General features: G+C 35.5%; 47 protein-coding genes and 1 other annotated feature (2 of these 48 running past the window's edge). Of the genes, 32 read left to right on the top strand and 15 right to left on the bottom strand.

Translation table 11 applies throughout. The features are described from left to right. Together JNUCC51_RS10275 and JNUCC51_RS10270 are read right to left on the bottom strand one after the other, a co-directional pair. On the bottom strand, nt 1–452 hold the 5' portion of the coding sequence (locus tag JNUCC51_RS10275; protein WP_337991906.1) for an ABC transporter permease. It extends 2,014 nt beyond the left edge of the window; the window shows 452 of its 2,466 coding nt (coding positions 1–452); it begins with the start codon at nt 450–452; its stop codon lies beyond the left edge, outside the window. Further along, nucleotides 415–1,146, bottom strand: coding sequence for an ABC transporter ATP-binding protein (locus tag JNUCC51_RS10270; protein ID WP_337991905.1), 732 nt, complete (start codon nt 1,144–1,146; stop codon nt 415–417). The genes JNUCC51_RS10275 and JNUCC51_RS10270 overlap by 38 nt, the downstream gene beginning before the upstream one ends. 261 nt (nt 1,147–1,407) lie before the next feature. On the opposite strand from JNUCC51_RS10270, the gene JNUCC51_RS10265 reads away from it, so the two are divergent. The 8 genes from JNUCC51_RS10265 to JNUCC51_RS10230 all read left to right on the top strand — a co-directional run bounded on the left by JNUCC51_RS10265 (nt 1,408) and on the right by JNUCC51_RS10230 (nt 19,586). Beyond that, complete coding sequence (locus JNUCC51_RS10265) at nt 1,408–9,555, top strand: amino acid adenylation domain-containing protein (protein WP_337991904.1); 8,148 nt, start codon at nt 1,408–1,410, stop codon at nt 9,553–9,555. 16 nt (nt 9,556–9,571) lie between these two features. Further along, nucleotides 9,572–13,579 carry a non-ribosomal peptide synthetase gene (locus JNUCC51_RS10260; protein ID WP_337991903.1) on the top strand — a complete coding sequence of 1,336 codons (4,008 nt, stop codon included), beginning with the start codon at nt 9,572–9,574 and terminating at the stop codon, nt 13,577–13,579. After that, entirely contained in the window at nt 13,527–15,026 is a 1,500-nt protein-coding gene (locus tag JNUCC51_RS10255; RefSeq protein WP_337991902.1) for a lyase family protein, read from the top strand. The genes JNUCC51_RS10260 and JNUCC51_RS10255 overlap by 53 nt, the downstream gene beginning before the upstream one ends. Continuing rightward, the gene (locus JNUCC51_RS10250) at nt 15,023–15,943 is read left to right on the top strand and encodes a GHMP family kinase ATP-binding protein (protein WP_337991901.1); all 921 of its coding nucleotides are present in this window, start codon (nt 15,023–15,025) and stop codon (nt 15,941–15,943) included. Before JNUCC51_RS10255 ends, JNUCC51_RS10250 begins: the two co-directional genes overlap by 4 nt. Then, the gene (locus JNUCC51_RS10245) at nt 15,936–16,979 is read left to right on the top strand and encodes a cysteine synthase family protein (protein WP_337991900.1); all 1,044 of its coding nucleotides are present in this window, start codon (nt 15,936–15,938) and stop codon (nt 16,977–16,979) included. Before JNUCC51_RS10250 ends, JNUCC51_RS10245 begins: the two co-directional genes overlap by 8 nt. 24 nt (nt 16,980–17,003) lie before the next feature. After that, nucleotides 17,004–18,047 (top strand): GntG family PLP-dependent aldolase, encoded by a 1,044-nt coding sequence (locus JNUCC51_RS10240; protein ID WP_337991899.1) that lies wholly within the window; start codon nt 17,004–17,006, stop codon nt 18,045–18,047. A gap of 217 nt (nt 18,048–18,264) precedes the next feature. Further along, nucleotides 18,265–18,786, top strand: coding sequence for a DUF2179 domain-containing protein (locus JNUCC51_RS10235; protein ID WP_134022831.1), 522 nt, complete (start codon nt 18,265–18,267; stop codon nt 18,784–18,786). A gap of 230 nt (nt 18,787–19,016) precedes the next feature. Next, complete coding sequence (locus tag JNUCC51_RS10230; protein WP_337991898.1) at nt 19,017–19,586, top strand: YitT family protein; 570 nt, start codon at nt 19,017–19,019, stop codon at nt 19,584–19,586. 43 nt (nt 19,587–19,629) lie between these two features. On the opposite strand, the gene JNUCC51_RS10225 is transcribed toward JNUCC51_RS10230, so the two are convergent. Further along, the gene (locus JNUCC51_RS10225; RefSeq protein ID WP_337991897.1) at nt 19,630–20,511 is read right to left on the bottom strand and encodes a DMT family transporter; all 882 of its coding nucleotides are present in this window, start codon (nt 20,509–20,511) and stop codon (nt 19,630–19,632) included. Nucleotides 20,512–20,616: 105 nt separating this feature from the next. Further along, complete coding sequence (locus tag JNUCC51_RS10220; RefSeq protein ID WP_337991896.1) at nt 20,617–21,774, bottom strand: PucR family transcriptional regulator; 1,158 nt, start codon at nt 21,772–21,774, stop codon at nt 20,617–20,619. Nucleotides 21,775–22,114: 340 nt separating this feature from the next. Here JNUCC51_RS10220 and JNUCC51_RS10215 point away from each other — a divergent pair, with 340 nt between their 5' ends. The 4 genes from JNUCC51_RS10215 (at nt 22,115) to JNUCC51_RS10200 (ending at nt 27,199) form a co-directional block, all read left to right on the top strand. After that, complete coding sequence (locus JNUCC51_RS10215; RefSeq protein ID WP_337991895.1) at nt 22,115–23,014, top strand: EAL domain-containing protein; 900 nt, start codon at nt 22,115–22,117, stop codon at nt 23,012–23,014. After that, complete coding sequence (locus tag JNUCC51_RS10210) at nt 22,974–23,930, top strand: GGDEF domain-containing protein (protein WP_337991894.1); 957 nt, start codon at nt 22,974–22,976, stop codon at nt 23,928–23,930. Before JNUCC51_RS10215 ends, JNUCC51_RS10210 begins: the two co-directional genes overlap by 41 nt. A 296-nt stretch (nt 23,931–24,226) precedes the next feature. Further along, nucleotides 24,227–25,555 carry an L-cystine transporter gene (locus JNUCC51_RS10205; protein ID WP_337992216.1) on the top strand — a complete coding sequence of 443 codons (1,329 nt, stop codon included), beginning with the start codon at nt 24,227–24,229 and terminating at the stop codon, nt 25,553–25,555. Between the two features lie 313 nt (nt 25,556–25,868). Beyond that, nucleotides 25,869–27,199, top strand: a protein-coding gene (locus JNUCC51_RS10200) for an IS3 family transposase (protein WP_337988626.1) whose coding sequence is annotated in 2 segments (ribosomal slippage) — nt 25,869–26,250 and nt 26,250–27,199 — 1,332 coding nt in all. Because the reading frame shifts where the segments join, the coding sequence is not laid out codon by codon here. Between the two features lie 768 nt (nt 27,200–27,967). Here the strand turns inward: JNUCC51_RS10200 and JNUCC51_RS10195 are convergent. From JNUCC51_RS10195 to JNUCC51_RS10185, 3 genes are all read right to left on the bottom strand, one after another. After that, nucleotides 27,968–28,282, bottom strand: a complete 315-nt coding sequence (locus JNUCC51_RS10195) for a hypothetical protein (RefSeq protein WP_337991893.1) — start codon at nt 28,280–28,282, stop codon at nt 27,968–27,970. A gap of 492 nt (nt 28,283–28,774) precedes the next feature. Next, complete coding sequence (locus tag JNUCC51_RS10190) at nt 28,775–29,329, bottom strand: SLOG family protein (RefSeq protein ID WP_337991892.1); 555 nt, start codon at nt 29,327–29,329, stop codon at nt 28,775–28,777. A gap of 188 nt (nt 29,330–29,517) precedes the next feature. Continuing rightward, entirely contained in the window at nt 29,518–30,690 is a 1,173-nt protein-coding gene (locus JNUCC51_RS10185; protein ID WP_337991891.1) for a DUF418 domain-containing protein, read from the bottom strand. Nucleotides 30,691–30,793: 103 nt separating this feature from the next. Here JNUCC51_RS10185 and JNUCC51_RS10180 point away from each other — a divergent pair, with 103 nt between their 5' ends. The 12 genes from JNUCC51_RS10180 (at nt 30,794) to cydS (ending at nt 42,691) form a co-directional block, all read left to right on the top strand. Beyond that, nucleotides 30,794–31,495 (top strand): response regulator transcription factor, encoded by a 702-nt coding sequence (locus JNUCC51_RS10180; protein WP_337991890.1) that lies wholly within the window; start codon nt 30,794–30,796, stop codon nt 31,493–31,495. Beyond that, nucleotides 31,492–33,135: a sensor histidine kinase gene (locus JNUCC51_RS10175; protein ID WP_337991889.1), complete on the top strand. Its 1,644-nt coding sequence runs from the start codon at nt 31,492–31,494 to the stop codon at nt 33,133–33,135. The genes JNUCC51_RS10180 and JNUCC51_RS10175 overlap by 4 nt, the downstream gene beginning before the upstream one ends. Before the next feature lie 255 nt (nt 33,136–33,390). After that, nucleotides 33,391–34,584 carry an FAD/NAD(P)-binding oxidoreductase gene (locus JNUCC51_RS10170; protein WP_337991888.1) on the top strand — a complete coding sequence of 398 codons (1,194 nt, stop codon included), beginning with the start codon at nt 33,391–33,393 and terminating at the stop codon, nt 34,582–34,584. A gap of 25 nt (nt 34,585–34,609) precedes the next feature. Beyond that, nucleotides 34,610–35,173, top strand: a complete 564-nt coding sequence (locus JNUCC51_RS10165) for a hypothetical protein (protein WP_337991887.1) — start codon at nt 34,610–34,612, stop codon at nt 35,171–35,173. A 20-nt stretch (nt 35,174–35,193) separates the two neighbouring features. Continuing rightward, nucleotides 35,194–36,615, top strand: a complete 1,422-nt coding sequence (locus tag JNUCC51_RS10160) for an MBL fold metallo-hydrolase (protein ID WP_337991886.1) — start codon at nt 35,194–35,196, stop codon at nt 36,613–36,615. A 181-nt stretch (nt 36,616–36,796) separates the two neighbouring features. Next, entirely contained in the window at nt 36,797–37,135 is a 339-nt protein-coding gene (locus JNUCC51_RS10155) for a rhodanese-like domain-containing protein (RefSeq protein WP_337991885.1), read from the top strand. A gap of 73 nt (nt 37,136–37,208) precedes the next feature. Further along, nucleotides 37,209–38,246 carry a PAS domain-containing sensor histidine kinase gene (locus tag JNUCC51_RS10150; RefSeq protein ID WP_443136983.1) on the top strand — a complete coding sequence of 346 codons (1,038 nt, stop codon included), beginning with the start codon at nt 37,209–37,211 and terminating at the stop codon, nt 38,244–38,246. Beyond that, entirely contained in the window at nt 38,243–38,875 is a 633-nt protein-coding gene (locus JNUCC51_RS10145; protein WP_337991883.1) for a response regulator, read from the top strand. Before JNUCC51_RS10150 ends, JNUCC51_RS10145 begins: the two co-directional genes overlap by 4 nt. Nucleotides 38,876–39,302: 427 nt before the next feature. Beyond that, nucleotides 39,303–40,079, top strand: a complete 777-nt coding sequence (locus JNUCC51_RS10140; RefSeq protein ID WP_337991882.1) for a sulfite exporter TauE/SafE family protein — start codon at nt 39,303–39,305, stop codon at nt 40,077–40,079. 129 nt (nt 40,080–40,208) lie between these two features. Further along, nucleotides 40,209–41,552, top strand: a complete 1,344-nt coding sequence (locus JNUCC51_RS10135; RefSeq protein WP_337991881.1) for a cytochrome ubiquinol oxidase subunit I — start codon at nt 40,209–40,211, stop codon at nt 41,550–41,552. After that, nucleotides 41,549–42,577, top strand: coding sequence for a cytochrome d ubiquinol oxidase subunit II (locus tag JNUCC51_RS10130; protein WP_337991880.1), 1,029 nt, complete (start codon nt 41,549–41,551; stop codon nt 42,575–42,577). Before JNUCC51_RS10135 ends, JNUCC51_RS10130 begins: the two co-directional genes overlap by 4 nt. Before the next feature lie 12 nt (nt 42,578–42,589). Further along, nucleotides 42,590–42,691 (top strand): cytochrome bd oxidase small subunit CydS family protein, encoded by a 102-nt coding sequence (cydS, locus tag JNUCC51_RS24795; RefSeq protein WP_403089349.1) that lies wholly within the window; start codon nt 42,590–42,592, stop codon nt 42,689–42,691. A gap of 171 nt (nt 42,692–42,862) precedes the next feature. Here the strand turns inward: cydS and JNUCC51_RS10125 are convergent, their stop codons facing one another. Next, a complete protein-coding gene (locus tag JNUCC51_RS10125) occupies nt 42,863–43,768 on the bottom strand; it encodes a TetR/AcrR family transcriptional regulator (protein ID WP_134022796.1) in 906 nt (301 codons plus the stop codon). A 159-nt stretch (nt 43,769–43,927) separates the two neighbouring features. Here JNUCC51_RS10125 and JNUCC51_RS10120 point away from each other — a divergent pair, with 159 nt between their 5' ends. Further along, complete coding sequence (locus JNUCC51_RS10120; RefSeq protein ID WP_337991879.1) at nt 43,928–45,442, top strand: DHA2 family efflux MFS transporter permease subunit; 1,515 nt, start codon at nt 43,928–43,930, stop codon at nt 45,440–45,442. A 76-nt stretch (nt 45,443–45,518) separates the two neighbouring features. Continuing rightward, nucleotides 45,519–45,719, top strand: coding sequence for a hypothetical protein (locus JNUCC51_RS10115; RefSeq protein ID WP_337991878.1), 201 nt, complete (start codon nt 45,519–45,521; stop codon nt 45,717–45,719). 232 nt (nt 45,720–45,951) lie between these two features. Here JNUCC51_RS10115 and JNUCC51_RS10110 read toward each other — a convergent pair whose 3' ends face one another. Further along, entirely contained in the window at nt 45,952–47,022 is a 1,071-nt protein-coding gene (locus JNUCC51_RS10110) for an IS30 family transposase (RefSeq protein WP_337989642.1), read from the bottom strand. A gap of 620 nt (nt 47,023–47,642) precedes the next feature. Here JNUCC51_RS10110 and JNUCC51_RS10105 point away from each other — a divergent pair. The 4 genes from JNUCC51_RS10105 to JNUCC51_RS10090 all read left to right on the top strand — a co-directional run bounded on the left by JNUCC51_RS10105 (nt 47,643) and on the right by JNUCC51_RS10090 (nt 50,248). Beyond that, nucleotides 47,643–48,071: a helical membrane plugin domain-containing protein gene (locus JNUCC51_RS10105; RefSeq protein WP_049667242.1), complete on the top strand. Its 429-nt coding sequence runs from the start codon at nt 47,643–47,645 to the stop codon at nt 48,069–48,071. 50 nt (nt 48,072–48,121) lie between these two features. Then, nucleotides 48,122–49,306 carry an NAD(P)/FAD-dependent oxidoreductase gene (locus JNUCC51_RS10100; protein ID WP_337991877.1) on the top strand — a complete coding sequence of 395 codons (1,185 nt, stop codon included), beginning with the start codon at nt 48,122–48,124 and terminating at the stop codon, nt 49,304–49,306. A 303-nt stretch (nt 49,307–49,609) separates the two neighbouring features. After that, a complete protein-coding gene (locus JNUCC51_RS10095; RefSeq protein ID WP_337991876.1) occupies nt 49,610–49,753 on the top strand; it encodes a hypothetical protein in 144 nt (47 codons plus the stop codon). A 27-nt stretch (nt 49,754–49,780) separates the two neighbouring features. Then, on the top strand, nt 49,781–50,248 hold the full coding sequence (locus tag JNUCC51_RS10090) for a hypothetical protein (RefSeq protein ID WP_337991875.1): 468 nt from the start codon (nt 49,781–49,783) through the stop codon (nt 50,246–50,248). Between the two features lie 8 nt (nt 50,249–50,256). On the opposite strand, the gene JNUCC51_RS10085 is transcribed toward JNUCC51_RS10090, so the two are convergent. From JNUCC51_RS10085 to JNUCC51_RS10075, 3 genes are all read right to left on the bottom strand, one after another. After that, nucleotides 50,257–51,504, bottom strand: coding sequence for an MFS transporter (locus JNUCC51_RS10085; RefSeq protein ID WP_337991874.1), 1,248 nt, complete (start codon nt 51,502–51,504; stop codon nt 50,257–50,259). Nucleotides 51,505–51,571: 67 nt separating this feature from the next. Next, nucleotides 51,572–51,836, bottom strand: a binding site (T-box leader). Between the two features lie 84 nt (nt 51,837–51,920). Then, nucleotides 51,921–52,310 (bottom strand): hypothetical protein, encoded by a 390-nt coding sequence (locus JNUCC51_RS10080; protein ID WP_337991873.1) that lies wholly within the window; start codon nt 52,308–52,310, stop codon nt 51,921–51,923. Between the two features lie 12 nt (nt 52,311–52,322). Continuing rightward, on the bottom strand, nt 52,323–52,538 hold the full coding sequence (locus tag JNUCC51_RS10075; RefSeq protein WP_337991872.1) for a hypothetical protein: 216 nt from the start codon (nt 52,536–52,538) through the stop codon (nt 52,323–52,325). A 65-nt stretch (nt 52,539–52,603) separates the two neighbouring features. Between JNUCC51_RS10075 and JNUCC51_RS10070 the strand changes: the two genes are divergently transcribed. Beyond that, a complete protein-coding gene (locus JNUCC51_RS10070) occupies nt 52,604–53,572 on the top strand; it encodes a quinone oxidoreductase family protein (RefSeq protein ID WP_337991871.1) in 969 nt (322 codons plus the stop codon). Nucleotides 53,573–53,742: 170 nt separating this feature from the next. On the opposite strand, the gene JNUCC51_RS10065 is transcribed toward JNUCC51_RS10070, so the two are convergent. After that, entirely contained in the window at nt 53,743–54,552 is an 810-nt protein-coding gene (locus JNUCC51_RS10065) for an EcsC family protein (protein ID WP_337991870.1), read from the bottom strand. A gap of 104 nt (nt 54,553–54,656) precedes the next feature. Beyond that, nucleotides 54,657–56,015 (bottom strand): MocR-like pyridoxine biosynthesis transcription factor PdxR, encoded by a 1,359-nt coding sequence (pdxR, locus tag JNUCC51_RS10060; RefSeq protein WP_337991869.1) that lies wholly within the window; start codon nt 56,013–56,015, stop codon nt 54,657–54,659. A gap of 95 nt (nt 56,016–56,110) precedes the next feature. On the opposite strand from pdxR, the gene JNUCC51_RS10055 reads away from it, so the two are divergent. Further along, nucleotides 56,111–56,707, top strand: coding sequence for a GNAT family N-acetyltransferase (locus tag JNUCC51_RS10055; RefSeq protein ID WP_337991868.1), 597 nt, complete (start codon nt 56,111–56,113; stop codon nt 56,705–56,707). A gap of 260 nt (nt 56,708–56,967) precedes the next feature. Here the strand turns inward: JNUCC51_RS10055 and JNUCC51_RS10050 are convergent, their stop codons facing one another. Continuing rightward, nucleotides 56,968–57,671, bottom strand: the 3' portion of a protein-coding gene (locus tag JNUCC51_RS10050) for a DUF4097 family beta strand repeat-containing protein (protein ID WP_337991867.1). 4 nt of this gene lie beyond the right edge of the window; 704 of the gene's 708 nt are visible here — the last part of the coding sequence; its start codon lies beyond the right edge, outside the window; its stop codon occupies nt 56,968–56,970.

The following is a 57,671-nucleotide window of genomic DNA, read 5'->3' as shown; positions in this document are numbered from 1 at the left end:
TTGTCTCCATCCTTCAATTGCCATAAATTTGAGGTACTCTGATTAATAATTATCCCGTAATCTTGTATATCCCCACTTTTTACTTTAAGGTTCAGTAAATTGTTATTGAAGGTGGATAACCCTGTAAGACGTAGTTGTCTTTCAGAGATATTTTTAGATTTTGTAAAAGTAATACTAGTTTGTCTATGGATAAGACCAATTGAACTATCAATGCTTTTTTGTGCAGATATATCATCGAAAAATTCATTGGTTATTTCTCCTTTTTCCGGATTTATAACAAAATCCGCGTTACCTGTGTACAATTTTAGTTGTTCTTTTGTTAATTTTTGTGCAGTTTCAACTGTACTAACAACGGCAAATAAAGAAGCAACTCCAATTGAGATGGCCAATAAAGTAAAAAAAGATCGCGTAGGTTTACGAATTAAGTTTCTTAAGGATACTTTCCAAATCATATTGTTTTTCACCATCCTTTTGAATAAAATCCGAATCAATAACACCGTCTTTCAAAAGAATAATCCGGTTAGCAAAGCTTGCTGCATATATATCGTGAGTAACCATAACAATCGTTAAATTTTCTTTTTGATGTAGATTTGAAAGTAACTTTAATATATCAGTCCCCGTTTTCCTATCTAAGTTTCCTGTTGGTTCATCGGCTAAAATTAAGCTTGGATCCATTGCTAGAGCTCTTGCAATTGCAACCCGCTGTTGTTGTCCTCCGCTAAGTTGAGAAGGGAAGTGAGCTGCCTTTCCATCTAGTTTTACTGAACCTAATAAGTAGCTTACTTTTTTATTTATTGTGGAATGTTTGATTTTATCAGCATACAAAGGAAAAGCTATATTTTCAAAAGCAGTCATGTTCTGTATGAGTTGATAATTTTGGAAAATAAATCCGATATTTTTCCTTCGATACAAAGTAAACTTCTTTTCAGATAAGGATTCTAGACTTTTTTTTTGAATACTTATTGACCCCTTAGTAGGATAATCTAAACCACCCATAAGGTTTAGTAAAGTACTCTTTCCAGAACCCGATGGCCCCATTATAGCTACAAAATCACCCCTATCTATGGTTAAATTTATTCCTTTCAAAACTTCAAATACTTGTTTCCCACTGGAAAATTCTTTTGTAATATTTTTTAATTTTATCATTTTTTACCTCCTCACTTAGTTTAATCCATGTTATCAATATCTTTTATATAAAAACAATCCCTTTAATGAAATTTTATTTGAATATTTTATAAAGACTGATTCATTTAGATGATATATTTTGCGGAATATACGGATTCATAAATATTGATTAGAAAATAAAATAAATAATAAATACAATTCAGAGATATTTTATAAAAGAATATGTCCAGATAGGTTTAATTGTAAGAAATCTAAATAATATAAGTTGAAGGAGTGCAAATTATGGGGTTAAAAATGGGGAACATAGATGAATATAATTTGACAAGGGTTAAATATCCTTCCCATAAATCAGTAGCGGAAATATTTGAAGAACAAGTACAAAGGTTACCTAAAAAAGTTGCCTTATCATATGAGGATGAAAATTTAACATATCAAGAGTTAAATGATGCAATAAATAACCTGGCAAATGTATTAAGTGAAAAGGGAATAATTAAAGGACAAGTAGTTGGCTTATTAACGGATAGATCATTTGAAATGATAATTGGTATCTTTGCTTTAATTAAAATAGGAGCAGTTTACTTGCCCATAGACCCAACTAATCCTCAACAAAGAATAACTTATATTTTAAGAGATAGTAATGCAACTGCGTTATTGATCACTAATACTAATAAACATGTAATACCTCCTGAATTTTCAGGACTAGTCCATGAAATTAAAATTAATAAGAATAATAACGATGAAAATCCCAACGTTGAAATTAGCCCAAAGGATCCTTTTCATATAATTTATACATCAGGATCAACTGGTAACCCTAAAGGAGTGGTTATTAGTAATAAGAATATTATTAAGATGGTAAAAAATAATGGTTATATAGAAATCTCTGATTGTGACAATATCTTACAATTATCTAATTATGCTTTTGATGGTTCGACTTTTGAAATATTTCATGCACTATTAAATGGAGCGAAATTAGTATTAATTAGCAAAGATAAAATAATGGATATAAATTGCATGGCAGACATTATAAGAAAACAAAACATTACCTTTAGCTTTATGACTGTTCCTTTTTTCAATGCTATTGTAGAAGAAAACTTATCTTGTTTGGATAATGTGAAAAAGATTTGTTTTGGAGGAGAGCAAGCTTCTTATAATCACGTTAAAAAAGCTCTAGATTATCTAGGAGAAGATAGGTTGATTAACGGTTATGGTCCCTCGGAAGGGACGTGTATATCAACTAGCTATTTAGTTAATAATAGCCTAGAAAATTTAAACAGAGTTCCTATTGGAAGGCCTGTAAACAATACTATAGTTTATTGCCTAAATGAAAACAAAGAACCTCAACCTATAGGTGTTCCAGGAGAATTATATATAGGTGGAGATGGAATTGCGTTAGGTTATTTGAATAGACCAAAGTTAAATGAAGAAAAATTTGTTGAAAATCCTTTTATTATCGGGGAAAAAATGTACAAAACTGGCGACTTAGTTTATTGGAACACAGAAGGTCAGTTAGAGTTTCTGGAAAGAATAGACGAACAGATTAAAATTCATGGATATAGAGTTGAGATAGGGGAAATCGAACATCAAATACTTTGCCATTCTATGGTTAAAGATGTTGTTGTAACAGCTTTTGAACATTCGCCTGGAATTAAGTCTTTATGTGCATATGTTGTATTAAGGGAAAATATCGATTTAAGTGTAATAGATTTTAGAAAGTTTCTTCAAAATAGTCTCCCGGATTATATGATTCCAACATATTTTATGGACATTGAAAAACTTCCTCTAACATCAAACGGGAAAATTGATAGAAAGAATCTCCCTAAGCCTATTCTACGTAAAATCCTCTCAGAGGTAGAAATACCTCAAAATAAATTGGAAGAAAAAATTTGTTTGATATGGGAAGATCTGTTGAAAGTTAAGGGAATTGGTATAAATGATTCATTTTTAGACTTAGGTGGCAATTCTATTTTTGTATTTAGATTTATTTCTAGAATGAAAAAAGAATTGGGCATTGTTTTAAATATGGATACAACTTTTTTATTACCTACAATAAAGAAGCTAACTGAATACATTTCACTTAATAGAAAAAGTTTAAATAAAGAAGAATCGTTTATTGAACCCTCAGGAAAGGGAACGAAAGGTATTCTATCCGCTTCGCAAAAAAGACTATGGTTTCTTAATGAATTAGAAGGAGACAGCCCCTTATATAATGTGCCTAATTATATTGAAATAAATGGGGAGTTAGATATCAACCGTTTTGAAAAAAGTCTGAACTTATTATTAAAACAGCAAGATATTCTCCGAAGTAAATTTATTAATAAAGATGGAGTTCCTCACCAAAAGCAATCCTTAACTGCTATTGAAAGGTTAAGCGTAATAGATGTAGAGAAAAGAAAGAGTGAACAGATACTTGATTTACTACAATTTGAAGCCAAAAAAGGATTTGATATCAGCGAGAAGTTATATGATTTTAAACTGTATAAAATATCAGAAACTAGTTTTATCTTTTATTTCAACTTGCATCATATCATTTTTGATGGTTGGTCTTGTTCTGTATTTGTAGAAGAACTATTAAAAAACTATGAGGCAATGGAAAAAAAACGCGAACCTAAAGGCGAAAATAATTTTAATTATAATGATTATATTGATTACCAAGAGAAATTTTTGCTATCTTCTGAGGCTACCGAACAATTGGGTTACTGGAAAAATAAGCTTTCTAAGACAGCTAAACAGACTCGTTTAGTTCCTGGATCTCAAGTAAGTGAAGTTACCAATGAAGGTGATGAATGGGAATTTGAATTAGATATCGGGCTTATTGAACAACTAAAAAAATTCACTGAATCAAATCATGCAACACTCAGTATGGGTTTGATGTCTATATTTAAAATTTTTATATATCGTTTGTCTCAACAAAACGATATTTCTGTTGGTATGCCAGTTTTCGGCAGAAAAAACGTAGACTTCGAAAAATTAATTGGTATGTTTGTGAATACTGTAGTGATCAGAGATAAATTAGATAAGAGCATAACTTTTAAAGATTTATTGAAACAAATTAAGACAACTACAATTGAAGCATTATCGAATGATGAAATTCCTTTTGAAAAGGTTGTTGAAGAAATCAAACCTGAAAGATTTCAACAGAATTCACCTTTTTTCCAATATATGTTTGCGTTCCAGGATATACCCATAAATATTGAAAATAAAAATCTTCAAATGAAAGTAAGTAAAGTTAAATCAATTCACACTGGAACAGCTAAATTCGATTTAACGTTATATATAGAAAGAAAAGATGCAAAACTAGTGGGTAGATGGGAATACCGTAAAAGTTTGTTTAATAAGCAAACAATTGAAAGATTTTCGAGAATATTCATCAATCTGATGAAATCAGCGCTAGAAAATCCTGATTTTGTAATAGACCACCTTTCTTTACTTTCAACTAAAGAACAAAGGAACATAATTTACGATTTAAATGATACACAGGTTGAATTTCCTAAAGTTTGTTTGCATGAATTGTTCGAACAACAAGTACTTAAGACACCAAATCACATAGCAGCTATATATGAAGGTAAAACAATAACTTATAAAGAACTAGAATACAAATCAAATCAAGTAGCAAATATGCTAATTAATAAGGGAGTTCAAAAAAACAGTACTATTGGAGTGCAAATTCCACGATCTTTAAATCTTGTAATTGCATTGTTAGGTATTTTAAAAGCTGGAGGAGCATATGTTCCTTTGGATACAGAATTGCCACCTAATAGAGTCAAATTAATTTTAAAAGATGCTCAATCATCTATCATTTTTACAGAATCTTATGATAATCATTTTGATAATGATATTGAAGCAATATCGCTATTGAAGATGAAACAAGATATAAACAGATATAGTTACCATAAGCCTGATATAGAAATAAGTCCTGATCAATTGGTTTCTATTTATTATACATCTGGCTCAACAGGAAACCCTAAGGGTGTGTGTAATACTCACGTTGGTTGGGTGAATCGGATGTGCTGGATGCAAAACAAACACAATTTAAAAGAAAATGAAACAGTTTTGCAAAAAACCACTCTGACGTTTGATGATGCTGCTGTTGAGTTTTTTTGGCCTTTAATGGTAGGAGGAAGTATCGCATTAATCCCACCTGGAGAACATAAAGATCCAGTTAGTATCATCCAATATGCAATAGACTATAAAGTATCTTTACTTCAATTTGTACCTAGCATGTTACAGATGGTTGTTGATACTATCACAGTAAGTCAAAGAGAGGAACTGAATAAACTAAGAATTGTTGTTTCCAGTGGAGAAGCCTTAACTAATGACCTCGTACAAAATTTTTATCGTAAAATGCCAGGGAAATTATTTAATTCTTGGGGGGCGACGGAAGCTTCAATAGATTCCACATGCTATGATTGCCCTTCAATAAGTGAAGAAATACAAACAGAAATAGTTTCTGTAGGAAAGCCAATAGATAATAACAGAATATATGTACTTGATAACAGATATCAACCCTTACCAGTAGGCGTTCCTGGAGATTTATTCATTTCGGGAATCGGGCTTGCAACGGGTTATTTGAATAATCCTGAAAAAACCTTAAATTCTTTTATCGATGATCCTTTTTATCCTCAGGAGAAAATGTATAAAACCGGTGATAGAGGTTACCTTGATGAAAATGGAAATATCATGTTTCTGGGTAGAGAAGATAACCAAGTTAAAATAAGAGGCATGCGGGTTGAATTAGGAGAAATTGAGTCTAGCATTAAAAATATTAAAGCAATAAAAGATGCTATTGTTTTAAAAAGAATGGAAACTCTAATAGCTTATTATATCATTGACAACAATCAATCTTCCTTGAATCAAATAGAAATAAATGAAGAATTAAAACGTACGTTACCGGAATACATGGTTCCGACTCATTATATTGAGATGGTTTCTTTTCCCTTTAATCAAAATGGGAAGGTAGACAGAAAAGCTTTACCTATACCTACTGAAGATAACTTAATTAAAAACGAGCTTTTTATAGAACCAAAAAATAAATTAGAGAACGAAATTCTGCAAGTATGGAAAAGTCGTTTGAATCTCAATAAAATCGGTACACATGATTCCTTTTTTGAACTGGGTGGACATTCATTATTAGCTGTTCAAATAGTTGCGGAAATGAACCGGAAATTTAACTCCAGATTAAAGGTGAAAACTCTATTTGAAAATCCGACTATCGTAAGTATTGCTCGATTGATTGAAGAACAAGAAAAAAATTCAAGTGAATACCATCAAATAGAAAAAAAATCTATTGAGGGAGAACTATATGAATTATCGGATGCCCAAAAAAGAATTTACTTTTTAGATAAGTTAAATACAAACAACTTATACAACGTTCCTTTGATATTAAAGTGTAACCTGCCGATAGATCAGAGTACTTTAGAAAAGAACCTAAACAGATTATTAAAACGACATTATTCCTTACGTACAGTTTTTATTGAAAATAAGGGTATACCAAAGCAGCAAGTGAAGAAATCCAGTTATGAAATGGACTTAAGAAATACTACCGTAAATAGTGAAGATATTCATACTTTAATTCAAAAAGAATTAAGTTATAAGTTTAAAATTGAGGATGAGCCATTAATAAGGGGTTTATTAGTAAAAACTCCGAAACATGACATATTGATTTTGACGTTTCACCATATTGTTTGTGATGGTTGGTCTTTGAAGATTTTTAAAGAAGAATTAAGTCAATTGTGTATTGAAGATTATAAGTTTCTTCAAAAGGAACCTGTTCAATATATAGACTATACTCTCTGGCAGAAAAATAATACAACTCTGTTACTTGAGAAACAACTTTTATATTGGAAAAATCAACTTAGAAATTTTCAACCTAACGTACATTTACCACTCGAGAATATTAATAGAGGAACAGAAAGTGTAGAAGAAAATACTATAGTTAAAAGTGCTTTATCAGAAAGTACCTCACAAAAATTAAGGATGATTTGCAAGAAGCTGAAGGTAACCCCTTTTATGATTTTACTAGGCTATTTCTCAATTTCACTTTCGAAAATGTCTAATCAAAAAGATGTAATTTTGGGGACACCACTTATTAATCGGAATAGAGAAGAGTTAGAAAATGCTTTTGGTTTATATTTAAATACACTTCCTATAAGAACTTATGTAAATGATCATCTATCATTTGAAGAGTACATGTTAAATGTAAAAACAACTATAGTTGATTTATTTGAAAATCAAGATGTTCCATTTGAAAAGTTAGTAGAAGAATTACAATTAGAAAGAAAATTAAATAGAAATCCCATTTTTGATGTTCTGATCAATTTTAGAAAGTTTGATAAGCATAATGATATAAATATGTCACTATTTGATGAAATTGAAGTTGATAATATACCATCCAAGTTTTTTATGACTCTTTACATTGAAGAATGTGAAAAAGAATATATTTTTAAATTGGCTTATAGAAATGATTTGTATTCCAATGAAAGAATGAAAGAGTTTTTGAATCAGTACAAGAGTTTCATTGAAAATTATATAGAAAACCCACTTATAACAATAGAAAAGATGTTAGCTGTTACAGATTATTCAAAGAAGATTCTGCCAAACCCAACTAGTACAATCCAAAAGAAAACTTATCCATCTGTTATAGAAGAGATTGATAGATGGGCAAAAAAACTTCCTGAAAAAACAGCAATTGAAGCAGGTTTAATTAAACTTTCTTATAAAGAACTTAGTTTAATGATTAAAAATAGAGCAGCAGATTTAATTCAATTAGGTATTAAATCAGATGAAATTGTAGGTATATATGGCAGCAAGAATATAAATACTATTGTAAGCATTTGTGCAGTACTCAAGATAGGAGCAACTTTTGTTAATCTAGATGATTCTATACCACCTAAGAGATTAGAAAAAATGCTACAAAAAATAGAAATAGAGACAATATTGAAAGCAGCAGATATTCCAACTGCAAATCATAATGTATTTAAGTCACTAAACATCAAAAAAATATATAATGTTGAAATGGAAAAAGCCAATAAACATTTTAAACAAGAAAATGAAATGCATTTATCAAAGCAAACAGAAAATGCATATATATTTTTTACTTCAGGCACCACGGGATTACCAAAGCCAATTTTAGGTACACATAATGGTTTATCGCAGTTTATCGATTGGCAAAAGAAGGAGTTTGACGTAGGAGTTCAAGATAGGAGTGCTCAACTTACAAATATTACTTTTGATGTATATTTGAGAGATATTTTCTTACCTTTGACCAGTGGAGCAACTCTGTGTATACCAAACAATCAAGAAGATATAATCGATTGGTTACACAAAAATGAAATCACTCTCTTACATGGTGTTCCTAGTTTAACAAAATATTGGCTCTCAAATACCAGTTGTAAAGAGCACTTAGGTAAACTCCGACATATCTTCTTTGCAGGAGAACCATTAACTAAAAAGTTAGTTGATATGGTAAGGCTAATAACAAGTGCACAAATAAACAATTTTTATGGCCAAACTGAATCAACTTTAGCAAAGAGTTTTTATCAAGTTTCTACCACGGAAGTAAATGATGTTATGCCAATTGGTTTCCCTATTAACGATGCTCAATTGTTAATACTTACCCCGTCGGATGAAATGTGTGGAATCGGAGAGGCGGGATCTATCCATATAAGGTCACCTTATATGACAAAAGGGTATATAGGCGAAGGAGAAACATTTAAGGTTAATCCTTATACTAATAACCCTGAAGATTTAATTTATAAAACAGGCGATTTAGGAAGGTATAGAATTGATGGTTCTGTTGAGATATTAGGTAGAATGGATGATCAAGTAAAAATTAACGGAGTACGTATAAACAAAAATGAAATCAGTATAAGTTTGTTAAAGGAAAATGAAATTGCGGAGTGCGTAGTGATTGATACCATTTATAATGGCAAAAAAACTTTATTTGCATTCTTAGTATTAAAAGAGAATGAAGTATTAGATACGGATTTATTACGAATAAAATTAAAAAATGAATTATTATCAATTATGATTCCAAGCCGATTTTTTATTCTTGAAAAGTTGCCAATAACAAAAAATGGGAAAATAGATAAAGAAAAGCTTTTAGATATTACAAGAAAACAAACTCTACTTAAGAAAAAAGCAATTTCTTTTGAAACAGAATTGGAATTGAGTCTTAAAGCAATTTGGGAAGAAGTTATAGGTGTAAATGCAATTTCTCCAGAAGACAATTTTTTTGAACTAGGCGGTCATTCATTGTTAATTTTGAAATTGATCGTTCAAATAAAAAAGAAGTTGCATCAGGACGTTAATGTAATAGACATCTTTAAGTATCCGACAATAAAAACCTTAGCTGTTTATATGTCTCAAAAAAATAGGGACGTAAAAGCTTTAAAAGAAGTGAGAAAAGTGAAAAGAATAATACAAACGGAGTAAGTAGGAGGTATGATTTGTGGAAAATATAAATGAAAGTAGTGCATTTTATCATCTCCCTAGTTCTTTTGGTCAGAAAAGGATTTGGTTTGCAGAACAATTGTATCCCGATAGTCCTGTATACAATATACCTTTATCTTTTAAAATAAATGGACTATTGAAGACGGAATTATTGGAAAAGACTTTTAGTTTACTATTGGAACGCCATGAAGTGTTACGAACAACTTTTGTGGAAATTGAGGAGGAACTCGTCCAACGAGTTTCTCTTTATCCACCTATCCAAAAGCTCAAAATGACTTTGAAAGAAGATATATTACGGAACGAAAGTTTGGAATCCTATTTTAAAAAATTTGCCATCAAAACTTTTGATTTAAAAAAAGGACCTTTGATGCAATATGAACTTATTAAGATAGATCAACGACAACATATTTTATTACTAAATGTCCACCATATTATATTTGATGCATGGTCAGTTGATGTATTGAAAAAGGACTTTTTACTAATCTATCAATCCATCAAAAATAATGAGGATTATGAAATAGAACCATTAGATTTACAGTATGCAGATTTTGCTAATTGGGAAAAAGAAATGTTAGAAGACGCATCTAATAACAAAAAAATTGATTTTTGGAAAGAATACTTAAAGAATCCTCCTTCCCCAATTGAAATGCCATATAAATTAACAGGTAGTAATGATAAATCTAATATAGGAAGTAATTATAAATTTGCTTTTCCAATTGATTTGGTTAAAAAGGTAAGGGATTATACGGGTGCTCAAGGAACCACACTTAATAATTTCTTTCTCTCCGCGTTTCAAGTTTTGTTATATCGTTATTCAGGTGAAAAGGACATTATTGTAGGAACTCCGGTAGCTAATAGAAAACTGGCCTTTACCCATGATTTGATTGGTTTTTTTGTTAATACACTTCCAGTTCGTTTACACATAAAGCCGTATAGTATTTTTAAAAATGTCATGAAAGAAGTCCAAAAGACCTTTTTGAAGATCTATGAGTGTAGTGAGATTCCTTTCGAGCGTATTGTTGAAGAAGTTAATCCTGAAAGAGAAGTTAGCCAGAATCCCATCTTTCAAACCCTCTTTACATATAATGAACGCCAGGAAGGTTCCGATGATCAAGAATTAGAAATTATAGAGAAAAAAATCAATACTGACACTTCAAAGTTTGATTTTGCTTTGTATGTGTCGACACATAAAGATAATGGTTTTGGAGAAATTGAGTTTAATGCTGATACTTTCGATATGGAGACTATTGATAGGTTTGCACAACACTATATAAACTTTATAAAAGAAATAGTGGATAAGCCAGATTTACCGATTTGTAAAATTGAATTTAGGACTAAGCATGAAATAAATTTTTTTCTAAAAAATACTTATTCAAATATCGAAAACCAAAGATATGTATCTGATTGGTTTGAAAATATTGTTAAGGATTACGGAGATAATATTGCTCTTAAATATAAAAATAAACATTATACCTATAAGGAATTAAATTGTAGAGTTAAGCGAGTTGCCAGTGGATTACAGAGTTTAGGAATAGGAACGGGTAAAATTATCGCAGTAAAGATGAAAAAGGGCTTAAATCAAATTGCTGTTATATTAGGTATATTAAAAAGCGGGAATGCATATTTGCCCATTGAATATACAACTCCTAAAAGTCGAATCGCATATATTCTAGATGATTCTTCCTCAGTATGTATAGTGTCAGATACTCACGAAAAATGTGATGAAAGTATGGTAAATGCAATTGATTCTGAATTTTTAATAAATTACAGAGATGAAGATTATATTCCATCAGAGTATATTTTGAATCCAAGTGAACTTCCGGCCTACGTAATTTATACATCAGGATCTACAGGGAGACCAAAAGGGGTGTGTATTTCTCATTCTTCCCTAGTTAGTCATATTACCAGCTACTTAAAGGAATTTCCTTTTGAACAAAATGAAATTGTATTGCAGAATATAACTTTTGCATTTGATGCTTCAATAACTGAAATTTTCAGTACATTGTTGAGTGGTAATACACTTGTGCTAACTGAACATGAAAAGCAATTTGATATTGAATATCTTGCTAATTTATTTCTTCAAGAGGGGATTACTCGAGCTCAACTATTTCATAGCTTGATTAATAATTTACTTGAATTAACTAAATTTAATGAACTAAAAAAATTAAAATATATTTTTACAGGTGGAGATATATTAAGCCAACAACTTGTTGATAGATTTTATAAAACAATGAAGAATAGTGCAACACTCATAAATATGTATGGACCTACAGAAACAACTGTCGCCGCGTCTTTTCATATATGCCAATCGGAAAGACAGTTTCATTCTGTACCTATAGGTAAACCATTTGAAAGCCATGATTTTTTAATTTTAGATGAAACAATGCAACCCGTCCCACAAGGTTCAAAGGGAGAACTATATATTGGCGGACCTTGTGTCGCATTGAGGTATTTAGGGAGCACTTTGTTATCTAATAAATCTTTCCTTGATATAGATATAAATGGATGTAAAAGCCGTTTTTATAAGTCAGGTGATATAGTTCAGCAGTTAAACGATGGTTCACTTATGTTTATCTCTAGAAGAGATAATCAAGTGAAAGTTCGAGGTTTCCGAATTGATCTACAAGAAATTAAAGATGCTGCTCTTAGAAACGCAGAAATTGATGAAGCATTTGTTATGGTGGAAGAAATTGATTCGGAAAAAGATATCTTCCTCTTTTTGAAATTGAAAGACGGATACATGATAAATGCAAAAGAAATTAAAAATCGATTATCGATGGAATTACCATTTTATATGATTCCTAAAAACATTACTTTTGTTGAAGTTATTCCTAAATCAAATAACGGGAAAGTGATTAAAAGCGAATTGCCCCTTGAAAAAAATGACCTAGCGAACTCATGCAAAAAACTCCCGACGAGCGATTTAGAAAAGAAACTATTGTTAATCTGGAAGGATGTCCTGAAATTAAAGGATATTAGCATAGATGATGACTTTTTTGATATAGGGGGACACAGTATTAAGGCTCTTGAACTTATGGGATCAATCAAAAAAGTGTTGAATATGGAATTACCACTTTCATTATTATTTTCAAAGCGAACAATCGAAAATATTGCAAATTACATTTCTAATGCTAACAGTAGTTTAAATAAAAAAAGTAGTGTTGTATCTCTTTTAAAAGTTAATAATCATAGTGGAAAAAAATTATTTTTAATCCATCCAGGTGGGGGCGGTATTCTGTGCTATATGCCTCTTGCAAATGCTATAACTAAAAGCTTTTCTATTTATGGTATACAGTCAGTAGGATATGAAAGTGATGAAAAACCAATATTAGATATAAAAATAATGGCAAAATGTTACGTTAACGAAGTACAGAAAATTCAACCACACGGACCATACAGCTTAGCAGGTTGGTCGATGGGTGGAACAATAGCATTTGAAATGGCTAAAATATTTGAACAAAATAACCAAGAAGTTGATTTTGTGGGGCTTATAGATGCCTACCCATTTCAAAAGTCTAATGAAAATGTAGTTTTAAGAGAACCGGTAGATGTCTGGGCTCATAATTTAGCTATTGACACTTTAAATTGGTCTCAACTATCAGAACAAGAAAAATATGATGAAATACTCAAATCAGCGAAAAAAAAGGGGATATTTCCTGAATCGGCACAAATTCAAGACGTTAGAAGGGTTTTAAATATAATGGGAGCAAATAATGAGGCGTGTGATCAATATGAATGTACGGGCCCTATAAAATCAGATATGCATCTATTCTATTGCTCTGAACAAGATTTTCAACAACCTCACTTATTAGTGAATAAAGAGGAATGGAAAAAAAGAACTACGGGATTTTTACACGAAATACCTATATTAGGTAACCATAATACACTTATAGAAAAACGTTATTCTGATACATTAGGTAAACAGATTAGTCAAATATTAAGGGGTGATTTCTATGAAAATAGAAGTAACAGGTCGGATATCAAAGTTACCTCAAGCAGTATATGAAAGAAAAGTATTACTTCCACAATTCAGTTTTGAATTAGAAAACTACTTAGTTAATTATATAAGAATAGAAAAGGTATTATTAAAGCAATATTATGAACAGGGATTCATAAATAAGGAAGAAACAGAAAATATATTAGCTGCAATACAGGCGGTAAAGTCAGAAAATCTTAAAAAGTCCTCTACAGAAAATTTAACAGATATTGCTCTTACTTTAGAAAGGCAAATCGAGGAGAATATGACTTTAAGTGTTCCTAATTGGCATCTTGATAGAAGTAGAAACGATTTTCAAGCATGCAGTCAATTAATGTATGCGAGAGAACAGTACATTAATATTATAGATAAAATACAAGAACTTTTTAAATTGGTTATTAACTTAGTTGAAAAAAATTCAAGTATAATTTTGCCTGGCTATACCCATTATCAAGCTGCACAGATAATTAGTGTAGGCTTTTACTTAACATCAATTTCCCATCACTTATTAGAAACTCAAAGAAAAATGCTGCACTGCTTAGAAAGTTTAAATCAAAGCTGTCCATTAGGAGGCGGTGCGTTAGCAGGTCAAGAGATCTCTTGGGATGTTGAGCAAACGGCAAATGATTTAGGATTCAATTGCTTCATAGGACATGCAATGGTTTCTGTTTCGTCAAGGAATTGGATATTAGAAATCGGCGATTCAATTGTCTTTTTTACAAATAATTTAAGTAGAATTTTAACCGATTTTATGAATTGGGGAAGTAGTGAGTATCAATATATTAATTTACCAGATGATTTAACAGGTATATCATCATCAATGCCCCAGAAACGAAATTTCCCGATTTTAGAGAGAATCAGAGGGAAGACTAGCCATGTTATAAGTTATTATAATGATTTCTTGCTAGGACAAAGGAATACACCTTTTACAAATTTAGTAGAAGTATCTAAAGAAGCTTCTTCAAATCTTTACACTATGTTTAATACTACAAAAGATATTATTGATTTGTTTTCAATTATTATTGAAAATGTCCAGTTTGATAAAGAAAAAATATATGAGAAATGTCAGAAAGATTATTATGGTGGATTTACTTTAGCAAATCAGCTGACTATCCAAAATAAAATTCCTTACCGACTTTCTCAAGTTATTGTAGGGAAGTTTATAACTAAATCCTTACAAAATAAGGACACTTTAAATGATCTTTCTTTAGAAAGTTTAGCTAAGTTATGTGATGAATTTGGTTTTAGTAATAGTATCAACCAGGAACAACTAGTTGAAATTTTTGACATCGATAAATTATTAACAAGAAAAAATTCTAAAGGATCAACACATCCTGAAAGTGTAAAGGAAATAATAAAAAATCAATGGGCAGTATACAATAACTATCAGGATAAATTTTCTCAAATCACGAATAAAATTAGAACATCTTCTCAATCCATTGATAAATGGACTCCCTTAAAGGGGATTAAACTATGATAGCTAACAATAAAAAATTAGATATGCCCTCTAAACCTAAGAGGGGAGTCGGAAAAGCAAACGGAACTTTTGGTGAATTGTTGCAAGGCGTTTTATCTGATGATTCTGATTTTTTAGTTACTCTACCTATTGAAAGTTATTCATACTGTTATTTTTATGCTAGAGATACAGATTCAATCCGTATACTTCCAATGTCTAAAAAAAAGTCAGCAATACTTGCTTCGAAAATATTGTCATTTTATAAACTACCTACTGGAGGAGATATATTAATAAAAAGTGAACTAGAAGAGGGGAAGGGATTAGCAAGCTCAACTGCTGACATGATTGCTACTGCTAGAGCTATTGAAAATTATTACAATTTGAGCATTCCAGTTGATGTTTTAGAGCGCTTAATTCGAGAAATCGAACCCACAGATGGCATTATGTACGATGGAATTGTTTCTTATTACCATAAAGAAGTAAAGTTGATGAAATATATTGGTGAATGCCCCCCTATGACAATACTAGGAATTGACGAAGGGGGAGAAGTTGAAACAATAGAGTTTAATAAAAAAGCAAAACCTTTTAATAAAGAGGAAAAGAAAGAGTATGAAAACTTGTTAAGTAAGATCACAAGTGGAATTTTAAATAATGATATGACTTTAATCGGTGAAGTGGCAAGCCGTAGTGCTCTTATAAATCAATCTTTACACCCAAAAAGGACATTCGAAGATATAAAGCGGATAAATAGCGCCATTAATGGCTTAGGTGTTATTACTGCCCATAGTGGGACATACATTGGCATACTTTTATCGCAATTAGATACACAACATGATTGGAAAGTAAAACAGGGTGAGTACGAATTGAAAAAACTTGGATATGATGTGCGTTTATTTAATACAAAGGTACAGCATATAAAGGAGAAATTTCATGTATAAGAATAGCATTCTAGACATAATTGGAGAAACACCCCTCATATCTTTGACGCTTGATTCAAAAGCTCTAGCAAACGTCTATGGGAAATTAGAATTACAAAATCCTTATGGAATGAAGGATAGGGTAGCGAAAAATATCATTTTAAAAGCAAAAGAAGATGGATTACTTCTGGATGGAGCTCCGATTATAGAGAGTTCTTCTGGAACTATGGCTTTAGGTCTTGCATTAGTAGGAACATACTTGGGCCATGAGGTACACATTGTAACAGATCCAAGGATTGACAGTTTAACAAAAAGGAAATTAAAAGCTTTAGGTGCAAATCTTCATGTGGTTAATGAGATGGAAAAGATAGGAGGATGGCAAAAAGCTCGACTGATTTATCTTAACAAATTACTTGAACGTATGCCTAATGCCTTTTGGCCTCAACAATATGAGAATATTAATAATCCTAATGCGTATAATGCCCTTGCTGATGAAGCAGTTGAAAAAATAGGTAAAATAGATTATTTGGTTGGTTCAGTAGGGAGTGGTGGCTCACTATGCGGGACTGCTAAGGCACTGAAAAAAAGGAATCCAAATATTAAAGTTGTTGGCGTTGACGCAATTGGAAGCTCAATATTTCTCCAAAATGATAATCCCAAACGATTGCAGAGTGGCTTAGGCAATAGTATACAGCCTAAAAATGTAGATCATTCTCTTATAGATTATGTTCATTGGCTTAATGATGAAGAGGCGTTTAATTGGACGAGAGAGCTAGCATCTCAGGAAAAAATATTTGCAGGAAACAGTTCTGGGAGTGTATACGCCGTAAGTCGTTGGTTGAGTAGGAATATAAATGTTGATTTAAATATTCTATGTATATTCCCTGACCGAGGAGATCGTTATTTTGAAACTATTTATGATGACGATTTTTACAATAAATTTTCACTTAGCAAAAATCATTTAAATCTTAATCCTAAAAAAGAGAATAAAATCGAAGTTTTTAATAACTGGACTTTTGTAAATCTAAAAAAAGTCAAAACTTTAGAGACAGTTTAATAGAAAAAAATATAGGAGGAGAAAATGATAAATTTTATTAGTGATACTGTTACATTACCTACCGAAGAAATGTTTAAATCTATATTAAATGCAGAATTAGGCGATGACGTATACGGAGAAGATATCACAGTCAATACTCTGGAAAGTGTCGCAGCTCAAATTGTAGGAATGGAGTCTGCTTGTTTTATGCCCAGTGGAACGATGGCGAATTTATCATCAATACTTGCACACTGCCCTAGAGGCTCAAAGGTTTTAGTGGGAAATGAATCAGATATTTATATATATGAAGCTGGGGGAGCTTCCGTATGTGGTGGTATAGTATATGAGCCAATACCAACACAAGCTGATGGGAGTTTAAGTATTCCTGATTTAGAAAAGGGATTTCCTGTAGATAAAGAAGATTCACAATACGCCTTACCAGCACTAATTTGTTTAGAAAATAGTCATAATAGATGTGGAGGAAGGGTATTACCATTAAATTACTTGCGAGAAGTCGCAGAATTTGCCGCTAAAAAAGATGTACCAATTCATATGGATGGGGCCAGAATATTTAATGCATCAATTTCTCTTGGTATAGATATAAAGGAAATAACTAAATATGTGGATTCGATACAGTTTTGTTTATCGAAAGGCCTTTCTGCGCCAGTCGGTTCAATAGTAGCTGGTAATCGTTTGTTTATTGAAAAGGTTAGAAGAATAAGAAAAATGTTAGGGGGAGGGATGCGACAATCCGGAATCATTGCTGCTCCTGCATTAGTAGCTTTAAAATCTATGGTAAACAGATTAGAAATTGATCATGCTAATGCTAAAATACTAGCTGAAGGCCTTTCAACAATAAAAGGAATTAATATAAATCCAGATTTGGTCGAAACTAATATTGTTAGTTTCGATGTAACGGGGTTAAATATTTCTTGTTTTGAGTTTATTAATGAAATGAAAAAAAATGGAGTTCAATTTTCGGAGATGGGTCACAATAGAATTAGAGCAGTTGTTCATCGTCATATTACACAAAAAGATATAAATGATACAATAAAAACAATAGAGTCTTTGTATTGTATACCAGCATAGATTTATAACAAAGACGCATGGGGAAGCTTAAAGGATTTCTATAATAAAAAAATGTCATCTACTTCTATAGTAGATGGCATTTTTTTATAAAAAGTAGATGTTTAAATTTTTATTGTTAGGGAATCTAGAAAATAGATACATCTTAATTAGAATGCAAGTGGATGTCTCAACATATATTTATAGAATATAAAACTACTTTTTGAAAGGTTTCTTACAAATGCAAAGTATATTTCTGATATTAATACTTCAATTAATTTATGTACCCTTTTTAACGTTACGTACAATACTTTTAGTGAAGAATGTTACTTTCCTTGCCGCCATATTCGGTATGTTGGAAATGTTAGTGTATGTATTTGGCCTTTCACTCGTTTTTAGTGGGAAGCAAAGTATGTTAGCTATGGTCTTTTATGCAGTCGGCTTTGGGTTAGGTATATTTTTAGGGGCCAAAATTGAACGTAAACTAGCGATTGGCTATGTTTATACGACCATTAATACGCAAAATAAGAATGAGGAACTTGTGAAATTTCTTCGGCATGAAGGATTTGCTGTCACGATTTACATTGGTGAGGGACGAGATAGTAATCGCTATAAATATGAAATATTAACAAAGAGAAATCGTGAGACGGAATTGTTCCAAATTGTTGAGCATTATGAACCGAATGCTTTTATTATTTCGTACGAGCCCAAATCATTTAAAGGTGGATTCTTGCTGGATCGAATGAAGGTAAAACACAAATAGTATTTTCTTTAACACATCCCTTTTGTTTATATGCAGAAGGGTATTTTTTTTGTCCACACAATGTACCGAGACAACGTATTGCAGTCATCTTTTTAATTAAATATGAGAAATTTAGCGACCAAGCTCGATAAAAAATAACACTACTATTACACCGACAGACGTGAATGATAACATGTTCAAATAGATTTTTTCATACTATAAAAACATGCTAAGTCCCGGAGGGGGGTTTTATGTATTTTGTTACGAAAGGCTTGGTCATTCTTATAGGAAGTGCCGCGGTAGCATTAGGAATTAATTTATTCTTAACGCCCTATCAAATTTTAGATGGGGGCGTTGTAGGAATAGCGCTTATTTTACATTATATATATAGGCTTAAAATAGGTTTAATGATCATCATTATTAGTATTCCGATTTTCGTTATTTCTTGGTATAAATACAGAGCGTATTTTTACAATAGTATTCATGGATTATTCGCATATTCACTTAGTATCGATTTACTCAAGTCCGTCCGCAATCTTATTCATGTAGATGCCCTCTATAGCGCCATATTTGGAGGGGTACTTATGGGTTTTGGTGTGGGTTTGATGCTTAGATTTCAGACAAGCACTGGTGGTACAGATTTGATTGCACAATTTTTAAGTGATAAAACTGGAATTAATGTAGGGATACTTATTTTTATGATAGATTCAATCGTCATCGTTATAGGGGGATTGCTTTTATCTTCTAATACATTATTGCTTTCTATTATTACAATTTTGGTAGCAGGGATTACTACAAGTATCATGACCAGCCGTGTTTAATAAAAAAATAGCTTCAGTAGGACTGAAACTATTTCGAAAATTGTTATTGAGAGCTCTTCATCATTCGTTTTTTAGGATGTGCAGGCTTTACTTCTGCAATTAATATGGCGAGTAAAATCAGTATTGCCCCTATAACCATACGACTTGTTAATACCTCATGTAAGAATATAACGGATAATACCATGCCGAAGAAGGATTCTGTAGACAGGATAATAGCTGCTTTTGTAGCAGATGTATATTGATTTGCAATATTTTGAAAAAGATAAGCGAGAGTAGTTGAAAAAATGGCTAAATAAATGATTGAATAGATTGCTTCTTTTTCAATGGTGGTCGGGATATCGCCTTGACCGACTACGACCAAGACACCTATAAAAGATGCTGTGATAAATTGAATAATCGTCAGGGCAATGGCATCTTCCTTTTGTACAAAAAGGTTCGTACAAAAAATATCGAAAGCGAATGCGACAGCACATGCTAAGGAAAGTGCATCTCCGATATTCATTGTTAGAGAGCCCTGCAAAGATAAAAAACCAATACCAACTATAGCTATAATCGAACCGATAATCTCATAGCCATCTATACGACGCTTGTAAACCGCAAACGCAATTAACGGTACAATAATGACATTGACAGCGGTTAAAAATGCATTTTTAGATGGTGTTGTATATTGTAACCCTACTGTCTGAAGGGCAAAGGCAATATACAAGATGCTTCCTAACAAAATACCTTTCCAAATAACTGATTTTGAAGCTTTTTTTAATTTATATCCAAATAAGACTGTCAGTATAATCGAAGCTAATAAGAATCTACCTGCCATTACTTGATAGGCTGTTAAATATTCTAATGCAATAGCCGTTATAACAAAACCGCTACCCCAAACGATTGCAGTGACTAATAGCATACCATCAGCTATGTACTTTTTCATCATTCTTCCTCCTAACTTCAATAGAATAGCATGAGATGGAAGAGAATAGTTTGATTTTAATTCTAAAAATTCAGGCGTTTTTTGTACTTATTCCAAAGCTGTCATTCAAACATTCGTTTTGCTATGTAATAAGTACAATTTAACGGCTGCAGCTATACGCTCATAAAAAACATAATCATTTTCTAAAGGTGCTACTAGCTGGCGAATTTTTGACATACGATAACGGATTGTGTTTGGATGGCAGAAATGAGCAACGGCTACTTCTTTAATATTTCCTTGTTTTACGACATAGGTGATTGCTGTTTTTATTAAATCCGGATCAACCTTTTCCTCAAATAGGGGACCTAGATAGCTATTTACATAATCCATAGCAAATTTAGCGTCCTTACGGTGCAATTCAATTAATAACGAATCGGAAGCAAGGTTCTCATAATGGCATGTAGAATCCGTTTTAATTTCAGCCATGATGCGTGCATAAAAAGCTTCGCGAACAGCAAAAGGGAATTCTGTTTGTGTAACGTGACAACGACTATAGCCAAAGGTCATTGAATCTGTCGGAATTGCATACAACGTTAACCATTCATTAAGAAGCTTTTCAAATTGAAGTTGTTGTGATGAATGGGTCATTATTATAAAGAGACTCTTTTTATAGGTACAAATCATACCAGATTTTAATAGATGCTCTAATTGAAAAAGTGATTGCATCCATTGGCTGTTTGCATGATCTTGCGTTTGAATATTAGCAACATATACATATTTTTCAAAGGGCTTATTGATTTGCTGTAAAATGGACTTTATTTGTTCATTAGTTACTTCTTCCTCCATGAGACGTCGCATTATCGTATCTAAAAAGAATGAATAATCTTGCGTTTTTGCATAGGCCATCGTTTCTAAAATAATCTTTTCAAAAAATTCATCTCCCCCAAATCGCAATATCGGGAAATCTTGTTCATCTGCATAGGCTAGCAATTCCACTGGTAAATGCTCATAGATGACAGGTTTATAAGCTAGGGCACTTGCCCCTAATTCAATAAGGTTTTTTACGGCATTCCATAAATATTCGGGCTTTTGCTTTGCGAATAATAAACTGCTTAAAACAACGCTATTCGGTGTGAATATCGTTTCTCTCACAGTTTGAATATCAGGTGAAAATTCAAAGTCTAGAATTTCCACATTTTGAACGGGTTTATGTAAACCATTGCGACCAGCAACGACTGTAAAATCTTTTGTAATAGGCAGTTGTAAAAAGTTCTCTACGTTCATTAGGATATCAAACAACCTTTCTTGAGATTGAGTTTCTATTACTTATTATAAAAGTACTTGTCAGTAAAATACTATTAGTATCGTTGATAAGGCAATGCGGAGTCGCTGATAAATTGGTCGACATCGCTGATAAAACACGACGAATTGTCAGATTCCCACAAACCTTTGCTCGAACTGCCTTCTCCATATCCTGAATTTATACCGATCAACAGATAATCAAAAAAGATTATTTTCACAAGGGGAACTAGTGCTAGAGACACTTGTTTTTACATAAAATTCACAGTGTTTTTACAATGAAAGCGTACAATAGATGCTAATAACCGATTTAAGAGGTGCGAGCATGGAGTCTGTTGTGAGTCAAAGCATAAAAACAAATAATTTATTTTCATATTTAAAGTATTTATACGGGCAGCATCAAAACAATACTCTCTATATAAAACGTTTAAAAGCATTGAAGCAAATTATTCAGGACAAGAATTTACATACTTATTTTCAGCCTATCGTCGATTTACAGACGGGGCAAACAATTGGTTTTGAGGCACTGAATCGTCCAGAGCCTTCAGAATTATTTCATAGTGTCGATCAGTTTTATGAATTTGTTGGGCAAACGGACTGCGTATTTTTATTTGAATGCTTTTGTCGTAATCTTTCATTGCAGCGTTTCAAAGAACGACTGCACGAAGAATGGGTTAACCGAGATTTTTTAGTATTCGTCAATATACATCCTAATGTTTTACTAGATAGGAGCTACCATTGCGGTGAAACCTTACAGTTATTAAAGGAGCTTGGGATAAAACCACAGCAGGTAGTGTTTGAGCTCACTGAACGTAGTGCAGTGGTAGATTTTGAAGAGTTTGAGCGTGTATTATCCAATTATCGATCACAGGGCTATCGCATTGCAGTGGATGATGTAGGGTCAGGCTACAATAGCTTGAAAACTCTTGTTTATTTAAAGCCAGAGTTTATTAAGCTAGACCGTTCTTTAATACAATTTATTGATAAAAACAGCGAGCAGCAGCAGCTTGTTACATTACTGATGAGCTACGCAGAGCAAGCAGAGACGAAAATTATTGCAGAGGGTATTGAACGCCAGGAAGAGCTTCATTATTTACGTAATATTGGAATCCACTACGCACAAGGTTATGCGATAGGGAAACCCGCAAAGGAAATACATTTGGGGAAAATAAGGATGGGTGACCATGAAGATAGGGGAAGTCATAGAAAGTGTTCCTTGTATTGATGAATTTGTGAAAAATCAAGAGGTGGATTTGCTTTTTACAAGTAATCCGTCATTACGTAGTGTTGTCGTTGTTCGAGATGACAAACCAATTGGGCATATTACACGTACACATTTCTATCAAAAAATTGGTACACGCTATGGCTATAATTTATTTATGGGTCGGCATAATCAGCTGATTATTAAAGAAAATCCTTTAATTGTAGATCGCAATATACCTATAACAGAGGTCAGTACGCTAGCAATGTCTAGACCTTCAGAGGACTTATATGATGATGTGATTGTAATAAGGGATGACTTATATTACGGTGTGGTGAGTATTCGAGAGCTACTGTTGAAGCTCGTAGACACACAAGTAGCTATTGCTAGCTTTTTAAATCCATTAAGTAGTCTTCCTGGCAATAAATTAATAGATGAAAAACTAGAAGAGACACTACAGCTATCACAATATAGTTTGATTTATTTTGATTTAGATCATTTTAAATCATACAATGACACGTACGGTTTTAATAAAGGGGATAAGATTTTACTGTATTTAACAGATATTTTGAAAAGAAACATAGGCGGTACAGAAGATTTTTTAGGTCATATTGGGGGAGACGATTTCGTTGCGATTCTTCCCCATTATGAGGCCGCAGAGATCTGTCAAAGAATTATTGATGATTTTGATGCGTTTATTTTAAGCTTTTATGATTTAGAGGATTTAACATATTTACAAGTACAAAATAGAGCTGGTAAATTAGAGCCTTTATCTTGTACTACGCTATCCATTGCGGTTATTACTAATCAATATCAGCAATTTGAATCTGTTGACCAATTGTCAGATGCGGTGACACGTGTGAAAAAACAATGTAAAAAAATTTCGGGAAGCTGTTACCTCATTAATGACATTGAAAAAGAAAGCTATCTCGTTCATTAAATAAAGTAGATTAGACTGTGGGAATTGAGCTTGCCCACAGTCTTTTTTGGTCTTCCTTGGGAATTTAAATATTCAATAACAGCATTTAATCCTGTTTTTAGGGCATAATCTAAAGAAATAAACTGCTTTCACTTTAGGAAATTATTAATCTAAATAAAACATACTTGAATTATAGGGATTATAGGTATATAATTCGATTACATTAATTAAACTTCTTAGGAGGCTTTCAATTGTCTACATTACAAATTATTCTTAACGTTGCTGTTTTGTTGGTATTCGTTGGAATTTTATATTTTATGAATAAAAAGCACGTTAAGTTTTCAAATCGTGTTTTTACTGCTCTAGGCTTTGGTATTGTACTTGGTCTTGGGCTGCATTTAATTTATGGTATTGATTCTGATGTATTAGCAAAAACAACAAGTTGGTACAATATTATTGGTACTGGTTATGTTAAATTACTACAAATGGTTGCGATGCCATTAATTTTTATTTCCATCTTAATAGCCTTTACGAAAATGAAGGTTGGTAAAAACTTCGGAAGAATGGCAGCTCTTATTTTAGCCATTTTAATCGGTACAACTGCTGTTTCAGCTGCTGTTGGTATTTTTTCAGCAACGGTGTTTCATTTAGATGCTTCACATATTATGCAAGGTGCTGCAGAGACAGAGCGTGGAGCGTATTTAGAGGAAAAAACTTCTGGACTAACTGCGCCGGATTTACCAACTCAAATTGTTGAGTTATTCCCAGCAAACCCATTCTTAGATTTAACAGGCGCTCGTTCTACATCAACAATTGCCGTTGTAATTTTTTCAGCGTTCTTAGGTTTTGCTTACTTACGTGTTGCACGTAAGGATGGAGATACTGCAGCCACTATTAAAAAGGGCTTGGATGCCATCTATGCATTAGTAATGGGCGTTGTAACAATTGTTTTACGTTTAACACCATATGGTATTTTAGCAATTATGGCACGTACAGTTGCGACATCTGACTTCGGGGCAATCTATAACCTAGGTAAGTTTGTTGTAGCATCTTATGTAGCGTTAATTATCGTGTTTATAGTACACTTACTAATTCTTACTTTAAGTGGTTTAAATCCATTTACTTACTTAAAGAAAACTGCGGAAACATTATTGTTTGCCTTCACTTCACGTTCTAGTGCAGGTGCTTTACCAATGAACATTAAAACACAAACGGGTCGTCTTGGCGTACCTGAGGGTATTGCAAACTTCTCGGGCTCATTTGGTTTATCTATTGGTCAAAATGGTTGTGCTGGTGTTTATCCTGCAATGCTAGCGATTATGATTGCACCGACAGTTGGGATTAACCCACTTGATCCAGTGTTTATCATTACTGTTATTGCAGTTGTAGCTGTCAGCTCATTTGGTGTAGCTGGTGTTGGTGGTGGTGCGACATTCGCAGCAATTCTTGTATTATCAGCACTTGACTTACCGATTGCACTTGCGGGTATATTAATCTCTGTTGAGCCGTTAATTGACATGGGCCGTACTGCACTTAATGTAAGTGGTTCAATGACTGCAGGTGTGACAACAGCACGTATTACAAAAGAATTGGACACTGAAATGTATAATAATAAAGAATTAGGTGCTCAAGTATCAGATTTATAAATATAATCAATTTCGCCTTGGCGTAATTGCGTCGGGATTTTGAATTGTGCTCGCACAATTTATTCCTTTCAAAATCCCTGACATCCGCCGGAGGCCTTATCTTCATTCAGTAGATATCCGGTTATTACGACCACCTTCAGAGGTGGAAGTCTTCGTAACTATCGTTTCACTTTTGCTACAAAACATCTAATGAATGAAAATAAAGAGCTATCCTCATTTAAACTGTACCCTATAAGATAGACACTTTGAAAAAAGTCTATCCTATAGGGTACTTTTGTTTATAATGAGAAAAAAGATGTTGAGGTAGAGTGAAATGACCAAAAGATATTTTACGAAAATAGAACTAGAACAACTAAAATGTAATCCAAATGTGCATGCAGTTAGTGAAAAAGCTATCACATATACTGACGAATTTAAACGTCATTTTATTGCGGAAAATGAAAAAGGTAAATTCCCAAGAGAAATTTTTGAAAATGCGGGTTTAGATGTTGAATTAATCGGTATAAAACGTATAGAATCTTCAGGCAAACGTTGGCGAGCTTCTTATCGTAAAACAGGTGTAGAAGGTTTACAAGATACACGTAAAACAAATTCAGGTAGACCATCTGAAAAAGAATTAACACTAGAAGAAAAATTGAAGCGATTAGAAGCGAGAAATCGATTACTTGAAGCAGAGAATGAATTGTTAAAAAAGGTCGATCTACTCGAAAGGCAGATGTTGAAGAAGAAATAAAAATCGCTACAACACTAAAATTTGAACTCATCTATCACACGATAAAAAAGTATAAATTAAAGCGTTTAGTCAGCTATCTATGTGATGTGATGGATGTATCTCGGTCTGGCTATTACAATTATTTTTCAGAAAAATCAGCGCAGAAGCGTATGGCACAAGAACAAGGAGATGAAGTGGTAAAGGAAATCATTTTAAAGGCGTATCATTTCCGAGGGCGAAAAAAAGGAGCACGTCAAATTAAAATGACGTTAGAAAATCAATATGGAATTACGTACAATCTGAAACGTATTCGCCGCGTGATGAAAAAATATCAGATTATCTGCCCGATTCGAAAAGCGAATCCAGCTCGACGTATGGCAAAAGCAACAAAAGAACATCGTACGTGCCCAAATGAATTACAACGCAACTTTAAACAGGGTGTGGCCGGAAAAGTGTTACTGACGGATATCACCTATTTAACGTATGGAAGCAGTAAACGCGCTTATTTATCAACGATTAAAGACGCTGAAACGAATGAAATTTTAGCGTATGAAGTGTCGTCTTCATTAAGTATTGATATTGCCCTCAATACACTTCATCAATTGAAGAAACACCGCCATTTAACAGAAGATGCATTTATTCATTCAGATCAAGGATTCCATTATACGAATCCGCAATTCCAGAAACTTGTGAAGAAAATGGGACTAGGGCAATCGATGTCACGCCGAGGAAACTGTTGGGATAACGCCCCCCAAGAATCCTTCTTCGGTCATTTTAAAGATGAAACCAACCTGAAAGCGTGCGAAACATTAGAAGAAGTAAAACGAGAAGTGAAAAGTTATATGATGTATTACAACCATTATAGAGGGCAATGGAACTTGAAAAAGCTGCCGCCTGCAAAATACAGACAGCAGCTTCAAAAGATTGCCTAGCTTTTTTTCAAAATGTCCTTTACAAAGGGTACACTTTAATTTAGGGTAGCTCTTTTTTATGTGCGCCCGGCATGCGTATGAACTATAGGGTGCAAGTCCCGAACCCCGAAGACAGAAGTAGAGGTTAGCCAAGAGCAAGGGTGTCCGTGGCGACGCGGAATCTGAAGGAAGCTGGAGGCAAAACACCGGTCCGAGGAACACGAACCTCATAGTAGGCTAGGTATGATTGGATGAGTGTGCATAACAACACAAAATCCTTTCTGTCGAAGGTCATATCGAGTAAATGAGGCGGATAGATGGTGTGAAAGTGCATACGCTTACCCGGGGAGGTCTGATGGAAACGTGAAGTACCCTTCATAACCTGCTTGATGACAAGTAGCTGAACCATCAGAAGTCAGCAGAGGTCATAGTACCGTTAACATGGGAAGGACCGAACCATGAAGGAGTGTGGAATAAACTCAAATTTCACTTATTCGATGAAGCAGACAATCCAAAGATGGACTTATTTAGTGGAAGAAATGGTGAATCCCATGGGAGACATTAAGAGGGCTGAGAATACAAGTGGCAAGGAGAGACCGAAAAGCACAACGAATAGGGAGATACAAAATCGCTGTTCGTCAGACTACATGGAACCGCCGTATACGGATCCGTAAGTACGGTGGTGTGAGAGGACGGGAGTTAATCACTCCCTCCTACTCGATTGAAAATAAAAAGAGGGTTGTTATGTAAGAAACAACCCACATGATTGATATGGAATCAATTCATCCCTTATATTATTTTTACATAAAAATCTTTACCATTTATAAGCTCGGTCAGTTCAATGCCGTGATTTATTTTATAGTAATTAAAAATATTGCGCGCCAATCCAGAGTGTCCATTTAAATATGTTCCTTTTTTAATCTCCTTACGAGGATTATGGAAATCAAAATACAAGCGAGAATCGTGGCACATTGCATCCAAAATTGCTTTAAACTCATGTTCTTCAATATGAATCCCTCGTGTATATCTGCACTCTCTGCGGTACGTATCATGAGAAACATTCACCGGCGACGACTCAAGAACCATTTCGATTTTTTTACTCAAATGTTAGCAGCTCCTTTTTAGAAATTAGCACTAGGGTAGAAAAAAAGCATTGACCTAATTCTTGATAGGGTCATCACAATAGCGTGTGGTTGATTTCCGCTCCGAGTGGGCGCTTTGTAGCTGTCGCGTTGCTTTCGCTACATGAAAACATTTGTTGCTGCCGCTACGTTAGCACTACGCTTTCGCACAGAGCAAAGCTTCCTGGGGGCGTCCGATGAGCCGCTTCACTCGCGCTGCTCGCTCCAGGGTCTCGGGCTAACAGGATGTTGGTCACGAAGGCGTTATCACAGGACGTGATGCTTTTAGCCTTCGTTCCTCTATATCGCTGATCCCCAAGGGGTCGCCCAGTCTCCACTCCAATCAACTTTTATAAAAACGGTATTTCTTTTAACGAATATCATCTCTAACTTTAGGTAACAAATTTTATGACTAATATAGTTAAACTTATTTATTCCAGTATATAATTATCAGAAAATTATATCAATATTTTCCCTACCAATCTTTTTGCTGCATTTCTTCTGCCACTACTTGTAAATCATAAGCGGTAATCATTAAAAGGGTATATTCGTGTGTTTCCATATATTTTTCTGCTAGACGTTTCATATATTTCGGGGAGCCTTCATTTTCTTCATCATAAATTAGCAGCAGACCATCTGTATTTTGTATAATGAACTTGTCTTTTTCAATAAATTGCCACGGAGCCTCGTATGGCTTTTTCGTTACACTCGTTACAAAGTCTGCTTGTGCTACTAATGTCTGATATTTTTCTTTTTTATGTTCCTGCCAATTTTTCTCCTGCTCTAAAAAAGGTGTGATAACAGCATACTTTAAATGAGGAAATTCCTTTCTTAATGTAAGAATAACCTCAACACCCCATGTTTCTACACCTTGCTGACCACTAATAATCACCCATTCTAAACCTTCGTCGATTAATATACGCAGACGGTTTTCGAGTGCTTTTTTTATGATAGCAATGCCAGGGTGCTTGTCATTAAAAATGCCTAATTCATGTGGTCTATAGCCAGTAATAATAATTCGTTGTAGCAAAAAAACGCCCCCTAAGCTGTATAGTATGTGTAGTCATAGTATACAGTAGGGGGCAATTGAAAACGAATTCCAAGATGTTGTTATATAGTTGTTGGTTATATTAAAAAGCAAATAGTGTTAAAACTACAGCCACGGCAGTACAGATTCCTAAGAACCACCATGTATCTGTAAAGTCCTCTTTGGAGTCACTATTCATATAAAGTACTTCCTTTCTGTTTTATTTTAATCTGTCCGTTCCAAGACCAATTCGTCCATACGCGCAGTACAGTTTCAAATGGTCCGCGTTTAAATTTCTTTAAATAGGCAAGGCTGAAAACGCATTGCAAGCTATACACGACGATTCCAAATAAAATACCGCCAAATACACCGAGCTTGCCGTATAAGCCTAGACCATATCCGTAAAATACTGTTGTACAAATAATGGTTTGCATTAGATAATTAGTTAATGATAGTTTACCGACACTCTCAAAGGCGGGAGCGAGACGTTGTACAGGGCGTGTTTTGTATATTAAAGCTGCAAGGCAGACATAGCCTACTGCTAATAACTCAGAGCCTCCTGTTAACAACATGCCAGAAAAATTGCTTTCTATAAAACTCAGACTTTTACAAGCTAGCCCTATTGGAACAAGCAGAGCGCCAAGCTTATACCATTTCTTTTCGTCCTCCATATTCACAAAAGCCTTCTTTTTAGCGAGACCCATGCCGAAAAGGGTTAATGCAGTAGTATACATTGGTGCAAGGAAAACTAATAAGAAAAAGACTAATCCTGTATCGTCCATGCCTGGAGGTAGATCATTTGCACGGAAATCATAAATGTCTAAGTAACTTCCGTTAGCGTATATATTGTCGGCTTTCTCTATATAAGAAGCTATTTCTTCCTGTTCTTTTTTAGTTTCTTCAGTAGAACCAAATGATAAGCTAGTAATAAGTAATAAGAAGATACCAGCCCAAATAAATAAAGTTTTCGGTTTACGATTAATAAATGGGATTAAAAACAATATCATAAAGCCGTAAGAAAATAAAATATCGCCTTCCCATAAAAACATTGAATGTAGTAAACCCAAAGCAATTAGCCCCGTTGCACGGCGTAAAATGGACCATCGACTCTTATCTTTTTTCTTACGAATAGACTCTATGAGTTTAATAAGAGAGAAGCCGAATAAAATGGTGAAGATCGGCATGAATGATCCCTCTATAAAGATATTTAAAAAATACCAGGCTCCGTTATCGAGGGTGGATAGATCTTTTAGTTCATCTTTGCCGTACATGCCAAACTGGAAAATCAACAAATTTGCCATTAAGATGCCGAATAAGCTAAATCCACGCATTGTATCTATGAAGGTAACACGGTTAGTTGTCATTGCGTTTTATCTCCTTAATTGGTTATCTTATACATAGTGTAGTTGGGAAAGCTTATGGTGAAATGATGGCTACCTTAAAGTAATCTTAAAAGAAGGTGATAGCATGCAAGACGCGTCAATTTTAGTATTAGAAGACGAACGTGCAATTGCAGAAATGATTGAAATTATCTTAAGAAAAGAAGGATTTTTAAACATTACACTCTGCGACACTGTTCAAGAAGCAAAAAAGAAGATTGAAACGAAGGTTTTTGATTTTTATCTATTAGATATTATGCTCCCGGATGGTAGCGGACTTGATATGGCGAATATGATTCGAGAGCAAAGTGAAGCACCTATTTTCTTTTTAACTGCAAAAGGTAGTGATGCTGATAAGCTTCGTGGTTTTATGAACGGGGCAGACGATTATATTACGAAGCCATTTAATCCACTTGAGCTTGTTGCGAGGGTAAAGGTCCAGCTTTCGAGATATATCAAGAAAAAAGATGTTCCTGGAAGTCATTTATTTTCATGCAGTCGATTTATATTCGATATCGATGCAGCAGAGGTGACTGTAAATGGTACAAAGGAGATTATTAGCGGTAGGTTATTTTATTTGTTGAAATATTTATGTGAAAATGTAGGGCAAGTATTATCGAAGGAGCAAATTTACGAGCGCGTATGGGGTGACTGTTTGTTTGATGATAATACTGTGATGGTTCATATTCGAAAACTGCGAGAAAAAATAGAAAAGAATCCAGGTAAGCCAACCTGCATTATTACTGTAAGAGGTATTGGATATAAACTTGTTGGAGATGTTCATTCATGAAGCCAGCTAGAAGATTAACACTTCGTTTTGTATCGTATTTCATCATTTTTTATTTACTAATCATTGCAGGCTTTATTATAAGCTTGGTGTTGTTTGCAATCTTTATCAATCGTCATGTTGGTGACGATATTCATATAATGAGTTCCACTGAAATTAAAGATGATGCTGTCGTAGAAGAAGGAGAATCTATAAAGATTGCTGATTATTTAGTGAAGCGAGCTAAGGAGAACTTAGGGGAATTATATTTGTTCGATAATTCGATGGACATTGTTGATTACACGGGAGATACATGTGAACTATGTAGTATGACAGATAATGAAATAATGACTCTTAAAAGGCCGGGAATGCACACGTGGGAGATTCCTAAATACCATTTGTTATTCCTCCCGGCTTTACCTGTTCAACCGCTTTTTGAGGAAGTAGTTCGGGATTGGAAGGAAAAAGGAGAGGTTTCTTCAGAACTGCTCCAGCGTTTACAGGATAAGAAGGCCTCAGTTGAAATCTATAATAAGCAGTGGGATCGGGTAGAAGTCATTGGTGAGCGCTACAAAAAACTCTATAAGCCTCAATTGCTGGAAGAGAACTACGATATTTTTGAGTATAAAGAGCTTTCGCGAAATGTTGCTTTAGAGGATGGCTCGACACTAGTTGTGCGTATGCCCAACCCATCATATAAGCCATTTGACGAGCCTTTTAATAAAGCGATGGTTTTATTTGTTTCCATCTTCTTTGGTGGTCATATTATATTGTTATTAGGGATCGTCTTTTTATCGATTAGCATTTCCCGTCAATTTGTTCGTCCGCTTGTTTATGTAATATCTCGTATCGAACGGCTAACGCAGTTTGACTACAGTAAAGTAAGAGATAAAAGTATCCATCATCGGGAGACAGGGAAGTTAAAGAAGAAATTTAAATTATTCCAGCCAGTTGATGAATCGATTAATAATTTATCAAAACGCCTTTCCTCTAATGAAAGGCAAATTAAGCATGCAGAGCAATTACGTGAGGAATGGATTACTGGCTTATCCCATGATTTAAAGACACCGTTAAGCTCTATTTATGGTTATTCAACAATGCTTGCTTCTGAGGACTATGAGTGGACAAAGGAAGAAATGCGCGTCTTCGCAACTACAATGCAGGAGAAGGCGACGTATATGGATGCTCTAATACGAGACTTAACATATACGTACCAATTAAAAAATAAAGCGATACAGCTTGAAAAAGTGCTATTACCACTCAACGTATGGTTACTTCAATTTGCAGATGAGCAAGTGTCTGTAAAGGTTTATGGAGATGTCGTGCTTGAAGCGGACGAGCTTTTATTAAAGCGTATTTTAGATAACCTTTTAACCAATGCTAAAAAATATACTCCTGAAGGTACAAAGGTGAACGTAGAAGCGCAAAATATAGGCCAAGAGATTATGCTGACAATCGCCGACCAAGGTCCAGGAATTCCTCAAGAGGAGCTCGATAACCTGTTTGAGCGATATTATCGTGGTACTAATACTACGGATGAAACGGCGGGTACAGGTCTAGGATTGGCTATTACTAAGCAGTTAATTGATTTACACAATGGTACCATTAGTGTCCAATCAGGAGCTGAAGGTACAGTCTTTGTAATGAAGTTTAAATGTAAGTAGTAGTGTTTTGGCCCCAAAGAATCAACCCCACGTTATGATAATGAGCTAGTTTTTGATTGATAAAGTAAAGAAAATACTGTTAATTTTGGCAGTACAAGTGATGAAACATTCACCTTGTACTGCCTTTTTGTGCTATTTGAGTATTAGGATGTAATTTTTTAGGGGATTACCCCTATATGAACAGCTCTCTCTTATACCTATTATTAAGGTGTAAAAGTTGTATACGAAAGACAGCATGATAAGGAGGATATACACATGAAGACTTCTTTTAAAGTAGTCATCGTTGGAGGAGGAACTGCTGGCATTTCAGTAGCTGCACGTTTACTTCGTCAATCTCATTCGCTTCAAGGGGAGATTGCCATCATAGATCCTGCACAAAAACATTATTATCAACCACTCTGGACATTGGTGGGAGGTGGTGCAGCAAATAAATGGGACTCTGAGCGTGAAATGAGGTCCGTTATTCCTAAAGGAGCTGTTTGGTTAAAAGAAGCTGTTAGTAGTTTTGATCCCAATCAAAACCAGGTACTAACACAAGATGGTACAACATACACGTATGATTTTTTAGTAGTCGCTGGTGGGATAGAGATTAACTGGGGTGCTATTAAAGGGCTAAAAGAAGCACTTGGGACTAAAAGTGTATGCAGTAACTACTCTTTTAAGCATGTAGATTATACGTGGGAAACGATTCGTAATTTTAAGGAGGGAACAGCATTATTTACACATCCGAACTCTCCAGTAAAATGTGGCGGTGCTCCACAAAAAATTATGCATTTAGCAGAGGACTATTTTAATAACGTCAATGTTCGTGACAATATTAACGTTATTTTTGGTTCGGCCAATCCAGCAATTTTCGATGTTCTAAAATATCGAGAAGCACTTGAAAAGGTAATTGAGCGAAAAAATATTGATGCTCGATTCCGTCGTAATTTGATTGAAATTAAGGCGGATGAAAAAATAGCTATCTTTGAAAATTTAGATACGGGCATATTAGAAGAAATTAAATACGACATGATTCATGTGACACCTTATATGTGTTCACCTGAATTTATTCGAACAAGTGCATTAGCAGACGAATGTGGCTGGGTAGATGTCGACAAATTTACTTTGCAACATAAAAAGTATAGCAATGTGTTTGGAATAGGTGACAATGCCAATCTCCCAACTTCCAAAACGGGTGCAGCTATACGCAAGCAAGCACCTGTTGTTGCACAAAATCTTATTTCTTTAATGCGACAACAGCCAATGACACAAATGTATAATGGCTACTCTTCTTGCCCGATTGTAACGGGCTACAACAAACTGATATTAGCTGAGTTTGATTACAATAAAGAGCCTGTCGAATCTATGCCTTTTAACCAAGCTGTGGAAAGATCCAGTATGTATTTCATGAAAAAGGATTTACTGCCTGTCATGTACTGGGATGGCATGTTGAAAGGAACAATGTAATTACAAATGAAGGGAGGCGACAAGCATGGCTAATGCAACGGTAAGTATGAGCGAAGAATTATATCAAATAATCGAAATGCTTGAGAAACCAGAAGTTCGGCACTCTTTGCAGCGATTGTTGGATAAATTACCGAATGTAGAGCAAACGATAGATTCAGCTGAAAATGTTGTGGATTTTGGAAAAGCAGTACTGATGGATGAAAAGACAATAGATCGATACGAACAATTTGTCACTACTTATAATGTAGGCTCAGAAACGATAACAGCTATTGTACAGCTTATAGAGAAATTGCCAAAGCTTGTTCAAATCATTCATCAGTTAGAAAACATCGTTGATTTTGGAAAAGCAGTACTTCAGGATAAACAAACGACAGAATATACAATGAATAATTTAAAGAGCTATATCGATCCGTATGTTGAAAAAGGAAAGACAGGTTTGGATTTCTTAAAAATGGTACAGCAAAGAGCAGAAGAAAAGCCTCAGCATATTAATGTTTTTTCAATTGTCAAATGGCTGAAAGATCCTGCTGTTCAAAAAACACTGAATTATGTCCAATCGGCATTAGATATTTTAAAAGAAAAAAATTGAGTATAAAGGGGAGTTTAAACATGTTATTACGATATTTTTACGATGAAAAATTAGCACATGCTTCTTATGTTGTGGGATGTCAGGCGAAGGGAGAAATGGTTATCGTTGATCCGATGCGTAACATTGAACCCTATCTTGCATTAGCAGAAAAAGAGAAGATGCAAATTGTTGGCGCATTAGAAACGCATATCCATGCTGATTTTGTAGCAGGGTCTCGTGAGTTAGCGGACCGTGTTGGAACAAAGATGTATATTTCCGATGAAGGGGATGCTGATTGGAAGTATCAAAATCTGGAAGGTATTCCTCATCAATTATTAAAAGATGGTGATGAATTTAGTATAGGTAATCTTATCTTTAAAGTTATGCACACACCTGGGCATACGCCTGAAAGTATCTCCTTCTTATTAACGGATCGTGGCGGCGTAGCAGATAAGCCAATGGGGATTTTTACGGGTGACTTTGTCTTTGTAGGTGATATTGGACGCCCTGATTTATTAGAAAAAGCTGCTGGGATTCAGGGTACATCACTATCTGGCGCGAGAGCAATGTTTAAATCATTAGAACGCTTTAAGGATTTACCAGATTACATGCAGCTTTGGCCGGCTCATGGAGCAGGTAGTGCTTGCGGTAAAGCACTAGGAGCTGTGCCGTCCTCAACAGTTGGGTATGAGAAGCAATTCAACTGGGCTATGCAATTTGATGATGAACAAAAATTTATTGACGCGTTACTAGATGGTCAACCAGAGCCTCCTTATTATTTCGCTGTTATGAAGCGTGTCAATAAAGTAGGGATAGAGCTTATTAAGAACCTACCGCCAGTGAAGGTCGTGTCAAGCTATGAAGAAATTGTTCAACTTCTTGCAGATGGAAAGCAAGTTATTGATACACGTCCAGCGGAAGATTTTTCACAAGGGTTTATCGCCGGTACACTAAACATTCCTTACAATAATTCATTGACAAATTGGGCTGGCTGGCTAGTAGATTATACAAAACCATTATATTTACTAGTTAATCTTTCACAACTAGATAATATTTTAATAGCTTTACGTTCTATAGGTATCGACAATGTTGTTGGCTATGGGGATGTAATGAAAGTTTTGGAAGAGGCTACTTCTCTAGAAAGTTATGAAAATATAACGCCTTTAGAAGCGAAACCATTAATTGAAAGTGAACAAGTTTATGTGCTTGATGTGCGCAATCAAACAGAGTATGATGCGGGGCATATTGAAAACGCTCAGCATATTATGGTTGGTACATTATCTAAACGCTTAGATGAATTGCAAACAGATAAAAAAATTGTTGTACAATGCCAAGGCGGCGCTCGTTCTGCAATTGCTGTAAGTGTACTGAAAGCAAATGGCATTCATAACATTGTAAATTTAACGGGCGGCTACATGGCATGGCAACAAGAGGTAATGGCTAAAAAAGAAAGTTTTATTTAAAGAGGTTGTTCTAAAAGAAAAATAGCATACTAGTAATCCTAGTCTGCTATTTTTCTTTGCTTAGCACTTTGGAAGATGAGAAGTAGAAATCGTTATGTTTAATTAAAATGGATTATGAGACTCGTCTGTGAAAGCTAAACGGATTTAGACAACCTTTTTTCTCGTTAAAAGGGGTTAAAAAATGATTATTGCAAGTTTGAGTATATTCCTTCTTATTATTGGTAGAATTATTTATAAACGCTATGTCCCAGTGCGTCAAATAAAGGAGTGTTTACCGCGAGAGTTAAATGCGGGAACGGCGATAGTGGATGTACGTGATTATAATGATTCTTACAAATCACCTACACCAAATGCATTAAATTTACCAATTTCCTATTTGGTCCGTCACATACATGAACTACCAAAAAAGCCCCTTCATATTATTGCATCAACACAGCTAGAAAAAAATATGAGTGTTCGTATCATTCGGAAAGCAGGGCATGAAGTTAAGAGTTATAGCTTGATAGAAGAAAAAGTATAGGGCAAAGTATGCTGGCTGGTAACTTAAAGGAATGCATTGATTCTTGTTGTGCTTTCAATTTTAAGTCTGGAGTGTGTTTAAGTTGGAGAAAGAACAGCTATATTTACAGCAAATATTTCAATATATTCAAGATGGAATTTTGATTATGAATCACAAACGTGAGATTTTAATGATGAATCCCTCGGCGGTGCGGTTAACAGGATGGAAATTAGGAGATCGAGTGCCCTTTTGTTCATTTTGTGAAAACCGTCAAAAGTCTCCAAGCGAACATACATGTTATTTAATAGAGCATAATGAGATTCCCTATTTTTTATCGAAAATGCCGACGTATCATGGGAGTAAGATAGATGTTGAAATGAGCACGGCATTGATGTATACAGACGGTAAAGCAAACGAGCAAGAGTTTCTGCTTGTATTGCGAGATCAGACTCTTCAGTTAAAGGAAGAAGAGGCCCGGATTTCAAAGCTTATTATTAAAAAGCTAATTGAGGCAAAAGAGGAGGAACATAAAAGGCTTGCGCAGGAATTACATGATGGCGTTGGCCAATCATTATATACAGTATCTGTTGCACTACAAGCGATTGAATCTTATGTCAAAGACAATGAAAAGCTAAATACGTATATTGAAGAAGTACGCAATGAGCTAGAGCAAGTAATGAATGATATTAAATTGTACTCTTATCAACTTCGCCCTCATAGCATTGATCAGTTAGGGATTACACCTACATTAGGCACCCTTGTCGATTCAGTGCAAAAGGTACATCCTGATATTGCTATATCGTTCGAAACAGATTTTGAAGAACGTTGTCATCCATCTGTGGAAATCAATATTTATCGCGTCGTACAGGAGGCTTTACACAATATTACTAAATATGCCAAAGCTTCTAAAGTCGTCATTCGGCTCGAAAAGAAAGCTACAAATTTAACGCTCAATATAGAAGATGATGGCGTAGGATTTAATCTACGGCAAGTGAAAAAAGAAGGGCTTGGCTTAAAGCATATGGAGGAGAGAATTACATTGTTAGGGGGATTTTTTAATATTACTTCAGCTCACGATAAAGGTACACAAATTAGCATTCAAGTACCTAATTGGAAGGATGACTTTAGATGATTCGTGTTTTAGTAGTAGATGATCATGTGCTAATCCGTAAAGGAATTGTTCTTTTGTTGGAAAATTATTTAGATATAGAGGTTGTAGGTGAAGCGGGTGATGGAGCGGAGGCAATCACTCAGGCAATATCATTAAACCCGGATGTCGTTTTGATGGACGTATCCATTCCAAATGGGTTAGATGGATTTACGGCTACTCAAGAAATTCATAAGCAAATGCCTAACGTGAAAATTATTATGTTAACAATGCACAATGAAGTTGTTTATATTCAAAAAGCGATTGCTGTTGAAGCCCATGGCTATATTTTAAAAAATAGTCAAGGTGGAATTCTCTATGAGGCTATCCATGCTGTATGTAGTGGTCGCATATATTACAACGTTGGTATTCCGCAGGAGCAGATGGATAAATTATTTGAACATAAAGGGCATGAAGATCAATGCATTTTAACTGTGCGTGAGCAGGAGATAATGAGGTTAACAGTTCTAGGGTATACGAATATCCAAATTGCTGGGCAGCTATATATAAGTAGTAAAACGGTTGAAAATCATAAATCGAATATTATGCAAAAGCTCGATTTAAGTAATAAAGCTGAGCTTATTCAGTATGGGCTTGCAAATAACTATATGTAACAACTTGTTACTGTTGAAAACTGGTGCAATATGTAAAGTAAAATATTTAGCTCTGCGGCAAAATGAGGGGCTGATTTACGTTCCGACTAGGCGTTTTGCCGCTGACGCTTCGCTTTCGCGCAGAAAAACATTTGCCGCTGACGCTTCGCTTTCGCACAGAGCAAAGCTTCTTGGGGCGTTCGATGAGACCCTGGAGTGTAAGCAAAGCGACTTACGTCAAGGTGAAATTGATGGACATACATTTTTTATAATTATTACTTTGCTGACAAGCTAAGATCACTTGAAATATGAGTGATCTTTTTTGTTTTTTAGGAATAATTTTCAATATTGTCACAGTGAGTAAAGCTAATAGTGGAAAACCCCTATATGTCTGAAATTGTAGCAGGACTATACTGAAAGCACATAAATAAAAGGAGATGCAAGCACAGTGGATATAACATTTATAATTGTGATTTTCCTGATTGGATTCGTTGGATCTTTTGTGTCCGGTATGTTGGGGATAGGCGGTTCAATCATTAAATACCCAATGCTACTATATATACCGCCACTTTTTGGCTTAGTCGCATTTTCAGCACATGAAGTTTCAGGTATTAGTGCGGTACAAGTGTTTTTTGCTTCGATTGCAGGGGTTTGGGCGTATCGAAAAGGTGGATATCTTAATAAGCCACTCATTATTTATATGGGAGGAGCAATTTTAGCTGGTAGCTTTGTTGGGAGCTACGGGTCAATGTTTTTATCTGAAAACAGTGTGACTGTCGTCTACGGTATTTTAGCCTTGATTGCAGCTGTGATGATGTTTATTCCTAAGAAACAAATTGATGATAAGCCAATGAATGAAGTAACCTTCAACAAGCCACTAGCAGCTATTTTAGCATTTATAGTTGGGATTGGTTCAGGGATTGTTGGTGCTGCAGGTGGTTTCTTACTTGTTCCGATAATGCTTGTTGTGCTTGGTATTCCAACGCGTATGACGATTGCAACTAGCCTAGCCATTACGTTTATATCATCGATCGGAGGAACAATCGGAAAGTTAATGACAGGGCAAGTCGATTACTATTCTGCAGTAATTATGATAGTGGCAAGTTTACTTGCGGCTCCCCTTGGTGCAAAAATAGGTAAAAAAATGAATACAAAAATTTTGCAAAGTTTTTTAGCCGTACTCATCTTAGCGACAGCGATTAAAATTTGGGTTGATTTACTATGATGGAAAAACAAAAGGCTGCTGCATATAAATCGCATGAGAAAAAGCTGATAATTATAAGTTTTTTAGTAGCGGGGATAATGTTTCTTTCGATAATTGGAAGAATTTTTGGTACCTAGGAGATGAAATAAAATGAATGATTCAGCTGTAATGTGGAGTCGAGCCTTAACGGAGTTAACATTATCATTTCATATTGTATACGCAACAATTGGTGTTGGTATACCTTTAATGATAATGATTGCTCAATGGGTTGGATTGAAAAATAATGACGAACATTATTTATTACTCGCAAGAAGATGGGCAAGAGGGTTTGTAATTACTGTCGCAATCGGTGTTGTCACTGGTACAGCGATTGGACTGCAGCTATCGCTACTATGGCCAAACTTTATGGAGTTGGCTGGTCAGGTAATTGCATTACCTTTGTTTATGGAAACATTCGCGTTCTTTGTTGAAGCCATTTTCTTAGGGCTTTATTTATATACTTGGGATCGATTCAAAAATCCAAAGCGCCATCTATTATTATTGGTTCCAGTAGCTATTGGTGCTTCTATGTCGGCTGTTTTTATTACGATTGTGAATGCATTTATGAACGCACCGCAGGGCTTTGACCTTGTAGATGGAGAGCTTGTAAATATTCAACCAGTACTAGCTATGTTAAATCCCGCAATGCCAACGAAGGTAGCGCATGTATTAGTAACATCTTATATGACTGCAGCATTTTTATTAGCTTCTATTGCAGCTTATCGTATGCTGCGAGGATCGAAGCATGTGTATCATAAAAAAGCGTTACATCTATTATTGAAACTTGGCTTAGTATTTTCGATAGCGGCACTGATTGTAGGTGACTTTTCTGGGAAGTATTTAGCTGAATATCAACCTGAAAAATTAGCTGCTGCTGAATGGCATTTTGAAACAAAAGAGGATGCTTCACTTGTGCTATTCGGAGTGTTAGATGGAGAAGAAGTGAAATACGCCATCAAAGTACCGTATGCATTGAGTGTATTGGCGCATAATAATCCTTTTGCTGAAGTAAAAGGTTTGGATCAATTTCCTGAGGACGAACAGCCGCCACTTTATATTCATTATTTGTTTGATGTCATGGTAGTAATCGGAACTTTACTAATTGTCGTTGCAGCTATTTATGTCCTAGGTAAGTGGCGAGGATGGAAGTTTATTTCTTCAAAAAGTTTTAAGAGAATTGTAGTGGCAGGTGGTCCGCTATCTCTTATTGCTGTTGAGGCAGGCTGGTGGTTTGCGGAAGTAGGGCGTCAGCCTTGGATACTTCGTGGTTATATGAAAACGGCGGAAGGTGCTACAACAAGTGGCCAAGTCGATAGTATGCTAATACTATTTGCGGGGCTGTACATTGTATTAGCGGTAGGAAGTATCGTTGTACTTAATCGTATGTTCCGTAACAATCCGATTGAACGTGAAATTGAAGAACATCAACAAGTGGAAGGAGGTGCAGGGCAATGAGCTTAGAAATATTAGGGATTTCAGTACTATGGTTATTTCTATTCGGCTATGTCATTGTTGCGTCCATAGACTTTGGAGCGGGCTTCTTTAATGCGTATAGTGTCTTGATTGGTAAAGACCAAATACTAGCCAATGTTATTAAGCGCTATTTATCTCCGGTGTGGGAAATTACAAACGTTTTCCTTGTATTTTTCTTTGTTGGAATGGTAGGTTTCTTTCCTCAAACAGCTTATTATTACGGCACAATTTTGCTAGTGCCGGTCAGTATTGCATTAATATTAATTGCAATTAGAGGGAGCTATTATGCATTTGAGTCCTACAGTGAAAAAGGTGGACATATTGGTTATACAATGATGTACGGAATTACTGGTTTATTTATACCTGCATCTCTTTCTATTGTGTTAACGATATCCGAGGGAGGGTTCGTAAAAATCGTAAATGAAGAGCCGCATTTGCAAATGGTTAAACTTTTCACAAATCCGTTAACTTGGTCTATTGTGTTATTAAGTATAGTTGCAGTTTTGTATATTTCAGCCGTTTTCCTAACGTGGTATGGGAAAAGAGCACGAGATGAACATGCTTCTAATTTAATGCGAAAGTATGCGCTCGGTTGGTCGTTGCCGCTCATAATAAGTGTAATAGGGATTATGGTGGAGTTAAAGGGACATGTGCCTGAGCATTATGGAAATATGTTAAATCTATGGTGGCTTTTCGCCATTTCAGGTGTGCTATTTGTTGTCACATTAATTCTTTTATTTAAAAAGAAAAACTATGGCATAGCAGTCTTTTTAATGGTTGCCCAATTTGGCTTTGCATTTTTTGGCTATGGTATTTCACATTATCCATATTTACTGTATCCGTACCTATCAGTCTATGATAGCTTTACAAATGAAACAATGGCAGTTGCATTAGTGATTACGTTTGTTGGAGGATTAGTTCTACTCATACCTTCACTATATTTAGTAATGAAATGGTTCGTGTTTGATCGTGATTATGCTTGCGGTAAACATGATCATCATGCATAGGGGGAATTATATATGAATCAATTTATTATTTTGTATGCACCTTTTCTTGTAGTAACTATTAGCATTGTGATTGGCTTTTGGATAGGGCCGAAAGATCGTCAAATTAAGCGGTAGGCTGTGGACGCTAATCCCCAAAGGAATCGCCTTGCTACTTATATAAAAAATGTCATCCCACCCATATGATGTCGAACCCTAATTTAAATAGAGTAAATATAAAAAGGGGCTATATGAAAAGCGTGATACTACACTTTCCGTATAGTCCCTTTAAGTGTCTAAAGAGAAGTTTTACTTCATGCAACGCTCTGATGGTCGTTCGATTTTTACATAGCGCCATAAGCTATTAGCGATGTCACGTGCCTCTTCTGCGTGTTCGGTCCCAACGAATGCTTTACGGAAAGGTGTAAGAAGTGATTCGATGATAAAGAGCTTTGGCTTTTCGCGCTGTAGTTCCTCTAATAAGAATTCCACATACTCTAAGCCTTCCGCTGTTTCATTCTTAGACAATCCTTTTTTAAAGCCTGTTAATTGCTCAATGACCGTTCCCTTATCTACTGTTTTATAGTTCGCGACGTTTTGTATCGTGTTGATCATTTCCGTACTAATGAGGATTTCTTTTGATTCAAGCATAACGGGTATAATTACACTAATATTGCGTAATGCTACACGTACAATGGCTTCGCGATTTATATATTTATAATCAGCAATAAAGACAGCACGTATTGAAAGGTTAATCATACCAAGTGTTTGCACAGCACATTCGTAGCTAATTGGACTAACTTCTTCTCCGAAAACTTGTACAAGTCGATTAGCAAGCCACTCCAGTTCTTGTAAATGATAGTTTAAAATAATTTTTTTTAGTTCATTATCCCGAGAATGGAAAACCGATTCAAAAATTTGAATTAAATTATGTTCTCGATTGACATACATGAGTACCGCAACTTGTTGTGTTAATACTTCCAAATCAGTAGGATCTTTGCCGTAAAGAAGTTCATGACGGCGATTACTTGCCTCCTCACGCCCTTCATCTAATATGGCGATTAAGCATTCATTTTTAGAAGAAAAATGATTATAAAATGTACCCTTTGAAATTTTAGCTGCACTAATGATGTCGTTAATCGATGCATCCACGAATCCTTTTTCAATAAAAAGAGCACGAGCAGCAGTAATGATTTGTCTTTTTCTTTTGTTCATAACCTCACCTTTTTTAAAAATATTATACTCTCATTCTATAGCTAAAACGTCTATATATCAATGTTTTTAAATTTTATAATCTTAATTCTTGAAAAAAGTAGACTGCGAGTATAAAATAAGTTTTATCGAAAAAACAAGAAAGAATTGAGGGATATATAAATGAATAGTGGTCAAACACTGAAAAAGCCCCCCTATGGAATGATTTCAATTTTATTTGTGGGTGCTTTTGTTGCTTTTTTAAACAACACATTATTAAATGTAGCGTTACCAACAATCATGAAAGATTTTGATATAACGTATTCAAAGGTACAATGGCTAGCAACAGGTTATATGCTTGTAAGTGGTATTTTAGTACCTGCTTCAGCATTCTTCGTAACACGCTTTAAAAATAGACATTTATTTATTGCAGCAATGTCAGTCTTTACAATCGGTACGGTTATGGCCGGCTTTGCACCTAACTTCGGTACACTTTTAGCAGGTCGTATGGTGCAAGCAGCAGGTGCTGCAAGTATGTCACCACTTCTAATGAACGTAATGCTGATTAGTTTTCCGAAAGAAAAACGCGGTGCAGCAATGGGGATTTTCGGTTTAGTTATGATTTCCGCGCCAGCGATAGGTCCTACATTATCTGGATATATTGTTGAGCACCATGATTGGCGTATGCTATTCCAAATGATTATTCCATTTGCTGTAATTAGTTTATTTTTTGGTATTTGGAAATTAGAAAACGTGATGGAAACACGTGAAGTACATTTAGATTTCCCTTCGGTACTATTATCAACAATAGCGTTCGGTGGTATTCTATATGGTTTCAGTACTGCAGGGGATAAGGGCTGGTCAAGTCCTTGGGTATATGGAACAATTTCAGTTGGTTTTCTTGCTTTAATCATCTTCATATTTAAACAACTACGTATGGATCAGCCTTTACTTGAATTACGTATTTATAAATATCCAATGTTTGCACTTGGATCGGCTATCTCGGTTATCGTGTCGATGGCTATGTTCTCTGGGATGATTTTAACACCTGCTTATGTACAATCTATTCGTGGAATTGATCCATTTAAAGCGGGCTTAATGATGCTTCCTGGGGCACTTGCAATGGGGATTATGTCGCCGATTACAGGGAAACTTTTTGATAAATTTGGACCGCGTATACTAGCGATTATCGGTTTAACGATTACAACAATTGCAACATTCGGTTTAACACAGTTAGAGTTAGATTCAAGCTATACATTTATCGTGTCCATGTACACAATTCGTATGTTCGGGATGTCAATGGTTATGATGCCAATTATGACAAACGGTTTAAACCAATTACCACAAATGATGAACCCACATGGTACTGCCATTAATAATACTTTACAGCAAGTGGCAGGAGCGATTGGTAGTGCTGTGATGGTAACGATCATGAATAACCGTACAAAAGCAAGAGCAGAAGAATTAATTGCAGAAGCAAAAGCCAATGCAGCACAATCAGGTGTTGCACCAACGCCAGAACAAATGCAACAAATGCAGGATCAGATTATGCAAAATGCTTTATTAGAAGGTATTACACACTCATTCTTAATAGCAGCTGGTGTTACAGTCCTTGCGCTAGTGCTTGCTTTCTTCCTAAAACGTGTAAAAATTGAAAGCTCAGCGGCTTCTATGGATTTGAAAAAAACAACTAAATAATAATGAACTGATAGGCTCCCCTATAGGTAGACGGATGAAAAAATATAATTCTGTTTATCGAAGGGGAGCTTTTTTGATGCATCTAGAGCAGGCGATGCAACGAGAGATGGAACAAGGCACAATTCGGAAGGGAAATGCTACCTTTTTTGCACATGCGTTTATGGCATTAATGTCAGTAGGTTACTTTAAAGATGGTGAAGGAGAAAGGTTATTTCAATCAGAAGCTATGGCCGCGAAAGAAATTGTAGACTTCTTCTGGCAATCTGTTGAAAAATGATTTCCCTAAATTACAATTACAAGTTGAACACTTTTTTCAAAAACACCCCAGAGGTTCCTTTGTCTTCTGTTCGTCGGTCGGCATAGGTCGTTCAACCTGTGTTGGCTAGATCTGCAAGGCGCTTTCCCTTGCGGATTTAGCCAATACAGGTTAGGATTTGCTGCTGACTGATGAACAGGAGACTTTTCTGTTTCGAGGGAGGCTCAAGGGGTGCGGGGTGTCCCCGCAATCTTTAAGCGACAAGTTTCTGGAGTTCCTCCTCAAACAGTTCATTTGGTGTCTTGTAGTCAAACATTTTTCTTGGTAGGTTGTTCATAGCTTCCTCAACCATATGAATCTGCGTCCGGCTATAATCCTCAATCGCATGTCCTTTAGGAATGAAACGACGGATGATTCCGTTGTGGTTCTCATTCGTTCCACGCTCCCATGAAGAATAAGGATGAGTGAAATAGATATCTATCCTATCACCAAACATTTCTGACAACCCCGCGAATTCAGAACCATTATCTGCCGTGATTGATTTGAAGACAGTAGATGCATATTCACCAAATTCTTTGAGGACTGAAGAGAGTGCGTAGTTAACTGAATCAGCGTCTTTCCCGTCCATTTTTACAATGAATTCACGACGGGTTTTACGTTCAATCAAGGTTAATAGCACATCATCTTCTTTATCCTTGCGCCCTACGACGGAGTCAATTTCAAAATGACCGAATTCTTCACGAGATTCAACGCTATCAGGACGTTCTTCAATACTTTTACCGAGAACCGTCTTATTCGGGCGGTGCGTTTTCTTAGTACTCTTGGTATTTCGACGTACCTTTAAGAGAAGGTCACTGTTTCGAGTTTTTAGAAGACCAAGCGCGATATAGTGATAAAGCGTCTTTGTTGAGACCATTTCCTCCGGAGAAAACAACCCTTTGAGCTTCGCGAGACCAACAATCGCATCTGGAGACATGGTCTTTGTGCGATCAAGTAACAGTCCGTCAACGAACGATAAGAATGCCTTCACACGTTCAAACTTCAACGGTTTACGAGAACGAGCCACGTTTCGATCAGTTGTAGCTTGACCTGTTTCCGCAAGATATTGCGTCGTGTAGATATGTTTTCCGTTAATTTTCTTTACTTGAGTGGTCGTGCCACGAGCGAGTTCATTGTAGATTGTCCCACGCGAAACCTTGAGTTTTCGCGCAAGCTCGCTCTTATTTGTAATTCCAGCGTTCAAGTAGCCTTGAAGTTCTCCACGTTGGAACTGTGTAAGGCGTGGTTTCTTAATGCGTGTTTTTATGTTATCCTGTTCTAGCATCGTATTCGAAATCCCTTCTTATTGATTGGTGTAGGAACCTCAATAATACACGATTTCGCGTACGATGTTTTTATTTTTCTAAAGTGTTCAACTTGATTCTACTATTCGCCGAAAAATGATTTCTTTATATATGTAACATATAATGCTGAAGATAAAATAAGTATTACGAGATCGATTTAGGGGAAGCTTAAGTAGACTAAATACTATTGAAAATCAAATGTTTTACAGTGACATTTTAAAAATTCGAGGTTAAAAATATTGTATTTTTTAACAGTAGAGACAAAAAGTAAACTTAAATACGATGTATAGTTGACAAAATCAATGAATTTTGAAAAGATTGTCGAAATTGTGATTTAGCTCATTGAAATAATGTGCAAACAGTCTTATAATGGAGTTTATAATGTCACCAAGACAAGATAAGGATGGAATTATGATGCACTTTTTGCAAAATAAAGTTAACATTGTAATAACAAGTTATACGAATTACTATCCAGCTCTTGAGACTGGTGATTTGTAAGATATACGCGCTGTAACGACTGTTAAGAAGTGCCTTAATGGTCTTTTTTACATGGAAGCAATAAAATTAAAATAGTAATAGTGATGGCAAAGGAGAGTTCAAAATGTCAGAAACGAAAAACCAAACACAGTCTGAACAACTAACTGTGAGTCAAGAACAACTGGATGTGCTAGATCAATTATTAAAGCCTGAGGTTCAGGAATCACTTACAACATTAGTTGAACAATTACCTAAGTTAACTGAAATGATGACGCTATTAACAAAATCATATGAGTTTGCTCAAGCTGTTGCAACTGACGAAGTACTTAAAAATGATACTGTTGGTGCAGTAACAGAAATGGCAGGCCCGGTAGTAGGTTCAGCTAAAAACCTTGCAGCTACTGCAATTGAAGCGAAAGACCGTGCTTCTGAAAGCCAAGAAGTAATTGGTTTATTCGGTCTTATGAAAATGTTAAAAGACCCACAAGTTCAAGGTGTTTTCCGTTTTGTTAATGCTTTCTTACAAGTAAGCGCTGAACGTAAAGCTAAATAAGACTCGACTCGAGATACATTCAATTCGTATGGACGGAGGATTAATTAATCATGACAAAAGAAATCGTCATCTTAGGTGCTGGTTACGCTGGCGTTTTAACTGCATTAACAGCACGTAAGTATCTATCAGCTGATGAAGCTAAAATTACTGTAGTAAACCAATTCCCAACACACCAAATCATCACTGAACTTCACCGTTTAGCTGGTGGTACTATTGCTGAAGGTGCTGTTGCTTTACCACTTAAAAAAATCTTTAAAGGTTTAGATATCGATTTACAAATTGCTAAAGTTACAAAATTCAATGTAGACAATAAAAAAGTAGACCTAGATACTGGTTATACTTTAAACTACGATACTTTAGTAGTATCTTTAGGTAGCCAAACTGGATTCTTCGGTATCCCTGGATTAGAAGAAAACTCTATGGTACTTAAATCAGTGAACGAAGCAAATAAAATTAACAAACACATCGAAGACCGTATTAAAGCATATGCGCAAACAAAAGATGAAGCAGATGCAACAATCGTTATCGGTGGTGGCGGTTTAACAGGTGTAGAGCTTGTTGGTGAAATCGTGGACAACTTCCCGAAAATCGCAGCAAAACACGGTGTTAACTTTGCTGATCTTAAAATTAAACTTGTTGAAGCTGGTCCAAAAATCTTACCAGTACTTCCAGATACACTTATCCAACGTGCTACTGAAAGCTTAGCAAAACGTGGTGTTGAATTCATTACGGGTACTCCTGTAACAGGCGTTGATGGTAATGTCATCTCTCTTAAAGATCGCGAACCAATTGTTGCTAATACGCTTATTTGGACAGGTGGGGTAGCTCCACTTCCAATCGTAGGCGAGTCTGGCCTTGCTGCTGACCGCGGTAAAGCAACAATTAACGAATTCTTACAATCAACATCTCATGAAGATGTATTCGTAATTGGTGACGCATCTGTTGCATTACCAGCTGATGGCGGACGTCCGCTATACGCACCAACTGCTCAAGTTGCATGGCAAATGGGTGAGTGCGCTGGCTACAACTTATTCGCACAATACAAAAACCAAGAGATGAAGACTTTCTCTGCAATTAACTCTGGTACACTTGCAAGCTTAGGCCGTAAAGACGCTGTTGCGACTATCGGTGCTAGCAACACAGAACTTAAAGGTCTTCCTGCAACACTTATGAAAGAAGCGTCTAACATCCGCTATCTTACACACATTAAAGCGCTATTCGGCTTAGCGTATTAATATTTTAAGGGCATGAATCAATAGTAATATTGAATTCATGCCCTTTTTGTTTTATTAGGGTATACATACAATTTTAGGTGAAGTGAATGCTTGGCATTTCTGCTGGATGGGAGAGTCCCGAGTGGCGGATAGAAGAGTTAAAGCGACGGAAAGAACGGCCGAAGCGACGCAGTCGGGGCGACGGATAGAAATGCCGAAGCGACGGAAGGAAGAGTCGGAGTAACGGATAGAATCGTCAAAATCGTGGATAGAACCACCAAAGTCGTGGATAGAACAGCCAAAATCGTGGATAGCCCCGACAAAGTGACGGATAGAAAGGCCGAAGCGACGGAAAGAAGAGTCGGAGTGACGGATAGAAAGGCCGAAGCGACGGAAGGAAGAGATAGAACGACGGAAAGCAGTCGGGGCGACGGAAAGGAAGGCCGAAGCGACGGAAAGAAGAGCTAGAACAACGGAAAGCAGTCGAAGCGACGGATGGAAAGGCCAAAGCGACGGAAGGAAGAGTCAGGGCGACGGATAGAAATGCCGAAGCGACGGAAGGAAGAGCTAGAACGACGGAAAGCAGTCGGTGCGACGGATGGGAAGGCCAAAGCGACGGAAGGAAGAGTCGGAGTGACGGAAAGAAATGCCGAAGCGACGGAAAGAAGAGTCGAAGTGACGGATAGAATCGTAAAAATCGTGGATAGAACAGCCAAAAACGTGGATAGCCCCGACAAAGCGACGGATAGAATCGTAAAAATCGTGGATAGAACCATCAAAAACGTGGATAGCCCTGACAAAGTGACGGAAAGAAATGCCGAAGCGACAAATAGAGCTATCGATACAAAGGTGGAATACCATGATGTTACCTCAATATTTTACATAGCACCCCTTATAATAGGAGGTGCTACGATTTTTATATCGCTATTGCTTCTGTGTGCAAAAGCGAAGCAATATCATTAAAATTCCCTTTACTCATTGAGTTCAGAAATATTTCTATAAAATCTAGCCTTTGAAGGTTGAATATTTAAAATTAGCAGTATCGTTGCTACTACAAACATGATGATGGCTGCAGGTACAATAACATATCGAATAGATGTAATTTCTGCTGCAATTCCAAAGATGGCAGTTATGATAATAATGAACAAGGCTTCTACAAAGCCATAAATACTTCCTATTCTCCCCATACTATCGACGGGAATATTGTTTTGATAAAAAGTATGGAAGCCCGTATTGGCAAAGGCTGTTGCAAAGGATAAAATAAAGCATCCAAAAGAAGCGATAAGAAATGTGTAAGAGGATGTGAAAGTTAAATAGCCTAATGCGGTTATTAATGAACCCATTCCTATTAGCCAAGCAGTCGGCACTTTTTCAACGATTGCTGTATTCGTTAAAGAACCAACTAATAAACCAGCACCTGCTATCCCCACTAAAACACCGTATTCACCTTCGGATAATGAAAGTACTTGAGTAGCAAAGGCAGCCTCTAAAGAATCCGTCGCTGTCATCATGACAATCATCGCACTAAATAAAATATAGATCATCATAATATAAGGATTTTTAAGGCTAAATCTTATAACAAGCTTCCAATCATTGAATAATACTTTGTAGGAAATTTTCTCATCTTCTTTACTAGCCAGCTGTTGATTAGCCTCGACATTAGGCATACCTAATGTAATACAGGCTGATAAAAATAAAGCAACTGCATTCAAGTAAATTGCCATATGAGGTGTTCCAATCGTAAACAGCAGTCCTGCAATGGCTGGACCGGTTATGAATGCGCCGGAATCAAGAAAGCTACGAAGCGAGTTAAAACGTTTTCTTTGTTCAGGTGGTATCAATTTGGTAATGTAGGTCATAGAAGTTGGATGATACATAGAACTAGCCATTGTGATAACAAATACCATGAAATATATCCAAGTCAACGTAGAGAAGAAAGGTAGTGTGATAATTAGTAACGATTCGAAAAGATTGAGAACGATCATGAGATATTTTTTATTTAAACGATCTATCAAACTACCTGACCAAAAACTGGCGAAAAGTGTAGATGATGCTCTAACGATATATAAACCGGACACAGCTATAGCTGATCCTGTAAGATTTAAGACAATAAGATTTAAAGCAATAAAATATATCCAACTTCCTACGCTGGATACACCAATACTAAACAATAAAATAGCCGGATAACGCCACGCTTCTAATAATTTATTCATGCTCATATAAATTCCTCCTTGTAGTTATGACAAGTAACTAAAACAAAAAAATCCCACCCCCAAGACGATTTGTCTTAGGGACGAGATTGTGGAATTTATACTCACGTGGTGCCACCCTAGTTCACTATTATGTCGCCATAATAGCCTTTTCAGTACGGCATATATACTTATGCTTATACTGTTACTCTGTAACGGGAGTTCCCGTCGCACCATCATTCAATTAAAAATCCAATGCGCTACTCCGAGGCTTGTTTCAATAATTCGTTCTTACTCGTTTTCAGCAACCCGAGCTCTCTGGGAAGAACAACCTTATTTACTCTTCTCTTCAATGTATTTTTGCTAGTGTAGCATATGTTAATAATTTCAGTAAAGTGTTAAATTTCAGAAATATTTTGATGTACTATGGAAATTTTCCGATAGTCTTATTGAAGATAAGCTTTAAGCTCTGTTAATAGTGACTGACAAATGATGACTGACTCAACTGTATGATTTGTTATTTCAAGAGAATGGTCAGCATTTTCTATAATAGCAAGCTCATGTGAAGAAAGTTGTTCTATGCTTTCTTTTGAGTAGTGGGGATCAGCTGTACCGATTGCTAGAAATGCATGCTTTTCTAGCAAATTTTTCATAACATGTTCAAGTCCCAGGAGCGGCGTTAAAAGTACATAACGAGAGGGAATAGGGGAAGACTGCTGCATATAAAAATCTGTAATTGGCAATGTTCCGAGTGACTTTCCTATGTAGACAGCTTCTGTATAAGATTTTGTGCTTAAGACATATTCCACAATAGAATTCGCGGCATTATAAACCATTGCTGAAATGGCTTATGGTTCCTGCTCAAATTGCTTTGAATTAAATGAATAGCATACTTGTACTACATCATAGCCAAGCTCTAGCATCAGCTCAGAGGAATAATAAAGAAGTGGTTTTTCATACGTATAACCTGTGCCAGAGAACAAAAAACACACCTTATTACTAGTACTATCAAAGTAATTGTATGAGATCCCGTTGTATTGTTCTTTTATTGATTTGATTTTCATGGAAATTCCACCCATTTACTCCTTTTTTATTTTATAATCTTACTATAACAAGGGGGGAGAAATATATGAAGGCTATAATCATTAATGAGTTTGGTACTTCTGATGTTTTAAAGTATGTGGAGTGTCCAAAGCCCACTATTTCAGCAGGGGAAGTATTAATACGTACGACATATACGAGTGTGAATTTTGCTGATATTAAAAATAGAAATGGTAATAAAGCGAAAGCAAATTTCCCAATGATACTCGGTTTAGATGTAGCTGGTGTAGTTGAAGAGGTTTTTGATGGGGACAGTAATTTTAAAAGGGGAGACCAAGTTATTGCATTCCCGAAAAACGGAGCCTATGCAGAATATGTGGTGGCGAAAGAGCAGCTCGTCTTTAAAGTTCCGAATGAGGTCCCTTTGGAAAAGGCGGCCGCTGTGCCAACGGTTTTGTTTCTATCCTATCTTTTGACACATCGAATTGCTCCAATTAGTACAGATGATAGCGTATTAATTCATGCTGCATCTGGTGGGGTAGGGACAATGCTGATTCAAATGACGAAAAAGCTAGGCGCCAAGAAGATAATTGGCACGGTTAGCGATATGAAAAAAGCGACGATTGCATATGAATTAGGTGCCCATCATGTACTGACATACGACGATTTCAGTGCTCAAGTCAATGAATATACAGATGGTCAAGGTGTTAATATTGTTTTTGACTCAATTGCAGGAAATATTACGGAAGAGAGCTTTAATTGTTTAGCTCCGTATGGGACGCTAGTGCAATTTGGAAATAGTGGTGGTAAAGCTGGGAATATTAAAACATCTGATTTACATAATAGCTGCCGCAATGTGAAAGGCTTTAGCTTAGGAACGACTCGAGCTTCCAAGCCAGAAATGCTACAACAAGTTGCACAGGAGATGTTTGCGTTATTGAAGGATGAAAGCTTCCAAGTACCAATTGCTAATATCTTTAAATTAGAAGACATGCAGAAAGCGCATGACCTAATGGAAAGTCGCCAGCATCAAGGGAAGATTTTAATTAAAATATAAAATAACCAAGCCCGGTATAGATACACGCTATATTGGATTTTTCAAAAACGGGCTAAGGGAATCTTGATGAGTACCATAAAAATGTTGTGGTAGATGTTAATATTGATTAAATGATGAAAAGATGACTCTGATAATCCAGACTCATCTTTTTTATATTGGTATAGAAAGTGTTATTGCTTGTCTAGTTCATTGATTTTTTCATATATACGTCGCTTACGATAGAGCATAATTCCTGCTTCAGCAACATCCTGAATCATTCCTTTATTTGCATAGGCCCCGAAAATCATACCAGCTACCGGAATCATTTGAAATAGCTTTTTCCAGCCAAATTGATCACGATACGTAAGAAATACTTCCTGCCAGCCTTGCAGTTGTGAAATCATATCTTCCGCTGCATGATTCGTATTATGCATAGAAGAAAGCTCCTTCAATATAGCTTCTTTGCCGACAATATCAGCAGAGGAGAATTGGAGACATTTAACAATAAAAATTCGTTCCACTTTATCGTTTGGATTATAGCCGTGAATGATTGCAATCTCTTGCAATGTTTTTAAAGCCATTCCTAAAATAAAAGGAATGTCAATAGCCAGTGTAAAGATACCACCAAAGCCGGTAGAAGCACCTTGTACTGTTGCTAATTTTACGCGTTCATTTTGGAGTTTGTCACTTAGTGCAATCATATCCTCCAAAGGGATTTGTCCAATATCGGATATAGCAAAAATATTATGAAACGAAGAATTGTTTCGGATTTTCTGCAGCATAGTCTGTTCATTAATTAAGTATTGACCACCTGATTGAATATAGCTCCCTAATTCATCAACTAGTAAAGCTATCTTATTTTGAAGAAAGGCAGGAGTCATCTTGTCTAAGATTTTAAACGGAATGCGACCTAATTTCTCCCAAAACCATAAATCCTTTTGATCTTTCTCCCATGCTTGAATTTCCCGTAAATGCTTTTCTAATTGCTCGAGATTCTCCATTTTGTCTTTTCCCCTTATATTTGCATTTAATTTAAATACGAGAAGATTTTTAAAAAGGTTTCGTTAGTTTTATAAATATTTTGAAGTTATTCTGGCGTGAATGATTACCAAACTGTTGCAAGTAACTCGATGGCTTCGTTGATTTGCTCAAGAGTTAGCCCACCGTAGCCCATAATGACCTTAGCGTGTTTAGAGCCATGTTGATAGGAGGTTGAACATGGATAGACTTTAATGCCCACTTCCTCGGCCAGTTTAATTGCCTCCTGTTCGGAAAGCCTTTTTGGTAATTTCATAACAATATGTAACCCAGATTTTTCACCAATAACTTCGAATTCCTTAGAAAAATTTGCGTTAATCGCTGCTAGTAAAGTTTGTTGCTTTTTTCGATAAATAGTACGCATTTTGGCTAAATGCTTATCGAAAAAACCTTGAGCAATAAAATCGGCTAATACAAGCTGATCTATTTTTGAGACAACAGATTTTTGCTCCTGATTAAAAAGCATAAATTCTTCGACTAGCGATTTAGGCAAAATCATATAACTAATGCGCAGTGATGGAATAAGTGTTTTAGAAAAGGTTCCGAAATAAATAACGCGTTGCAGCTGATCCATTTTTGCTAAGGAGGGGATAGGGAGCCCCTTATAACGAAATTCTGAGTCATAGTCATCCTCAATAATATATGCATTATCAGAAGTAGCCCATTGCAGAAGTTCTGCACGCCGTTCAACAGGCATAACCATTCCTAGAGGAAACTGATGTGCGGGTGTTGTGTATAACATGTGGATGGATTTTTTCGGTATTGTTACCCCTAAGTTATCAACAGGAATAGCATGAGTTGTTAATCCACATTGTTGCAATGTTGCACGTACTCTTTTAAAGCCAGGCTCCTCTAAGCCAACATGTGATTTTTGGCCAAAAAATTGGCAGAGAGCCTGAAGCTGATTTTGTGTACCACTATAAACAAACACCTGTGAGGCTTCACAAGTAACTCCTCTTGATCGTTCAACATAGCGAGCGATTTCCATCCGCAATATTGATTCTCCAGGCCAAGGACTTGTCGTTAAATTATCCACATTGAAGTGCTTTTTCAACATCTTATGCCAGATCGAAAGTGGAAAAGCGTCCTTATCCACATGTCCGTTATTAAAATCAAATTTTATATTGTATGTAGTTGATGTTATAGCTGTGGATATGTGATGTTTTTGCTGCTGTCCCCATTCAAATTCAAAGGGCGCTATAAAATAGCCAGAGCGTTCCTTACTATAGATATAGCCTTCAGCTAGTAATTGTTCATAAGCTTCCTTAATCGTATGGACACTTACATCAAGCGTTTTAGCAAGGGTTCTTTTAGAAGGTAATTGCTCGTGGGCCAGTAGTTGTTTCTTTAATATTGATTGTTTTAATTCCTCGTAAATTTGCACGTATTTCGATGTATCTCCAGTAAATGAAATCGATAACTCCAAAACATTGCTCCTCCTGGTACGGTGTATTTTTTGAAAATTGGTTATATCTATCATATCAAAAATACCGTTAAATATTAAAAAAGGAGTGAAGCAAAATGAATTTTATAGCATTAGAAAATGAGGTAGTATTACTGAAGCCATTAGAACAAGAGGACACACAAGGATTGTTGGAGGCAGGTAGTTATCCAGAGATTTGGCCACATATGTCCACAACTGTTGAGAAGATGGTCGATGTGAATAACTTTGTGGACAAGGCATTAGAAAAAAAGCATGAAAAAACTGAGTTTCCATTTGTGATTGTGGATAAAAAATCCGGAAAAATCATCGGTTCGACTCGGTTTATGGATATTGATGAAACGCATAAACGGCTTGAAATAGGTACTACATGGATTACACCCGCATTTTGGCGTACTGCCATTAATACGAATTGCAAATATTTATTATTACAATACTGCTTTGAGGTACTTAATCTACAGCGTGTTCAAATTAAAACAGACCACGAAAATTTACGTTCTCAAAAGGCGATTGAACGTTTAGGGGCAACAAAGGAGGGGGTCTTGCGTAATCATATGGTGCGGAAGGATGGTACGACTCGTCATACAGTGATGTACAGCATTACTCTACAAGAATGGCCACAAGTGAAAAAGCATTTACAGCAGTTGCTAGTTAATTCTACTGAAAAATTAGGATGAAATTGGTGTTATATAAAGCTTAAATCCAGTTTTTATAATAGGAAGTGTCAAAAATAGATAGAAGGGGAAGAGATTTATGTAACTTTGAAATAATGTTTGATCAAAATAAATTTCACCCTAAATCTACTGTTGCATAGCTAGAAACAAAAGAAAAGTCTGCTTTTGGGCAGTGCTTTTCTTTTGTTCTTTATCCCTTGAATAAATCCTCTTTGTCAACTTGGCGAAGAATCATTTTCCGTTCTTCTGAAATAAACCTCAGATTATTCTTTATTCTTAAGGATCTTGCCCTTGACTTCTCCAATCTGGACTTCTCCGTTACCTGACTGTGTAATAGAAGCATCTTTTGCCACGTGATTGACATCTAGACTACCGTCGCCTACTTGTATCTGAGCTGAGCCACCAACCTGATCAACCGTAATATGTCCATTGATATTGTTAATAACTACATCCGAACCGATATCTCGAGCGATGATGTCACCATCTCGATTATCAATTTCAAGTGAGTCGGTTAGATTCGATACTTGAATATCACCATTGATATTTTCAATCTTAGCGCTGGACGCTAGTTCTGATACTTGGATATTGCCGTCACGATGTGATTTAATATCCAGCTTAAGCTGCTTTGGAACTTTGATTTCCAGATCGACTGCCCCCGAGCCCATGGCTAGGAATTGCCCTTTAAAACGTGCATCTAAATAAGCAATATCTTTCTGTGCTTCTAGATTTAATTCCAATTTATCCATGCTGACCCCGTTGCTCTTGGCCACAGCAACGACTTCAATCTTATCCGAATCCGAGTTCCCTGAAATCTGAATCTCCCCATTCCGATGGTCAATGACAAGCTTTGTCAGACCGACCGCCGATAATTCTAGGTCCTTCGCCGATGATTCCTTTTTTGCTCCGCACGCAGCAATCAACAGTAATAACACTACAAGCATAGCGCCAATTATTCTCTTCATTCTGT

It is taken from the genome of Lysinibacillus sp. JNUCC 51, assembly GCF_015999525.1.
In the GTDB taxonomy this organism is placed as follows: domain Bacteria; phylum Bacillota; class Bacilli; order Bacillales_A; family Planococcaceae; genus Lysinibacillus; species Lysinibacillus xylanilyticus.
The sequence above is the reverse complement of the archived record's forward strand: the minus strand, read 5'-3'. Positions and strand labels throughout refer to the sequence as shown.

Bases quoted from the DNA above. Each gene is read 5' to 3' on its own strand.
- JNUCC51_RS10270 (WP_337991905.1), bottom strand. From the start codon at position 1,146: ATGATAAAATTAAAAAATATTACAAAAGAATTTTCCAGTGGGAAACAA.
- JNUCC51_RS10105 (WP_049667242.1), top strand. From the start codon at position 47,643: ATGTCAGAAACGAAAAACCAAACACAGTCTGAACAACTAACTGTGAGT.
- JNUCC51_RS10205 (WP_337992216.1), top strand. From the start codon at position 24,227: ATGAATAAAAAGCACGTTAAGTTTTCAAATCGTGTTTTTACTGCTCTA.
- JNUCC51_RS10130 (WP_337991880.1), top strand. From the start codon at position 41,549: ATGAGCTTAGAAATATTAGGGATTTCAGTACTATGGTTATTTCTATTC.
- JNUCC51_RS10055 (WP_337991868.1), top strand. From the start codon at position 56,111: ATGAATTTTATAGCATTAGAAAATGAGGTAGTATTACTGAAGCCATTA.
- cydS (WP_403089349.1), top strand. From the start codon at position 42,590: ATGAATCAATTTATTATTTTGTATGCACCTTTTCTTGTAGTAACTATT.
- JNUCC51_RS10160 (WP_337991886.1), top strand. From the start codon at position 35,194: ATGTTATTACGATATTTTTACGATGAAAAATTAGCACATGCTTCTTAT.
- JNUCC51_RS10230 (WP_337991898.1), top strand. From the start codon at position 19,017: ATGTATTTTGTTACGAAAGGCTTGGTCATTCTTATAGGAAGTGCCGCG.
- JNUCC51_RS10255 (WP_337991902.1), top strand. From the start codon at position 13,527: ATGAAAATAGAAGTAACAGGTCGGATATCAAAGTTACCTCAAGCAGTA.
- JNUCC51_RS10085 (WP_337991874.1), bottom strand. From the start codon at position 51,504: ATGAGCATGAATAAATTATTAGAAGCGTGGCGTTATCCGGCTATTTTA.
- JNUCC51_RS10225 (WP_337991897.1), bottom strand. From the start codon at position 20,511: ATGAAAAAGTACATAGCTGATGGTATGCTATTAGTCACTGCAATCGTT.
- JNUCC51_RS10220 (WP_337991896.1), bottom strand. From the start codon at position 21,774: ATGAACGTAGAGAACTTTTTACAACTGCCTATTACAAAAGATTTTACA.
- JNUCC51_RS10070 (WP_337991871.1), top strand. From the start codon at position 52,604: ATGAAGGCTATAATCATTAATGAGTTTGGTACTTCTGATGTTTTAAAG.
- JNUCC51_RS10250 (WP_337991901.1), top strand. From the start codon at position 15,023: ATGATAGCTAACAATAAAAAATTAGATATGCCCTCTAAACCTAAGAGG.
- JNUCC51_RS10185 (WP_337991891.1), bottom strand. From the start codon at position 30,690: ATGACAACTAACCGTGTTACCTTCATAGATACAATGCGTGGATTTAGC.
- JNUCC51_RS10265 (WP_337991904.1), top strand. From the start codon at position 1,408: ATGGGGTTAAAAATGGGGAACATAGATGAATATAATTTGACAAGGGTT.
- JNUCC51_RS10100 (WP_337991877.1), top strand. From the start codon at position 48,122: ATGACAAAAGAAATCGTCATCTTAGGTGCTGGTTACGCTGGCGTTTTA.
- JNUCC51_RS10240 (WP_337991899.1), top strand. From the start codon at position 17,004: ATGATAAATTTTATTAGTGATACTGTTACATTACCTACCGAAGAAATG.
- JNUCC51_RS10120 (WP_337991879.1), top strand. From the start codon at position 43,928: ATGAATAGTGGTCAAACACTGAAAAAGCCCCCCTATGGAATGATTTCA.
- JNUCC51_RS10210 (WP_337991894.1), top strand. From the start codon at position 22,974: ATGAAGATAGGGGAAGTCATAGAAAGTGTTCCTTGTATTGATGAATTT.
- JNUCC51_RS10145 (WP_337991883.1), top strand. From the start codon at position 38,243: ATGATTCGTGTTTTAGTAGTAGATGATCATGTGCTAATCCGTAAAGGA.
- JNUCC51_RS10235 (WP_134022831.1), top strand. From the start codon at position 18,265: ATGCAAAGTATATTTCTGATATTAATACTTCAATTAATTTATGTACCC.
- JNUCC51_RS10115 (WP_337991878.1), top strand. From the start codon at position 45,519: ATGCATCTAGAGCAGGCGATGCAACGAGAGATGGAACAAGGCACAATT.
- JNUCC51_RS10165 (WP_337991887.1), top strand. From the start codon at position 34,610: ATGGCTAATGCAACGGTAAGTATGAGCGAAGAATTATATCAAATAATC.
- JNUCC51_RS10175 (WP_337991889.1), top strand. From the start codon at position 31,492: ATGAAGCCAGCTAGAAGATTAACACTTCGTTTTGTATCGTATTTCATC.
- JNUCC51_RS10110 (WP_337989642.1), bottom strand. From the start codon at position 47,022: ATGCTAGAACAGGATAACATAAAAACACGCATTAAGAAACCACGCCTT.
- JNUCC51_RS10135 (WP_337991881.1), top strand. From the start codon at position 40,209: ATGAATGATTCAGCTGTAATGTGGAGTCGAGCCTTAACGGAGTTAACA.
- JNUCC51_RS10180 (WP_337991890.1), top strand. From the start codon at position 30,794: ATGCAAGACGCGTCAATTTTAGTATTAGAAGACGAACGTGCAATTGCA.
- JNUCC51_RS10075 (WP_337991872.1), bottom strand. From the start codon at position 52,538: ATGAAAATCAAATCAATAAAAGAACAATACAACGGGATCTCATACAAT.
- JNUCC51_RS10090 (WP_337991875.1), top strand. From the start codon at position 49,781: ATGGAAAGGCCAAAGCGACGGAAGGAAGAGTCAGGGCGACGGATAGAA.
- JNUCC51_RS10080 (WP_337991873.1), bottom strand. From the start codon at position 52,310: ATGGTTTATAATGCCGCGAATTCTATTGTGGAATATGTCTTAAGCACA.
- JNUCC51_RS10125 (WP_134022796.1), bottom strand. From the start codon at position 43,768: ATGAACAAAAGAAAAAGACAAATCATTACTGCTGCTCGTGCTCTTTTT.
- JNUCC51_RS10065 (WP_337991870.1), bottom strand. From the start codon at position 54,552: ATGGAGAATCTCGAGCAATTAGAAAAGCATTTACGGGAAATTCAAGCA.
- JNUCC51_RS10245 (WP_337991900.1), top strand. From the start codon at position 15,936: ATGTATAAGAATAGCATTCTAGACATAATTGGAGAAACACCCCTCATA.
- JNUCC51_RS10170 (WP_337991888.1), top strand. From the start codon at position 33,391: ATGAAGACTTCTTTTAAAGTAGTCATCGTTGGAGGAGGAACTGCTGGC.
- JNUCC51_RS10155 (WP_337991885.1), top strand. From the start codon at position 36,797: ATGATTATTGCAAGTTTGAGTATATTCCTTCTTATTATTGGTAGAATT.
- JNUCC51_RS10215 (WP_337991895.1), top strand. From the start codon at position 22,115: ATGGAGTCTGTTGTGAGTCAAAGCATAAAAACAAATAATTTATTTTCA.